Source organism: Streptomyces sp. NPDC031340, assembly GCF_055569945.1.
In genome coordinates, this window is the sequence record NZ_JBVIIE010000025.1 from 1 (window position 1) to 56,184 (window position 56,184).

The 56,184-nt window shown below is 70.7% G+C and carries 52 protein-coding genes and 4 tRNA genes; 39 read left to right on the forward strand and 17 right to left on the reverse strand.

Translation table 11 applies throughout. From position 1 onward, the window contains the following. From ACZ5GT_RS20560 to ACZ5GT_RS20575, 4 genes are all read right to left on the reverse strand, one after another. Positions 1 to 182 (reverse strand): hypothetical protein (locus tag ACZ5GT_RS20560; RefSeq protein WP_469026421.1); only part of this gene is annotated, 182 nt, incomplete at its 3' end. Between the two features lie 262 nt (positions 183 to 444). Then, entirely contained in the window at positions 445 to 1,116 is a 672-nt protein-coding gene (locus ACZ5GT_RS20565; protein ID WP_469026426.1) for a response regulator, read from the reverse strand. A gap of 196 nt (positions 1,117 to 1,312) precedes the next feature. Next, positions 1,313 to 2,743, reverse strand: a complete 1,431-nt coding sequence (locus ACZ5GT_RS20570; RefSeq protein ID WP_469026433.1) for a sensor histidine kinase — start codon at positions 2,741 to 2,743, stop codon at positions 1,313 to 1,315. Positions 2,744 to 2,865: 122 nt separating this feature from the next. Next, positions 2,866 to 4,077 (reverse strand): sensor histidine kinase, encoded by a 1,212-nt coding sequence (locus ACZ5GT_RS20575; RefSeq protein ID WP_469026437.1) that lies wholly within the window; start codon positions 4,075 to 4,077, stop codon positions 2,866 to 2,868. Positions 4,078 to 4,324: 247 nt separating this feature from the next. On the opposite strand from ACZ5GT_RS20575, the gene ACZ5GT_RS20580 reads away from it, so the two are divergent. From ACZ5GT_RS20580 to ACZ5GT_RS20640, 13 genes are all read left to right on the forward strand, one after another. Then, the gene (locus ACZ5GT_RS20580; RefSeq protein WP_469026441.1) at positions 4,325 to 4,762 is read left to right on the forward strand and encodes an NADH-quinone oxidoreductase subunit A; all 438 of its coding nucleotides are present in this window, start codon (positions 4,325 to 4,327) and stop codon (positions 4,760 to 4,762) included. Then, the gene (locus tag ACZ5GT_RS20585; protein ID WP_469026446.1) at positions 4,753 to 5,469 is read left to right on the forward strand and encodes an NADH-quinone oxidoreductase subunit B; all 717 of its coding nucleotides are present in this window, start codon (positions 4,753 to 4,755) and stop codon (positions 5,467 to 5,469) included. The genes ACZ5GT_RS20580 and ACZ5GT_RS20585 overlap by 10 nt, the downstream gene beginning before the upstream one ends. After that, positions 5,466 to 6,824, forward strand: a complete 1,359-nt coding sequence (locus ACZ5GT_RS20590; protein ID WP_469026449.1) for an NADH-quinone oxidoreductase subunit C — start codon at positions 5,466 to 5,468, stop codon at positions 6,822 to 6,824. The genes ACZ5GT_RS20585 and ACZ5GT_RS20590 overlap by 4 nt, the downstream gene beginning before the upstream one ends. Then, positions 6,821 to 7,789, forward strand: coding sequence for a complex I subunit 1/NuoH family protein (locus tag ACZ5GT_RS20595; protein ID WP_469026452.1), 969 nt, complete (start codon positions 6,821 to 6,823; stop codon positions 7,787 to 7,789). Before ACZ5GT_RS20590 ends, ACZ5GT_RS20595 begins: the two co-directional genes overlap by 4 nt. Positions 7,790 to 7,791: 2 nt before the next feature. After that, positions 7,792 to 8,388 (forward strand): NuoI/complex I 23 kDa subunit family protein, encoded by a 597-nt coding sequence (locus ACZ5GT_RS20600; RefSeq protein WP_469026455.1) that lies wholly within the window; start codon positions 7,792 to 7,794, stop codon positions 8,386 to 8,388. A 26-nt stretch (positions 8,389 to 8,414) separates the two neighbouring features. After that, the gene (locus ACZ5GT_RS20605) at positions 8,415 to 9,044 is read left to right on the forward strand and encodes an NADH-quinone oxidoreductase subunit J family protein (protein ID WP_469026892.1); all 630 of its coding nucleotides are present in this window, start codon (positions 8,415 to 8,417) and stop codon (positions 9,042 to 9,044) included. Then, complete coding sequence (nuoK, locus tag ACZ5GT_RS20610) at positions 9,044 to 9,460, forward strand: NADH-quinone oxidoreductase subunit NuoK (protein WP_469026458.1); 417 nt, start codon at positions 9,044 to 9,046, stop codon at positions 9,458 to 9,460. Before ACZ5GT_RS20605 ends, nuoK begins: the two co-directional genes overlap by 1 nt. Continuing rightward, complete coding sequence (locus ACZ5GT_RS20615; protein WP_469026461.1) at positions 9,457 to 11,451, forward strand: NADH-quinone oxidoreductase subunit 5 family protein; 1,995 nt, start codon at positions 9,457 to 9,459, stop codon at positions 11,449 to 11,451. Before nuoK ends, ACZ5GT_RS20615 begins: the two co-directional genes overlap by 4 nt. Positions 11,452 to 11,457: 6 nt before the next feature. Beyond that, the gene (locus ACZ5GT_RS20620) at positions 11,458 to 13,086 is read left to right on the forward strand and encodes a complex I subunit 4 family protein (RefSeq protein WP_469026466.1); all 1,629 of its coding nucleotides are present in this window, start codon (positions 11,458 to 11,460) and stop codon (positions 13,084 to 13,086) included. Further along, on the forward strand, positions 13,083 to 14,606 hold the full coding sequence (locus ACZ5GT_RS20625; protein ID WP_469026473.1) for an NADH-quinone oxidoreductase subunit N: 1,524 nt from the start codon (positions 13,083 to 13,085) through the stop codon (positions 14,604 to 14,606). Before ACZ5GT_RS20620 ends, ACZ5GT_RS20625 begins: the two co-directional genes overlap by 4 nt. A gap of 244 nt (positions 14,607 to 14,850) precedes the next feature. Beyond that, the gene (htpX, locus tag ACZ5GT_RS20630; protein WP_469026478.1) at positions 14,851 to 15,714 is read left to right on the forward strand and encodes a zinc metalloprotease HtpX; all 864 of its coding nucleotides are present in this window, start codon (positions 14,851 to 14,853) and stop codon (positions 15,712 to 15,714) included. Next, a complete protein-coding gene (locus ACZ5GT_RS20635; RefSeq protein WP_469026482.1) occupies positions 15,711 to 16,103 on the forward strand; it encodes a YccF domain-containing protein in 393 nt (130 codons plus the stop codon). Before htpX ends, ACZ5GT_RS20635 begins: the two co-directional genes overlap by 4 nt. 120 nt (positions 16,104 to 16,223) lie before the next feature. Beyond that, positions 16,224 to 16,790, forward strand: a complete 567-nt coding sequence (locus tag ACZ5GT_RS20640; protein WP_469026488.1) for an SMI1/KNR4 family protein — start codon at positions 16,224 to 16,226, stop codon at positions 16,788 to 16,790. A 202-nt stretch (positions 16,791 to 16,992) separates the two neighbouring features. On the opposite strand, the gene ACZ5GT_RS20645 is transcribed toward ACZ5GT_RS20640, so the two are convergent. Beyond that, a complete protein-coding gene (locus tag ACZ5GT_RS20645; protein WP_469026496.1) occupies positions 16,993 to 18,252 on the reverse strand; it encodes an APC family permease in 1,260 nt (419 codons plus the stop codon). Between the two features lie 161 nt (positions 18,253 to 18,413). Between ACZ5GT_RS20645 and ACZ5GT_RS20650 the strand changes: the two genes are divergently transcribed. Then, positions 18,414 to 18,680, forward strand: coding sequence for a GlsB/YeaQ/YmgE family stress response membrane protein (locus ACZ5GT_RS20650; protein WP_360756575.1), 267 nt, complete (start codon positions 18,414 to 18,416; stop codon positions 18,678 to 18,680). Between the two features lie 75 nt (positions 18,681 to 18,755). Here the strand turns inward: ACZ5GT_RS20650 and ACZ5GT_RS20655 are convergent, their stop codons facing one another. Next, complete coding sequence (locus tag ACZ5GT_RS20655) at positions 18,756 to 19,244, reverse strand: YajQ family cyclic di-GMP-binding protein (protein WP_469026501.1); 489 nt, start codon at positions 19,242 to 19,244, stop codon at positions 18,756 to 18,758. A 224-nt stretch (positions 19,245 to 19,468) separates the two neighbouring features. Between ACZ5GT_RS20655 and ACZ5GT_RS20660 the strand changes: the two genes are divergently transcribed. Further along, a tRNA-Tyr gene (locus ACZ5GT_RS20660) sits at positions 19,469 to 19,550 on the forward strand. A 147-nt stretch (positions 19,551 to 19,697) separates the two neighbouring features. Here the strand turns inward: ACZ5GT_RS20660 and ACZ5GT_RS20665 are convergent. Both ACZ5GT_RS20665 and ACZ5GT_RS20670 read right to left on the reverse strand, forming a co-directional pair. Continuing rightward, positions 19,698 to 21,704, reverse strand: coding sequence for a cell wall-binding repeat-containing protein (locus ACZ5GT_RS20665; RefSeq protein WP_469026508.1), 2,007 nt, complete (start codon positions 21,702 to 21,704; stop codon positions 19,698 to 19,700). 220 nt (positions 21,705 to 21,924) lie between these two features. Next, entirely contained in the window at positions 21,925 to 22,263 is a 339-nt protein-coding gene (locus tag ACZ5GT_RS20670) for a DUF6233 domain-containing protein (RefSeq protein WP_469026513.1), read from the reverse strand. A gap of 278 nt (positions 22,264 to 22,541) precedes the next feature. On the opposite strand from ACZ5GT_RS20670, the gene ACZ5GT_RS20675 reads away from it, so the two are divergent. Next, positions 22,542 to 23,978, forward strand: coding sequence for a hypothetical protein (locus ACZ5GT_RS20675; protein WP_469026516.1), 1,437 nt, complete (start codon positions 22,542 to 22,544; stop codon positions 23,976 to 23,978). A gap of 80 nt (positions 23,979 to 24,058) precedes the next feature. Beyond that, entirely contained in the window at positions 24,059 to 25,576 is a 1,518-nt protein-coding gene (locus ACZ5GT_RS20680) for an FG-GAP-like repeat-containing protein (RefSeq protein ID WP_469026521.1), read from the forward strand. Between the two features lie 56 nt (positions 25,577 to 25,632). Here ACZ5GT_RS20680 and ACZ5GT_RS20685 read toward each other — a convergent pair whose 3' ends face one another. The 5 genes from ACZ5GT_RS20685 to ACZ5GT_RS20705 form a co-directional block, all read right to left on the reverse strand. Then, positions 25,633 to 25,983, reverse strand: a complete 351-nt coding sequence (locus ACZ5GT_RS20685; RefSeq protein WP_469026527.1) for a helix-turn-helix domain-containing protein — start codon at positions 25,981 to 25,983, stop codon at positions 25,633 to 25,635. 460 nt (positions 25,984 to 26,443) lie between these two features. After that, the gene (locus ACZ5GT_RS20690; protein ID WP_469026530.1) at positions 26,444 to 26,758 is read right to left on the reverse strand and encodes an SCO5918 family protein; all 315 of its coding nucleotides are present in this window, start codon (positions 26,756 to 26,758) and stop codon (positions 26,444 to 26,446) included. A 38-nt stretch (positions 26,759 to 26,796) separates the two neighbouring features. Continuing rightward, positions 26,797 to 27,057, reverse strand: coding sequence for a CBS domain-containing protein (locus ACZ5GT_RS20695; RefSeq protein ID WP_469026898.1), 261 nt, complete (start codon positions 27,055 to 27,057; stop codon positions 26,797 to 26,799). 236 nt (positions 27,058 to 27,293) lie between these two features. Continuing rightward, positions 27,294 to 28,922: a DEAD/DEAH box helicase gene (locus ACZ5GT_RS20700; protein WP_469026536.1), complete on the reverse strand. Its 1,629-nt coding sequence runs from the start codon at positions 28,920 to 28,922 to the stop codon at positions 27,294 to 27,296. A 259-nt stretch (positions 28,923 to 29,181) separates the two neighbouring features. Next, the gene (locus ACZ5GT_RS20705) at positions 29,182 to 29,385 is read right to left on the reverse strand and encodes a cold-shock protein (protein WP_030173817.1); all 204 of its coding nucleotides are present in this window, start codon (positions 29,383 to 29,385) and stop codon (positions 29,182 to 29,184) included. Between the two features lie 534 nt (positions 29,386 to 29,919). Between ACZ5GT_RS20705 and ACZ5GT_RS20710 the strand changes: the two genes are divergently transcribed. From ACZ5GT_RS20710 to ACZ5GT_RS20720, 3 genes are all read left to right on the forward strand, one after another. Further along, on the forward strand, positions 29,920 to 30,906 hold the full coding sequence (locus tag ACZ5GT_RS20710) for an expansin EXLX1 family cellulose-binding protein (RefSeq protein WP_469026544.1): 987 nt from the start codon (positions 29,920 to 29,922) through the stop codon (positions 30,904 to 30,906). A gap of 84 nt (positions 30,907 to 30,990) precedes the next feature. Beyond that, on the forward strand, positions 30,991 to 31,464 hold the full coding sequence (locus ACZ5GT_RS20715) for an NUDIX domain-containing protein (RefSeq protein ID WP_469026548.1): 474 nt from the start codon (positions 30,991 to 30,993) through the stop codon (positions 31,462 to 31,464). Positions 31,465 to 31,546: 82 nt separating this feature from the next. Further along, positions 31,547 to 31,759 carry a hypothetical protein gene (locus ACZ5GT_RS20720; RefSeq protein ID WP_469026555.1) on the forward strand — a complete coding sequence of 71 codons (213 nt, stop codon included), beginning with the start codon at positions 31,547 to 31,549 and terminating at the stop codon, positions 31,757 to 31,759. 55 nt (positions 31,760 to 31,814) lie between these two features. On the opposite strand, the gene ACZ5GT_RS20725 is transcribed toward ACZ5GT_RS20720, so the two are convergent. After that, positions 31,815 to 32,471: an NAD(P)H-binding protein gene (locus ACZ5GT_RS20725; RefSeq protein WP_469026560.1), complete on the reverse strand. Its 657-nt coding sequence runs from the start codon at positions 32,469 to 32,471 to the stop codon at positions 31,815 to 31,817. 315 nt (positions 32,472 to 32,786) lie between these two features. Next, positions 32,787 to 34,013, reverse strand: coding sequence for an amidohydrolase family protein (locus ACZ5GT_RS20730; protein ID WP_469026566.1), 1,227 nt, complete (start codon positions 34,011 to 34,013; stop codon positions 32,787 to 32,789). Between the two features lie 308 nt (positions 34,014 to 34,321). On the opposite strand from ACZ5GT_RS20730, the gene ACZ5GT_RS20735 reads away from it, so the two are divergent. From ACZ5GT_RS20735 to ACZ5GT_RS20770, 8 genes are all read left to right on the forward strand, one after another. Further along, positions 34,322 to 34,394 (forward strand) — tRNA-Thr (locus tag ACZ5GT_RS20735). 46 nt (positions 34,395 to 34,440) lie between these two features. Continuing rightward, positions 34,441 to 34,513: transfer RNA gene (locus ACZ5GT_RS20740), tRNA-Met, on the forward strand. Positions 34,514 to 34,603: 90 nt separating this feature from the next. Next, positions 34,604 to 34,768, forward strand: coding sequence for a 50S ribosomal protein L33 (gene rpmG, locus ACZ5GT_RS20745; protein ID WP_003948671.1), 165 nt, complete (start codon positions 34,604 to 34,606; stop codon positions 34,766 to 34,768). 183 nt (positions 34,769 to 34,951) lie between these two features. Continuing rightward, complete coding sequence (locus tag ACZ5GT_RS20750) at positions 34,952 to 35,404, forward strand: MaoC family dehydratase N-terminal domain-containing protein (RefSeq protein ID WP_351890834.1); 453 nt, start codon at positions 34,952 to 34,954, stop codon at positions 35,402 to 35,404. A 7-nt stretch (positions 35,405 to 35,411) separates the two neighbouring features. After that, the gene (locus ACZ5GT_RS20755; RefSeq protein WP_469026574.1) at positions 35,412 to 35,840 is read left to right on the forward strand and encodes a MaoC family dehydratase; all 429 of its coding nucleotides are present in this window, start codon (positions 35,412 to 35,414) and stop codon (positions 35,838 to 35,840) included. A gap of 161 nt (positions 35,841 to 36,001) precedes the next feature. Further along, on the forward strand, positions 36,002 to 36,571 hold the full coding sequence (locus ACZ5GT_RS20760) for a TetR/AcrR family transcriptional regulator (RefSeq protein ID WP_469026579.1): 570 nt from the start codon (positions 36,002 to 36,004) through the stop codon (positions 36,569 to 36,571). A 128-nt stretch (positions 36,572 to 36,699) separates the two neighbouring features. Further along, positions 36,700 to 38,148, forward strand: coding sequence for a DHA2 family efflux MFS transporter permease subunit (locus ACZ5GT_RS20765; RefSeq protein WP_469026584.1), 1,449 nt, complete (start codon positions 36,700 to 36,702; stop codon positions 38,146 to 38,148). Positions 38,149 to 38,242: 94 nt separating this feature from the next. After that, complete coding sequence (locus ACZ5GT_RS20770) at positions 38,243 to 39,298, forward strand: UDP-N-acetylmuramate dehydrogenase (protein WP_469026594.1); 1,056 nt, start codon at positions 38,243 to 38,245, stop codon at positions 39,296 to 39,298. A 185-nt stretch (positions 39,299 to 39,483) separates the two neighbouring features. Here the strand turns inward: ACZ5GT_RS20770 and ACZ5GT_RS20775 are convergent, their stop codons facing one another. Then, positions 39,484 to 40,512, reverse strand: a complete 1,029-nt coding sequence (locus ACZ5GT_RS20775; protein ID WP_469026602.1) for an adenosine deaminase — start codon at positions 40,510 to 40,512, stop codon at positions 39,484 to 39,486. Between the two features lie 133 nt (positions 40,513 to 40,645). After that, complete coding sequence (locus ACZ5GT_RS20780) at positions 40,646 to 41,872, reverse strand: pyridoxal phosphate-dependent aminotransferase (protein WP_469026609.1); 1,227 nt, start codon at positions 41,870 to 41,872, stop codon at positions 40,646 to 40,648. A 249-nt stretch (positions 41,873 to 42,121) separates the two neighbouring features. Here ACZ5GT_RS20780 and ACZ5GT_RS20785 point away from each other — a divergent pair. The 11 genes from ACZ5GT_RS20785 to ACZ5GT_RS20835 all read left to right on the forward strand — a co-directional run bounded on the left by ACZ5GT_RS20785 (position 42,122) and on the right by ACZ5GT_RS20835 (position 56,165). Next, a tRNA-Trp gene (locus tag ACZ5GT_RS20785) sits at positions 42,122 to 42,194 on the forward strand. Positions 42,195 to 42,298: 104 nt separating this feature from the next. Next, complete coding sequence (gene secE / locus ACZ5GT_RS20790; protein ID WP_469026616.1) at positions 42,299 to 42,580, forward strand: preprotein translocase subunit SecE; 282 nt, start codon at positions 42,299 to 42,301, stop codon at positions 42,578 to 42,580. Positions 42,581 to 42,660: 80 nt separating this feature from the next. Further along, complete coding sequence (gene nusG / locus ACZ5GT_RS20795; protein ID WP_469026620.1) at positions 42,661 to 43,506, forward strand: transcription termination/antitermination protein NusG; 846 nt, start codon at positions 42,661 to 42,663, stop codon at positions 43,504 to 43,506. Between the two features lie 169 nt (positions 43,507 to 43,675). Continuing rightward, positions 43,676 to 44,110, forward strand: coding sequence for a 50S ribosomal protein L11 (gene rplK / locus ACZ5GT_RS20800; RefSeq protein WP_031167035.1), 435 nt, complete (start codon positions 43,676 to 43,678; stop codon positions 44,108 to 44,110). 76 nt (positions 44,111 to 44,186) lie between these two features. Further along, positions 44,187 to 44,912, forward strand: coding sequence for a 50S ribosomal protein L1 (rplA, locus tag ACZ5GT_RS20805; RefSeq protein WP_469026623.1), 726 nt, complete (start codon positions 44,187 to 44,189; stop codon positions 44,910 to 44,912). A 194-nt stretch (positions 44,913 to 45,106) separates the two neighbouring features. After that, positions 45,107 to 46,045, forward strand: a complete 939-nt coding sequence (locus tag ACZ5GT_RS20810; protein ID WP_469026628.1) for an SCO4651 family lipoprotein — start codon at positions 45,107 to 45,109, stop codon at positions 46,043 to 46,045. Positions 46,046 to 46,339: 294 nt separating this feature from the next. Further along, the gene (rplJ, locus tag ACZ5GT_RS20815; protein ID WP_469026634.1) at positions 46,340 to 46,870 is read left to right on the forward strand and encodes a 50S ribosomal protein L10; all 531 of its coding nucleotides are present in this window, start codon (positions 46,340 to 46,342) and stop codon (positions 46,868 to 46,870) included. Positions 46,871 to 46,987: 117 nt separating this feature from the next. Beyond that, complete coding sequence (gene rplL, locus ACZ5GT_RS20820) at positions 46,988 to 47,371, forward strand: 50S ribosomal protein L7/L12 (RefSeq protein WP_469026639.1); 384 nt, start codon at positions 46,988 to 46,990, stop codon at positions 47,369 to 47,371. A gap of 557 nt (positions 47,372 to 47,928) precedes the next feature. Then, positions 47,929 to 51,414 carry a DNA-directed RNA polymerase subunit beta gene (gene rpoB, locus ACZ5GT_RS20825; RefSeq protein ID WP_469026644.1) on the forward strand — a complete coding sequence of 1,162 codons (3,486 nt, stop codon included), beginning with the start codon at positions 47,929 to 47,931 and terminating at the stop codon, positions 51,412 to 51,414. A 94-nt stretch (positions 51,415 to 51,508) separates the two neighbouring features. Beyond that, complete coding sequence (locus ACZ5GT_RS20830; RefSeq protein ID WP_469026647.1) at positions 51,509 to 55,408, forward strand: DNA-directed RNA polymerase subunit beta'; 3,900 nt, start codon at positions 51,509 to 51,511, stop codon at positions 55,406 to 55,408. A gap of 166 nt (positions 55,409 to 55,574) precedes the next feature. Next, entirely contained in the window at positions 55,575 to 56,165 is a 591-nt protein-coding gene (locus ACZ5GT_RS20835; RefSeq protein ID WP_469026650.1) for a DUF1707 and DUF4190 domain-containing protein, read from the forward strand. The last annotated feature ends 19 nt before the right edge of the window (positions 56,166 to 56,184 follow it).

A 56,184-nucleotide genomic window follows, 5' to 3' on the forward strand; every position in this document is an offset into this window, starting at 1 on the left:
AACGACGCCGTCTCCGACGTGAAACGGTCACCGGTGAGCTGCATACCGTCACCCGAGTCACCCGCGAACCGGATGATCACCCGGTCCAGCCGGCGTACGTCCTTCGCTGCTGCCGGATTGCGCTGCTCTCCTACGACGGCTTCGTCGGCCTGTTCCGCTGTCCTGCTGACCTGGCTGGTCACTGAACTGGACCTCCCTCGAGGCGGCTGTCTGGGACCGGCCTTCCCGCAGGCCCTCCCAACATCAACCCTACGTCCGTAAGGGTCGCCTTCCCTCGGCCATTCGCATGATGGACGCGGATTCGGGACGCAGCGACGCCCACACTTGTCATGATCCCGCCCCCGGCGCCCACGTTGAAGACGCTCCCTTGCCGTTGTCCGGTTCCGGACCGGACGGACCCTGGGCCGTCGCCGGTAGGGGAACGGGAGTCCGGGCGGTCCGGGGTCAGGAGTTCAGGTAGGTGAGGACGGCCAGAACACGCCGGTGGTCGCCGTCGCTCGGCGACAGCCCGAGCTTGAGGAAGATGTTGCTGACGTGCTTCTCCACGGCCCCGTCGCTGACCACGAGCTGCCGCGCGACGGCGGAGTTCGTGCGCCCCTCGGCCATCAGCCCCAGCACCTCCCGCTCACGCGGGGTCAGCCCGGCGAGCACGTCCTGCTTGCGGCTGCGCCCGAGCAGCTGCGCCACCACCTCGGGGTCGAGCGCGGTGCCCCCGCGGGCCACCCGCACCACCGCGTCCACGAACTCCCGCACCTCGGCGACCCGGTCCTTGAGCAGGTAGCCGACGCCGTGACTGGACCCGGCCAGCAGCTCCGTGGCGTACCGCTCCTCCACGTACTGCGACAGCACCAGCACACCGAGCCCGGGATGCGCCTTGCGCAACTGCACGGCGGCCCGCACGCCCTCGTCCGTGTGCGTGGGCGGCATCCGCACGTCCGCGACCACGACGTCCGGCAGCTCACCCTCCGCGTCCAGTTCGGTGATGGTCTTGACCAGCGCATCCCCGTCGCCGACCCCGGCGACGACCTCGTGCCCGCGGTCGGTCAGCAGCCGGGTCAGGCCCTCCCTGAGAAGCACTGAATCCTCGGCGATGACCACTCGCACCCTGTCCTCCACGATCCCCGGCCCCCCACACCCGAATGCCTCCGCACTGCTGTCGTCCAGCATTCCAGTATTTCGAGCCAGGCCGTGCGTGGGCGGCACGAATCCGGCCGGGGTGTCGGGCCCGTGCAGCCCGATGCGGGGCCCGAGGCGCACCCCCGCACCTCGAACCCCGCGCCTGCACCGGTCCGGTGCCTGCTGCCTGCCCCGGTCACCCCAGCGACCGTTCCCCCCGCCACGGCAGTTCCGCCGTCACCCGGGTCGGGCCGCCCGCCGGTGAGTCCACGATCAGGATCCCGTCGACCGCGTCCAGGCGTTCCGTCAGCCCGGCGAGGCCCGAGCCCGCGGAGACGTCGGCGCCGCCTATGCCGTTGTCGACGACCTGCACCAGCAGCCGGCCGTCCACCCGCCACACGTCCACCGCGGCCCAGGTGGCCCGCGAGTGCTTGCTGATGTTCTGCAGCAGTTCGGAGACGGTGAAGTAGGCGATGCCCTCGATGGCGGGCGCGGGCCGTTCCGCCAGGTCGACCTCCACCTGCACCGGCACCGTGCACCGGGAGGCGACGGCCGACAGCGCGGCGTCAAGGCCGCGGTCCGTCAGCACCGCCGGATGGATGCCGCGGGCCAGGTCCCGCAGTTCCTGCAGCGCCGTCTTCACCTCGCCGTGCGCCTCGTCCACCATCCGCGCCGCCGCCTGCGGATCCTCCGTCAGCTTCTCCTTCGCCAGCCCCAGATCCATGGCCAGCGCCACCAGTCGCGCCTGCGCCCCGTCGTGCAGGTCCCGCTCGATGCGCCGCAGGTCGGCGGCGGCCGTGTCGACCACGACCCCCCGGTCCGACTCCAGCTCCACCACCCGCGCCGACAGCCGCGACGGCCCCAGCAGGCCGTGCACCAGCAGCCGGTCCACCATCGTCAGCGCCCGCACGATCCACGGCGTGGCCAGCGTGAACAGCAGCCCCACCAGCGCGGTGACGGTGATCTCAAAGGGGTTGTCGAGGTAGACGCTGTGCGTCGCATCGCCGTACAGCTGGAGCCCGCCCTGGCCGGCGTACACCGGGAAGACCCAGAACCACAGGGGGTACGTCAGCAGGGCCCAGCCGTAGGCCCAGAAGTTCACGGCGACGACGAAGGAGAACACCGACCACGGGAACTGCACCACCGCGTACAGCAGCGTCCGCCACGAGGTGCCGCTCTTGAGCACGGCCCCCATCCAGGCCAGCATGCCCTGCTTCTTCATCCGCAGCGGCTCCGGGTCGGCCACCTCCAGCCGCAGCATTCCGCGCGCCCGGGCCCGCTCCATCGCCCCGAACCCCCGGCAGCCGGCCAGTCCCGCCGCCAGCACCGGAACGCCGAGGAACGTCACCAGCAGACCCGCCCCCAGCGACACCATCGTGACGGCGTAGACGAACAGCATGATCCCGATCGGCAGGCTCAGCAGCACGTACCCGAACTCACGCCAGCTGCGCGCCTCGAACGGCGCCCGCAGTCCGGCGGGCAGCCGGCGCCGACGCTCCCCGGCGAGGCCGAGCCCGCTGTCGTGCCCGCGCCCGAATCCGCTGTCGTACCCGGACCCGAGCCCGCTGTCGTGCCCGCGCCCGTGCCCGTCTCCGTGCGTGTAGCCCTGCCGGTATTCCGTGGCCATCGGTGCCGTCCCGTTCTACTCGTCCCGCTGGTCCTGCGGCTGTCCTGTCCGTATCTCCACCCTGCTGCGCCGCAGGTCCGGGGACCATGGAGTCCGTCGGCGTCTTGGGAGGGGGGTTTTCCCTACCCCTTCTCGGGGGCGCCTTTCTCCGGGGCGCGCTCCCGCCAGGGCAGCTCCGCCGTGACCGTGGTCGGTCCGCCCTGCGGGGAGTCGATGACGAACAGCCCGTCGACGGCGCCCAGCCGGTCGGCGAGCCCCTGCATCCCGGTGCCGCCGTCCAGGCGCGCGCCCCCGCGGCCGTCGTCCCGTACCTGGATCAGCAGCCGGTCCCGCGTCCGCCACACCTCGACGGACGCCGTACGCGCCCCGCTGTGCTTGCTGATGTTCTGCAACAGCTCGGAGACGGTGAAGTAGGCGATGCCCTCGATGGCCGCGGCCGGCCGCGCCGTGAGGTCGACCGTCACCTTCACCGGCACGGTGCAGCGCGATGCGACGGCCGACAGCGCGGCGTCAAGGCCGCGGTCCGTCAACACGGCGGGATGGATGCCGCGGGCCAGGTCCCGCAGTTCCTGCAGCGCGAGTTTCACCTCGCCGTGGGCCTCCGCGACCATCGTCGCGGCCGAGTCGGGGTCCTCGAGGAGCTTCTCCTTGGCCAGGCCGAGCCCCATCGCCAGATTGACCAGACGGGCCTGTGCCCCGTCGTGCAGATCGCGCTCGATGCGCCGCAGGTCGGCGGCGGCCGTGTCGACCACCACGCCCCGGTCGGATTCCAGTTCGGCGATGCGCCGCTCCAGTTCGTCCGACGGTGACAGCAGCCCGCGCACCATCGCCCGGTCCGCGTTGGCGAGCACCCGCGCGATGAACGGCAGCACCGGCCACAGCAGGAACAGCGAGGTCAACGTGATGACGAAGGTGAGGATGCCCCACGGCAGCCGGATGAAGTCGTACAGCGCCGCCCGCCAGGCCACCGGGTCCTTCAGGGTCATCCACATCCAGGTCAGGAAACCGGTGCCGCGCCGGGGCAGCGGACTCGGCTCGTCCACGTGGACCCCGAGCAACGTCCTGGCGCGGGCCCGCTCCATCCTGCCCAGCAGCCGCGAACCGGTCAGCCCGGCCGCCAGCAGCGGGAAGCCGATCACCGTGACGGTCAGCCAGAACCCGGTGAACAGCACCGTCATCACGTAGACGAACCCGGCCAGCGCCACCGGGAAGTTCGCCAGAAGGTGCGTGATCTCCCTCCACGTGTGCGGGTCGTAGGCGAAGCGGACGGGCGGCAGGGGGTCGTCGGCGGCCGTTTCCGAGGCGCGGCTCGAGGACGGGAGGCGTTCGGTCATATGGGCCAGCGTGCCGCGCGCCGCGCCGCCACGCCATGAGGCGGACCGCCGCGATCGCCTGGGGAAAACCCCACCTCGGCATCTCAAGGTGCGACGGGCTGCTTACCGTCCCTTTATCAGGGCCTAGACTCCCGTGCGTACAGATCGTCGAACAGCAGCACCGGGTCAGGGCCGCAGGTCATGGGCCGCACTGTCCCGGGCACACGGCCACGGGGCTATACGGCCCCGGGGCCCACGGCCACAGGAAATGCGGCCCGCGGGGTCGCAGGAGTCAGGGAGCGAGGAGACGGACGTGCGGGAACCGACCGTCGTCGCGGCGGACTACTTCCAGTCGTACTCGGTCGTCGGACTGCTCGCCGTCGTGGGCGTGCTCTTCGTCGCCGTCGCCTTCGGGGCGAGCCGCCTGCTGCGCCCGGCCGTGCCGACCCCGGAGAAACTCCTGACCTACGAGTGCGGCGTCGACCCCGTCGGCGAGGGCTGGGCCCACACCCAGGTCCGCTACTACGTCTACGCCTTCCTGTACGTCATCTTCGCCGTCGACTCGATCTTCCTCTTCCCCTGGGCGACGGTCTTCGCCGCCCCCGGCTACGGCGCGACGACCCTCGTCGAGATGTTCGTCTTCCTCGGCTTCCTGACCGTCGGCCTGCTGTACGCATACAAGAAGGGCGTCCTGGCATGGACGTGACGCCAGAAGTGAACACGCCGGAGCCGGTCCTCCTTCCGGAGCCGGTCCTCCGGTCGGAGCCAGGGGGCCCATCCGGGGGCCCTTCCGGGGGCCCTGCCGGGGGTTCTCCCGCCGAGGGCAGGGGGAGGCTGGGTGCGCTGGCCCGCCTCGCCCCCGAGCCGATGAAGGTCGTCCTGAACTGGGGCCGCCGCTACTCGCTCTGGGTCTTCAACTTCGGTCTCGCCTGCTGCGCGATCGAGTTCATCGCCGCTTCGATGGCCCGTCACGACTTCATCCGGCTCGGTGTGATCCCCTTCGCGCCCGGCCCGCGCCAGGCCGACCTGATGGTCGTCTCCGGCACGGTCACGGACAAGATGGCCCCCGCGGTCAAGCGCCTGTACGAGCAGATGCCGGAGCCGAAGTACGTCATCTCCTTCGGCGCCTGCTCCAACTGCGGCGGTCCCTACTGGGACTCGTACTCCGTCACGAAGGGCGTCGACCAGATCATCCCGGTGGACGTGTACGTGCCGGGCTGCCCGCCGCGCCCGGAGGCGCTGCTGCAGGGCATCCTCAAGCTCCAGGAGAAGATCGCCCGCGAGTCGCTGGGGGAGCGGTACGGGTCCTCGGGCGCGGGCCGGCCCTCGGCGGCGGCCCTGCAGAGCGACCTGGTGCGACCGCCGGCCGCCGGGGCCCGGACCGCCCGGACCTCCCCGGGGGAGGGCCGATGAGTACGGTCGGCTGGCTCCCCGCCCCCGTCGAGGACCTCTTCGGCGCGGACGCCACGGTCGAGGAGTCGTACGAGATCCTGACGGTCGACGTCCCGCCGTCCTCCTGGACCTCCGCGCTGGAGACGGCGCGTACGGCCCTCTCCTGCACCTACTTCGACTGGCTCAGCGCGGTCGACGAACCGGGCACCGGTTTCCGCGTCGCGGCGCACGTCGTCGCCCTGTCGCCGGTCCGCCGCCTGCTGCTGCGCACGACGGTTCCGCACGAGGCACCGGTGCTGCCGAGCGCGGTGGACGTCTACGCCGGCGCGGCCTGGCACGAGCGCGAGACGCACGAAATGTTCGGCGTCACCTTCGAGGGCCACCCCGCCCTCGACCACCTGCTGCTGCCGGAGAACTTCGAAGGCCACCCGCTGCGCAAGGACTTCGTCCTCGCGGCGCGCGTGGCCAAGGCCTGGCCGGGCGCCAAGGAACCCGGCGAGTCCGAGCACGGCGGCCCCAAGCGCCGCCAGATGCTGCCGCCGGGCGTCCCCGACCCGAACGAATGGGGCCCCCTCAAGGGCCAGCTTCCCCCGGCCCCGGCCCGCCCGGCCCGTGGGGCAGGCCGGGCCGCGGGCGAACGGCCGGTGCGCGCGGCGGCCGGGGAACGGCCGGCTCGGGCTGCGGGGGAGCGGCCGGTCCGGCGTACCCGTTCGGCGGCGGAAGGGTCCGTCAGCCAGGCGAGCACCGGAACCGAGGCCGACGCTGCCGGGGCCGCCGATACCGCCGCGTCCCCTGACACGGGTGCGGGTGCGGGTGCGGGTGCCCGTTCCGGGGCCCCGGAGGCCGGGTCGTCGGCAGGGCCGAGGCGCGCGCGGAGCGTGAGTGCGGGATCGGCGTCGCAGCGCGCCGGAGCGGGCGCTGCCCCGGCCGGTCCCCGCCGGGCGCGCAGCGCCTCGGGGGGTTCCGCGAGCCAGCGGACCGCGACGGGCGGGGAGACGGCCGGCGGTGACGGCGGCGACGGCGGCGAGGACGCGCCGGCCCCGGGTGCCGGCGACACGACGCCGCCCAGGCCACCCGCGGCTCCGCGCAGCCCCGACGCCCCTTGGCACCACGCCCGCCCGGCCTTCGACGAGCCGGAGAACCCCACCCCCGGAGCCACTGGCGCCTCAGAAGCTCCCGGAGCACCCGAAGCCCAGGGCTCTGAGACTTCGGCGGGCCCCGGAACCGCGGAAGACGCCCAAGCCCCAGGAAACACCGAAGGTCCCGGAAAGACTGAAGGTCCCGGAGACACCGAAGCCTCCGGAGACACTGAAGCTCCCGAAGACCGCGGCACCACCACCCCCGGCAACCACCACCCCGCAGGAGGCCAGCAGTGAACGACGCTCTCGACGTCGCCCTGCGACTCCTGATCGTCTTCGTCGTCTTCCTCACCTTCCCGCTGATCATCGGCCAGACCGAGCACAAGGTCATGGCTCACATGCAGGGCCGCCTCGGCCCGATGTACGCCGGCGGCTTCCACGGCTGGGCCCAGCTCGTCGCGGACGGAGTGAAGTTCGCGCAGAAGGAGGACGTGGTCCCCGCGGGCGCGGACCGCCGTATCTTCCAGCTCGCCCCCGCCGTGGCCCTCCTGCCGTACCTCCTGGTCCTCCTCGCCATCCCCATCGGCCCGGGCGAGGGCGCGGTCGGCCAGGTCCTGGACGCGGGCGTGTTCTTCGTGCTCGCGGTGATGGGCGTGGGCGTCCTCGGCGCCCTCATGGCCGGCTGGGCCAGCGCCAACAAGTTCTCCCTCCTCGGCGGCCTGCGCACCGCCGCCCAGCTCCTCGCCTACGAACTCCCGATGCTGCTCGCCGCCGCCTCGGTGGCCATGGCCGCCGGCACGGTCTCGCTCCCCGGCATCCTCGACGCGTTCCACTGGTGGTGGCTGCCCTGGCAGATCATCGGCGCGATCGTCTTCTTCGTCGCCGGGCTCGCCGAGCTCCAGCGACCGCCCTTCGACATGCCGGTCGCCGACTCGGAGATCATCTTCGGCGCCTACACCGAGTACACCGGCCTCCGCTTCGCGCTGTTCCTCCTCGCCGAGTACGCCGGGATCGTCGTCCTGTGCGGCCTGACCACCGTCCTCTTCCTGGGCGGGTGGCACGGTCCCTGGGGCGCCGACGGCCTCGGCTGGGTCTGGACGCTGCTGAAGACCGCCGTGCTTGCCTTCGTCGTCATCTGGCTCCGCGTGACCTACCCCCGCCTGCGCGAGGACCAGCTCCAGAAGTTCTCCTGGACCCTCCTCGTCCCCCTCTCCCTCGCCCAGATCGCCCTCACCGGCATCGTCAAGGTGGTGATCCAGTAGCTATGGCCCCCATCCCCGGCAGCGGCCTGGCCAAGGGCCTGGCCGTCACCCTCCGCACGATGACGAAGAAGACCGTCACCGAGCAGTACCCCGACGTCCAGCCCGACCTCCCGCCCCGCACCCGCGGTGTGATCGGCCTGTTCGAGGAGAACTGCACGGTCTGCATGCTCTGCGCCCGCGAGTGCCCTGACTGGTGCATCTACATCGACTCCCACAAGGAGACGATCCCGGCGACGACTCCCGGTGGCCGCGAACGCAGCCGCAACGTCCTCGACCGCTTCGCCATCGACTTCTCCCTGTGCATGTACTGCGGTATCTGCATCGAGGTCTGTCCTTTCGACGCCCTGTTCTGGTCCCCGGAGTTCGAGTACGCCGAGACCGACATCCGCGACCTCACCCACGAGCGCGACAAGCTCCGCGAGTGGATGTGGACGGTTCCGGCCCCGCCCGCCCTCGACCCCGGCGCGGAGGAACCGAAGGAGATCGCCACCGCCCGCAAGACCGCCGAAAAACTCGCGGCCCAGCAGGCCCAGCAGGCCCAGTCGGCGGAGCCGGCCCAGGAGCAGACCGACCGGCCGCGGCAGGAGGGACAGCCGTGACCTTCGTCTCCGCCGCCCTGACGGCCGTGACCACCGCCGCGCACGCCTCCGCCGCGCACTCCGCGGCCACGACCACGACCGCTGCCACGACGGCCGCAACCCGCGGTTTCCTCTCCCCGACGGGCGTCGAGATCGCCTTCGTCCTCGTCGGCCTGGTCACCCTCGGCGCCGCCCTCGTCACCGTCACCACCCGGCAGCTCGTGCACGCCGCCCTGTGGCTGGTCGTGGCCCTCGGCGGCCTGGCCGTCGAATACCTGCTGCTCACCGCCGAGTTCATCGCCTGGGTTCAGGTCCTCATCTACGTCGGTTCCGTCGTCGTCCTCCTGCTGTTCGGACTGATGCTCACCAAGGCCCCCATCGGCCGCTCCCCGGACGCCGACTCCGGCAACCGCTGGGCCGCCCTCACGGTCGCGGTCGCCGCCGCGGCCGCCCTGGTCTGGGTCGTCGTCGATGCGTTCCGCGCGACCTGGATCGACCTGGACGGCCCGGCCGCCGGCTCCACCGAGGCCACCGGGGCGAGCCTCTTCCAGAACTGGGTCCTCCCCTTCGAGGCCCTCTCCGTGCTCCTCCTCGCCGCGCTGGTCGGCGCGATCGTCCTGTCCCGCAAGGCCAAGGCCGAAGGCGCCGAACAGACCGCCAAGGGTGGTGTCCGCTGATGCACCTCGCCTATCCCGCCGTCCTCTCCGCCCTCCTGTTCTGCACGGGCCTGTACGGGGTCCTCGCCCGCCGCAACGCGATCCTCGTGCTGATGTCGGTCGAGCTGATGCTCAACGCCGTCAACCTCAACCTGGTCGCCTTCGACGTCTGGCTCAGCAACGCCGCCGAGGAGACCCTGCACTCCGGCCAGGCCCTGACCCTCTTCACCATCGCCATCGCCGCCGCCGAGATCGGCATCGGCCTGGCAATCGTCCTCGCCGTCCACCGCAACCGCGGCAGCGCGGACATCGACAAGCTCCGCGACAGCGCCGAGGGCCACGGGCCCGACGACCCCGACAGCGACGCCGCCGCGTCCGAACAGGCCGGACAGGCCGAACCGACCGGGCAGGCCGAGAAGGCTGAGGCCACCGCGTGACCACGACCACCCTCGCCGTCCTCGTCCCCCTCCTGCCGTTCCTGGGAGCGGCCGCGGGCCTGCTCCTGGGCCGCTCGGCGCCCGGGTTCGTCCGCCCCCTCGCCATCCTGCCGCCCCTCACCTCCCTCGTGCTGGCCGTACTGGTCGCCGTGCGCCAGGGCGGCGGCCGGGCCGTCGACGCCGCCACCCAGCTCACTCCCACCGGCTCCGTCCCGGTCGAACTCGCCTTCCACATCGACGGCTTCGCCGCCCTCGTCGCCGTCCTGGTCGGCGTCGTCGCCTCGTGCGTGCAGATCTACTCGACGGGCTACCTGCGGGACGACCCGCGCTACCCGTCGTACGCGGCCCTTGTCTCCCTTTTCACCTCCGCGATGCTGCTCGTCGTCTACTCCGGCGACCTGATCGTGCTGCTGGTCGGCTGGGAGATCATGGGCATCTGCTCGTACTTCCTCGTCGGCCACTACTGGGAGACCCCGGAGGCCCGCGCCGCCTCCATCAAGGCGTTCCTGGTGACCAAGCTCGGTGACGTCCCCTTCCTGATCGGCCTGCTGGCGCTCGCCACCGACGCCGGCTCCTTCCGCATCACGAAGATCCTCGGCACCGTCGCGAGCGGCGGACTCCACCACCCGACGCTGATCGCCCTGCTGCTCCTGGCCGGCGTGGCGGGCAAGTCGGCCCAGTTCCCGCTGCACACCTGGCTCCCCGACGCCATGGCGGGCCCCACGCCCGTCTCCGCGCTGATCCACGCCGCGACCATGGTCGCCGCCGGTGTCTACTTCATCGCCCGTCTCCTCCCCGTCTTCCAGGCCTCCTCGGCCGCGATGGTCGTCCTCGCCGTCATGGCCGCCGTCACGATGCTCGGCTCCGGTCTCTCCGCCCTCGCTCAGGACGACATCAAGCGCGTCCTCGCCTACTCGACGATCGGCCAGCTCGGCTACATGACCGGCGCCCTCGCCGTCGGCGACCGGTCGGCCGCCGTCTTCCACCTCCTGTCCCACGGCGCCTTCAAGGCGCTGCTGTTCCTCGCGGCAGGCGTGATCATCCACGCCGCCGGCACCAACTCGCTGGCCGCCATGTCCCGCATGCGCCACCTGCGCGACCGCGTCCCCGACGCCTACTGGACGATGACCGTGGCGCTGCTCGCGCTCGCCGCGATCCCGCCGTTCAGCGGCTTCTTCTCCAAGGAGTCCGTCCTCGGCGCCGCCGAGCACGTCGCCACCGGCCACACCGAGCACGCCCCCGGAGCGGCGGGCTGGACCGTCCTCGTCGCCGGACTGCTCACCGCGCTGCTCACCGCGGCGTACGCGACGCGGCTGTGGCTGCTGGCCTTCCGCGGCCACGGCGCGGAGGCCCCGGACCACGGCCGCCAGCCCCTCACCATGACCGTCGTGCTCTGGGTGCTCGCCGTCCCGTCCCTCGCCTTCGGCGGGTTCGCCTTCCGGGTCCTGCCCGACTGGTTCGACGGCCGTTCCCTCGCCCCGACCCTGACCACCTCCGTCCTCGGCACGGGCGTGGCCCTCGTCGGCGGCATCGTCACCTACGCCACCTGGCGGCACACCACGGCGCTCGCGGCCCGCGTGCCGCTCGGCGCGGTCGCCGCCCACCCAGAGGGCGACGCCGGACACGTCGAGGCCGCAGCCATCGCCGCCCACACACCCGCTTACGGCGGCGTCGCCCACGCGCCCGACCCGGCCGACCCAGGCCGGCTGCTGCTCGGCCCGCTGCACCGGCACGCGGCCGTCGGCTTCCGCCTCGACGCCGTGTACGCGGCCCTCTTCGTCCGCCCGGTCCAGGCCGGAGCCGATCTCGTCCGGTTCCTCGACCGCGAGGTCGTCGAGACCTACGTACGCGGTGCGGGCGCCCTTCCCCGCCTGCTGGGCACCGCCGTACGGCGCGCCCAGACCGGCAATGTGCAGACCTATGTGAGCGCGCTGCTCGCCGGCACCGTCGTCCTGGTGGTCGCCGCCGTCCTCGTCGCCACGGGAGCGTGAGCTGGCGTGATCGATATCAGCGAGTCCGTGATGCAGTTCCTTCTGGCGTTCGTCGTCGTCGGCCCGCTCCTCGGCGCGGCCGCCGCTCTCCTGCCGGCCCCGCCCGGGCTGAAGGGGAAGTCGCCCGAGCAGGCCGTGCTGCGGCACGGCGTGACCGTGACCGGCGCGGTCCTCGTCGCCGCGATCGTCCTGGCGCTCGGCTTCGACCACCACCATCCGTCGAAGATGCAGGCCACCACGGACATCAGCTGGATCCCCGCACTCGACGTGCGGATCCACCTCGGCATCGACGGCATCTCCCTCCCCCTTCTGGCCCTGACCGCGCTGCTGACCTTCCTCTGCGCGCTGTATTCCTACTTCAAGATGCCCGCGGGCCCGACCCCGAAGGCGTTCGTCGCACTGCTGCTCGTCCTCGAGTCCGGCACCCTCGCGACCTTCGCCGTACTCGATCTGCTGCTGTTCTTCCTCGCGTTCGAGACGGTGCTCATCCCGATGTACTTCCTCATCGCCCGCTGGGGCGGCGCGGGGCGCCAGGCCGCCGCCTGGCGCTTCATCCTCTACACACTGCTCGGCTCGGTCGTCATGCTGCTCGGCCTGCTCCTGATCGGAATCAAGGCGGGCACATTCGACATGGTGGCACTCGCCACTGACAACGGCCGGTCGCTGACCACATCCGTGCAGGTCATCGCCGTTCTGGCGATCGGGATCGGGCTCGCGGTGAAGACGCCGATGTGGCCGCTGCACAGCTGGCTGCCCGACGCGCACACCGCCGCGCCGACCGTCGGCTCGGTCCTGCTCGCCGGTGTCCTGCTCAAGATGGGTACGTACGGGTTCGTCCGGATCCTCCTCCCGGTCGCCCCCGACGGCTTCCACACCTTCGCGCCCTACCTCGCCGCCCTCGCCGTCGTCGGGATCATCTACGGATCGCTGGCCTGCCTGGCCCTCGCCAAACAGGGCGCGAAGGGCGACCTCAAGCGCCTCATCGCCTACTCCTCCGTCGGCCACATGGGCTTCGTCCTGCTCGGCATCGCCACCATGTCCCCGACCGGCGTCAACGGCGCCCTGTTCGCCAACATCGCCCACGGCCTCATCACCGGCCTGCTGTTCTTCCTGGTCGGCGCCCTGAAGGACCGCACCGGCACTACCGACCTCGACACCCTGGCCCTCCCGTCGCCCGACCACCGCCCCTCAACGAGCGACTCCGCCGCGCCGAACGAATTCGAGACCGGCGCCGCCCTCTACGGCAGGGCCCCGCGCCTCGGCGGCCTGCTGGCGTTCGGCGCCGTCGCCTCGCTCGGCCTGCCGGGCCTCGCCGGCTTCTGGGGCGAGATGCTGGCCCTGTTCGGCGCCTTCAAACCCGCCGCCGACCTCAGCCGCCCCGCCTTCCTCACCTTCATGGCCATCGGCGCGTTCGGCACGCTGCTGACGGCCGCGTACATGCTCGTCGTGGTCCGCCGCGTCTGCATGGGCGCCGTACCGCAGCAGGCGCCGACCCTCGCAGACGTCCACGCCTACGAGTTCGCGGCGTGGACGCCCCTCGTCGCCCTCACCGTCGTCGCCGGACTGTGGCCCAAGGCCCTCCTCGGCCTGACCGACCCGGCCGTGCAGCAGCTCCTCGCAGGAGGCACCCGATGAGCTACCTGGCCCAGCCGCAGGCCGCGGACCTCGTCCAGTCCGTCGACTGGCTCGCCATCGCGCCGCCCACCCTCGCGGCGGTCGTCGCCCTCGTCGTCCTCGTCGCCGACCTGTTCGTCGGCGAGGCCAGGAAACCGCTGCTCGGCTGGGTCTCCGTCGCCGGACTCGCCGCCTCCGCGGCCCTGCTGCTGCCCCTCCGCGACGGCGACCGGTCCACCTTCTGCCTGAAGGACGGCGCCGGCGCCTGCAGCTACACCGCGGACCGCTTCACCCTCGTCATCCAGTTCCTCGTCCTCGGCGGCGCCCTCCTCTCCGCGCTGCTGTCGGTCACCGCCCTGAAGGACGCCGACCGGCGGCTCCCCGAAGGGGAGTACTGGTTCCTGCTGCTGTCCTCGGCGGCCGGCGCGGCCCTGCTGCCCGCCTCCCGCGACCTCGCGACCCTCGTCGTCGCCCTGGAGGTCGCCTCCCTGCCCGCCTTCGCCCTGGTCGGCATCCGGCACGGCGACAGGAAGTCCTCCGAGGCGGCCCTGAAATTCTTCCTGTCGTCGGTCACCGCCACCGCCGTCAGCCTCCTCGGCATCAGCTTCGTCTACGCCTCCACCGGCACGCTCTACCTCACCCAGGTCGCCGGACGGATCCAGCACGTCGACGGACAGCTGCACACCCTCGCCCAGACCGGCGTCGTCCTCACCCTCGTCGGCTTCGCCTTCAAGACCGCCGCGGTGCCCTTCCACTTCTGGGTGCCGGACACCTACGTGGGGGCGCCCCTGCCGATCGCCGCCTATCTGTCGGTCGTCGGCAAGGCCGTCGGCTTCTCCGGCCTGATCCTCGTCACCGTCGTCGCCTTCCCGTCGTACGCCGACGTCTGGGGTCCCGCCCTCGCCGCCCTGGCCGCGCTCACCATGACCGTCGGCAACGTCGGCGCCCTGCGCCAGCAGGCCACCCGCGCGTACAGCGCCGTACGCCTCCTCGCCTGGTCGTCCGTGGGGCAGGCCGGCTACCTCCTGGTGCCGATCGCCGCGGCCGCCTACTCCGACGACGCCGAGCGCTCGGTCGGCTCCACGCTCGCGTACGCCCTCATGTACGCCGCCGTGAACCTCGGCGCCTTCGCGGTGGCCGCCCTGGTGGGCCGCACCCGCTCCGCCAACCGCATCACGGACTACCGCGGCCTCTACGCGAGCAACCCGCTCGCCGCCCTCCTGCTGGCCTTCTTCCTGCTCTGCCTGGCCGGACTGCCGCCCGGCGTCATCGGCCTGTTCGCCAAGGTCACCGTCTTCTCCGCGGCCGTCGACGCGGGACTCGGCTGGCTGGCCGTGGTGATGGCGGTCAACGTCGTGATCGCGCTCTTCTACTACCTCCAGTGGACCGCCCTGCTGTTCCGGGCCCCCGAGGGCGAGCCCGTCAGCCACCGCCTCCCCGCGCCCCTCACGGCCGCCGTCACCCTCACCGGCGTCGTCGGCATCGCCCTGTCCGGAGCCCCCCAACTCGTCCTGCGGTTCGCCGACACGACCCTCTTCTGAGCGTCCGGCTCTCTGCGCTTCCGACTCTCACGAGCGCCCGGCTCTCGTGAGAGTCCGACCGCGTCCCTCACCCGGGCGGCTCAAGGGGTAGCCCGCGCGCACAAGGGAACTAGTGACCCTCGCCTCGCGTTGACCAGAGCGGGAGGGTCCACTGGACGTGACACCACGGCACCGGTGGTTCGGAGACAGCGAGCAAGATCCGCAAGCAATGGGTTCCCCTGCTGCACCACATGGAGGGCGTACCGTGCACCGCCGGCACAACGGACTGAGGACCGCAGTACTCCTCGGGGGACTGTCCGCCCTCATCATCGTCATCGGCAGCTTCTTCGGCCGTACGGGGCTGATCGTCGCGGTCCTGGTCGCGCTGGGCACGAACGCGTACGCGTACTGGAACAGCGACAAGCTGGCGCTGCGCGCGATGCGAGCCCGCCCGGTGAGCGAGTTCGAGGCCCCGGCGCTCTACCGCATGGTCCGAGAGCTCTCCACTCAGGCCCGTCAGCCCATGCCGCGCCTGTACATCTCCCCGACGGAGGCCCCCAACGCCTTCGCGACCGGCCGCAATCCGCGCAACGCCGCCGTGTGCTGCACCGAAGGCATCCTGCGCATCCTCGACGAACGCGAGCTGCGGGGTGTCATCGGCCACGAGCTCAGCCACGTCTACAACCGCGACATCCTGATCTCGTCGGTCGCCGGCGCCCTCGCCTCCGTGATCATGTTCCTGGTCAACTTCGCCTGGCTCATCCCGATCGGCCGCTCGGACGACGACGACGGTCCCGGCCTCCTCGGCATGCTGCTGATCATGATCCTGGGCCCGCTCGCGGCGAGCCTGATCCAGCTGGCCATCAGCCGTTCCCGGGAGTACGAGGCCGACGCGTCCGGCGCCCAGCTCACCGGCGACCCCCTCGCACTCGCCGGCGCCCTGCGCAAGCTGGAGGCGGGCACCAAGCAACTGCCGCTGCCGCCCGAGCCGCGCATCGAGACCGCGAGCCACATGATGATCGCGAACCCCTTCCGCCCCGGCCAGGGGCTCTCCAAGATGTTCTCGACGCACCCGCCGATGGCGGAACGTATCGCCCGGCTCGAGAAGATGGCAGGTCGTCTCCAGTGAAAACCATCCTGAACGTCATATGGCTCGTCCTGAGCGGCTTCTGGCTGTTCCTCGGATACCTGGCGGCGGGCCTCCTGCTGTGCCTCACCATCATCGGCATACCGTTCGGCGTCGCGGCTTTCCGCATCGGTGTCTACGCCCTGTGGCCCTTCGGGTACACGACCGTCGAACGGCGCGACGCGGGTGCGCCCTCCTGCGTCGGCAACGTCCTCTGGCTGATCCTCGCGGGCTGGTGGCTGGCGATCGCGCACATCGTCACGGGACTCGCGCTGTGCGTCACCATCATCGGGATCCCGTTCGGCATCGCCAACTTCAAGCTGATTCCGGTCTCGCTGATGCCGCTCGGGCGCGAGATCGTGCGCACCGACCAACCGTTCGCGCCGCGCTGAGCAGGGGCGATGCCGTGACGGGCGGTCCGTCCGCCCTCGTCCGGGTGACCAGGTTTTCCACAGCCTGACGGCTGTCCACAGGCCGGCCCGATTGTCAGTGCCGCACTGCATCATGAACCCATGACCGAGAACGAGCAGTTGCTGGCACGAGTGGCCGAGAAGGCACGGAACACCCGTCCCTGGGGCTGGACTTCGCTCCCCGCCCCCGTCGACGCGGCCACCCTGGCCCGCGCCGAGGCCGTCCTGGGCTTCCCCCTGCCCCCGCTGCTCGCCGACCTCTACCTGCGGATAGGGGACGGCGGATTCGGTCCGGAGTACGGCCTGTTGCCCCTCCTCGACGGCCCGCCCGCCGGTGAGCCCGCCGCCGTCGTGCAGTACCTCGCCAACCGCGCCGACGCCCGCAAGGACCCCGACTGGCCCTGGCCCGAGGGGGTCCTGCCGATATCCCACTGGGGCTGCGCCATGTACGCGTGCGTGGACTGCCGCAGCCCTCGGGCGACGGTCCTGCTCTTCGAGCCGAACGCGGACGACGCCGACCACGCCTGGTTCGTCGACGCCCCGAGCCTCACGGAGTGGCTGCGCGCCTGGGCCGACGGCACGGGCTGGTACGAGGAGACGAACGAGGACATGGACCTGGCGCCCTGGCCCGACTTCCGCATACGCACGACGCGGACGGGAGCCTCCTGACACGGCGGGCCACAGCACAGACCGACCACGCACGCGCGGCGCTGCTCGCAGTGGTGCGCGCCCGGCGACGACCTCCTCCCCCTGCCCGTCCGATGCCGGCCCCTACCCGTTCCCCCACCGCATCGGCCACCCCGCGCAGCACCGGCACGTCCCACCGCCGTGATCCCCGTACCGCGCCGGTCTAGGGGCCGGCCCCGGCCCGCTACCGCGCGGCCATCCACCGTCGCGCCCAGAACGCGACCACACCCACCACCAGCACACCCGCACCCACGACCACCGACACCCCCGGCAGCGAGAAGGCCAGGACCACGCAGCCGAAGAGGCCCAGCGCCGGCAGCGCCCGCGCCTTCACGGCTCGATCCAGGGTCCAGGCCGAGGCGTTGGCCACCGCGTAGTACGCCAGCACACCGAAGGAGGAGAACCCGATGGCGCCCCGCACGTCCACCGTGGCGGCGAGGACGGCGACCACCGCGCCCACGGCCAGTTCGGCCCGGTGCGGCACCTGGAAACGGGGATGCACGGCCGACAGCGCGCCGGGCAGGTGCCGGTCCCTGGCCATGGCCAGCGTGGTCCGCGAGACGCCCAGAATCAGGGCGAGCAGCGAACCCAGCGCGGCCACGGCGGCGCCGGCCCGCACCACCGGCGCCAGCCCCGGCACCCCGGCGGCCCGCACCGCGTCGGCCAGCGGAGCGGCCGCGTACCCGAGCCGGTCGGCACCCAGCACGGAAAGGACGGCCACCGCGACAGCCGCGTACACCACCAGCGCGATGCCCAGGGCCAGCGGGATCGCCCGCGGGATGGTGCGCGCCGGATCCCGCACCTCCTCGCCGAGCGTGGCGATGCGCGCGTACCCGGCGAACGCGAAGAACAGCAGACCGGCCGCCTGCAGCACCCCGCCCGCGCCGGCGGACGCCCCGACGTCCAGCCGTCCGGCGTCGGCCGCGCCGGAGCCCAGACACACGACCACCACGGAAGCGAGGACAGCCAGGACCACCGCCACGATCGCCCGGGTCAGCCAGGCGGACTTCCGGATGCCGCCGTAGTTCACCGCGGTCAGCGCCACCACGGCCGCGACGGCGACGGCATGCGCCTGCGCGGGCCACACGTACGTCCCGACGGTGAGCGCCATCGCCGCACAGGAGGCCGTCTTCCCGACCACGAACGACCAGCCCGCGAGATAGCCCCAGAACTCCCCGAGCCGCTCGCGCCCGTACACGTAGGTGCCGCCCGACGCCGGGTACAGGGCGGCCAGCCGTGCCGAAGCCGTGGCGTTGCAGTAGGCGACCACGGCGGCCACCGCGAGCCCCAGCAGCAGTCCGGACCCGGCCGCGCGTGCCGCGGGCCCCAGCGCGGCGAAGATCCCCGCCCCGACCATCGAGCCGAGCCCGATGACCACCGCGTCCGCCACGCCGAGAGTGCGCCGGAGTTCGGGAGCTTCGGGTGCGGAACCGGGCTGTGTCATGGCTCGCACCCTACTGATCAGCGCAACCGCGGGATGCCGCGGTGACGTCCTCCTCGACAACACAGCGCGAACACCGGCGCTGGCACGACGCACAGCGGGCCCGGTCCAGAGTCACAGGACCGGGACAGCGCGGGCACAGCAAAGAAGGGCAGGTTCACGGCATGACCATCATCAGCTGGATCCTCCTGGGGCTGTTGGCCGGGGCCATCGCCAAGTTCCTGCTGCCGGGCCGCGACCCGGGCGGCTTCATCGGCACGACGCTCATCGGCATCGCGGGCGCGTTCGTCGGCGGCTGGATATCGGCCCGTTGGCTGGACCACCCGATCACGAAGGACTTCTACGACGGTGCGACCTGGGCCGCGGCGATCGGCGGTTCGCTGGTTCTCCTGATCGTCTACCGGATCCTGTTCGGCAACTCGCGCGACTGAGCGCACCTTGAACTGCGGCCGGCAGCAGGGAAGGGCGGGCGCCTGCCGGGGGCCCGCCCTTCCCGGGGCGACTCGTCACCGATAGTTGACGAACTGGATCGCGAAGTCGAAGTCCTTGCCCTTCAGAAGGGCGATCACGGCCTGCAGGTCGTCCCGGCTCTTGGAGCTGACGCGCAGCTCGTCGCCCTGCACCTGGGCCTTGACCCCCTTGGGACCCTCATCGCGGATGATCTTCGCGACCTTCTTCGCGTTCTCCTGGGAGATGCCCTCCTCGATCGACGCGAAGATCTTGTACTCCTTGCCGGAGAGCTGGGGCTCGCCCGCGTCCAGGGCCTTCAGCGAGATGCCCCGCTTGATCAGCTTGGACTGGAAGACGTCGAGGACGGCCTTGACGCGGTCCTCCGAGTTCGCCTCCATCAGGATCTTCTCGCCGGACCACGAGATCGAGGCGCCCACACCCTTGAAGTCGTAGCGCTGCGAGATCTCCTTGGCGGCCTGGTTGAGGGCGTTGTCGACCTCCTGCCGCTCGACCTTCGAGACGATGTCGAAACTGGAGTCGGCCATGTCCTGTGGCTCCTTGTATCAGAGTGCGTATCGGGTGCGTGTCGGCGTACGTGGGGGCGGCCGCCGAGCCCGGCGTGGTCCGGGCCGCATCCGGCCAAGCCTAGTCACCTGCCGCCCTCCATGAGCAGATCAATCGGGTGGCGAAGCACCCCTGCGCATCGGGTATTGTTTACGTCGTTGCCAGGGAGCACCGCCGAAAAGCGGTTCACCCGGGCATCAACCCCGGCGGTGTGCCCGAGCGGCCAAAGGGAGCAGACTGTAAATCTGCCGGCTCAGCCTTCCCAGGTTCGAATCCTGGCGCCGCCACACTGGGGAAGACCCCCTTCGGACTGTGACAACACAGGCCGGAGGGGGTCTCTTCATGCTTCGAGGCGATCTGCGGGGCATGCGCTTCGTGGACGCGGAGGGCAAGCCGTGCCCGGCCGCCGCCGAGGCGGGCGGCCGGGCACGCAGTCACCTCTTGATCGTCACCCGGAGAGGGGCCAGGTCCGGGCTCGCCGCGGGCTTGTCGTTGCCGGTGGACAGCGGCTGAGCAGCCGTGGCCTGTGACGCCACGCCCTTGTAGTACGGCGTGTAGACGTAGTGGGTGCCCACTCCGATCGCCGCACCGATCTTGGGAATGACGGACGCGTCGACCGATCCCGAGCCGCCGAAGACAGCCACGTGGTACATGCTCGACGACATGCGCATCAGGTACCGCTTGGTGTCGTACGGCAGCGAGGTGGTGTCGGTCCACAGCAGCGGACCGTACGTGGTCATCGCCGAGGACGCTGAGACGCCGTCGCGCCAGCTGCCCACGGAGGCCACCGCGGCGTTCGAAGGCAGCGACCACCACAGGTCGGCGAGCCGCATGGCGTTCGACTGCGGAGTGGCGCCGGCGACCCGGTAATAGCTGTACCTGCTGGGCCAGTTCGGCATCTTGCCGGCGTTGTACGCCTTGGCCAGCGCGGACTCGGCGTCGGTCCCCACCGTGATGATGTTCGTCGTGCTCGGACTGTACTTGTTGAGGTACCCGTAGACCGACGACGTCATGGTCGTGCCGTCGGTCAGTACGACAACCGCGGTTCCGGAGCCGCCCAGGGAACCGGCGGCGGAACTCGCCGCCATGGCGTTGTGGTAGTCGGTGCCGGTTGCCAGGAAGATGTACTTCGGCGTGCCGGTGACGGCCTTGGCCACGGCCACCGAGGTGGAGTAGCGCGAGGTGCCGGACAGCCGCTTGGCCACGTATCCGAGCGACGTCACCTTGGACGCCACCGTGCTGTTGAGGATCGTGCTCCCGCCGACCAGGTAGACCGTCTTGCCCTTCGGCAGCATGCGCTTGAGCTCCGTCTGCACCGAGGAGTCCAGGCCCGTGCCGGAGGTCATCAGCACCGGCCCTCGCTTCTTGCCCGCCAGCGATGTCGCGGTCGTGGCGTACGCCGAGTCGGACTTGCTGATGAGCACGGCCGCGTTGGCGTTCTTCAAGCCGGGAGTGCTCGTACCGACGGTGTTCCAGGTCCACTTGGACGCGGCGATGTTCGTGCCGTAATTGTCGGAACCCCAGACACGGGAGATCACGTTGTCACGGAGCGGCTGCCAGGCGACGTCGGTGCCGGCGGCCATGGGCACCTGGGTCTCCGTACCCGTGCCGAGGTCGTGGATCCACACCTGCGGGCCCTGGACGACGTCCGGATTGCCGGAGACGTAGATGTCGTACGCGATCCGGCCGCCCTGCGGCGACCAGGCGGGACGGTAGTGGTCGGTCGCGTCCGTGGTGAGCTGGGTCAGACCGGTGCCGTCGGTCCTGACCGTGAAGATCTGCTTGTGTCCGTCGACCGACCGGGTGAAGGCCACCGACTGGCCGTCGGGGGAGATGCTCGGCTCGTTCGCGTCGGCGGCCACCTTGGTGAACGCGCCGGAACGGCCGTTGTAGACCCAGACGGCCGGGGTGCCTACCGTGGCGCAACCGGTCCCCGTCCGCACGAAGGCGAGCATGCCGTTCACCGCGCCGCTCGGCTGGGAGTCGCAGCCGTCGACATCGGTGCCGAACAGGGCCTTGGGCGCGCGGGTGCCGTCGGCCGCGGTCAGGCGCAGCCGGCCACCGGCCGCGAAGACGATGTCGCCGCCACCGCGCCAGAAGGTCGGATCCTGCGGATGCCAGCCGCTGCCCGACGGCATGGCGATGCTGATCCCGATGTCCTCGGAATCGGCCCATGCCGTGCCGATGCGGTCGCCGTTCACGAAGGCGACCTGACTGCCGTCGGCGGACCAGGCGCCCTGGTTTCCGGACGTGCCGAACTGGTCGTGCCGGGACCCGTCGGTGTTGATGAAGTGCATCCAGCCGCCGACGTCCGTGTACAGCAGCTTCCCGTCGGTGGCGGGCCAGTTGCCGGGGACGGCTGCCGCCGGTCCCGGAAGCGCGGCGACGAGCCCCGCCGCGAGCGCGGCGGTACCGGTGAGCGCCGCAAGTATGCGGCGCATACGCATGTTCAAGGTGCCCCCACAAGTGAATGGATGGCTGCCGTGCACTCTCCCCCAAGGTGAACGGACGGCGTCTTGATCGTCCGCACGGCAGCGGCGAAACATTAGTGGCGGGCCGCGGCAGATGTGTAGGCAGGGGGTAGGTAAAGGGCTGGTCGGAGGGCGCAGAGGCGCTGCGTGGTGAGAAGTGGTGTACGGGCTCCCACCTCATCCGGGGGGCTCACCCGTCCAGGAAGCCCAGCGCGCTGTCCGGGCGGCACTGTGGGCAGGGTTTGACGCCCTCGGTGAGAGCGCGCAGGGCCTGGTTCCGGTCGGCGGCGCGGCTGCGCTTGGCCGCGTTCCAGCAGCCGCCGACGTGGACGTACGCCGCGGACAGGCGGTTCAGGCCGGGTTCGATCAGCCAGTCCGGGGCGGGAGGGCGGGCCTTGATGCCGCGCTGCCGTTCGGCTTCGCGGCGTTCCTCGTCGGCGATCCACCGGCGGGTGCGCTCCAGGTCCCGCACCTGCACGCGCTCCAGGAAGCGCAGCAGGGCGAGTCGCGAGGGGCCAGAGTCGTTCACATGTTCGATTCTATGGCCGGGGCGGCGTGCCGCAATGTGCGGTCCTCGGATGTACAACCCTCCGCGCCCTCCGACAGTCTTGTGTTCGCCGACTCTGACGCTGCCATGCCATGTGCCGCGTGCCATGTGTGTCATGACCTGACTTGCGTGCCGTGACGTCCCATGACATCCCATGCGGGCCATGAGGTCCCATGCGGGCCATGACATGACACGCGTCCCATGCCCTGCGTGCGGTCGGCGCGTCGATCGTCGTTCCGGATGCCCCGCTGGAGGAGCCCGTGCGCAAACGCACTCTGCTGATGTCCGCGACACTGCTGGCCGCGGGGCTCACCCCGCTGGTCGCGGCGAGTGCCGGTGCCGCCGTCGGCACGCCGGGTGACCTGAACAAGGACGGCTACCGCGATGTCGTCGTCTCCGCGCCCGACGCCAAGGTGGCGGGTCATGCCAAGGCCGGTGCCGTGGTCGTGATGTACGGCACCTCGCACGGCATCGACCCCACCAGGCGCACCCTGCTGACGCAGAACTCCACCGGGATTCCCGGGACCGCCGAGGCCGGTGACCGGTTCGGCGCCGCCGTCGTGGTGTACGACCTCAACCGCGACGGCTACAGCGACCTGGTCGTGGGCGCCCCTGGCGAGGACGTCGCCGGCGACGACGGCGGCGGCTCGGTCACGGTCGTCTACGGCACCGCGTCCGGCCTGACCAAGGGCAAGACGGTCGACGACCCGTGGCCGAACTCGCACGACGCCTACGGCCGTACCCTCGCCGTCGGCGTCTACGACGGTCTGAACCCCGTCAACGACGGCAAGCTGTCGATCGCCGTCGGCGCCAACGACGCCGAGGTGACCTTCATGCCGGCGGACCTGTCGGCGCAGTCCGGCACCTCCGGCAACGGCTTCACCTTCAACCCGGCGTACGGCATCGTCGCGCTGACCGCGATCGACCTGCCCGACACCGACGACGACCGCCTGATCGTCCACGGCCGGGGCGACTGGGACGGCGGCTGGGGCTACGACGGCACCGGCGACGACCCCCGCACGCACTTCGCCGACCCGGCCGGTTTCGAGGGCGCCGACCTGCCCGCGGGCACCGTGTCGGCGGTCGGCGACCTGAACGGCAACGGCGCTCCCGACCTTGTCATCGGCAACCCCGAGGACCCGTCGCAGAGTCCGGACACCTCACTCGGCGGCCGGGTCACCGTCTACTACGACGCCGGGTACTCGGGCTCCCCGAGCCGCATCCAGACGATCACTCAGGACACCCCCGGGGTGCCCGGTTCCGGCGAGGCCAAGGACCGCTTCGGCGCCTCGATCGCCATCGGTGACACCGACAAGGACGGCCGGGCGGACCTCGTGATCGGCGCCCCGGGCGAGAACGGCGGCAGCGGCGCCGTCACCGTCGTACGCGGCACCGGCGCGGAACTGGACACCGCGCACGCCCGCACCTGGACGCAGAACAGCCCCGGCGTTCCGGGCAGTTCGGAGGCGGGCGACGCGTTCGGTGCGGCGGTGCGCCTCGTCGACACGAACAAGGACGGCTACGCGGACCTCGTCGTCGGCGCTCCCGGCGAGAACGGCGGCGCGGGCGCCCTGTGGTCACTGCGGGGCTCGGCGGCCTCCGTCACCACGGCCGCCGCGACCAGCGTCAGCACCGGCGGCGTGGGCCTCGGCTCGGCCGGCGCCGGCCGCTTCGGAAGCCTGGTGACCGGCCCGTGACGCACCCCCGCCCCCTCCAGACCGTCCGCCGCATCCACTCCATCCGGCCCGTCCGGTCCGCACCCGAATCCGGAGCCGTCATGTCCTCCCGCGCCACCGCCGCCTCCCCGCGCGTCCCGGCTCGCGCATCCGCCTCGCGGTTCGTCGCCTCCGCCATCGCCGTCTGCGCGGCCGCCGCACTGACCGTCGTCGCGCTGCCGGCCGGTCCCGCGGCGGCGGCCGGTGCGCCCTACAAGGGCTCCAACACAGCGGCCGTGCAGGACGACTTCAACGGCGACGGCTACCGAGACCTGGCCGTCGGCGCGCCCGGCGCGGCCAACGGCACGGTCGACGCCGCGGGCGCGGTCGTCGTGCTGTACGGCTCGGCGAGCGGGGTCTCGGCCTCCCGGCACACGGTCATCACGCAGGCCACCGCCGGCATCCCCGGCGCGCCGGAGGAATGGGACGAGTTCGGGACCGCGGTCGCCTCCGCGGACCTGGACCGTGACGGCTACGCCGATCTGCTGATCGGCACCCCGGACGAGTCCGCGGGCACCATGTGGGGCGTCGGCTCGCTCACCGTGGTGTGGGGAAGCGCCGGTGGCCTCAAGGGCGGAGCGGCCGTGTCGCCGCCGACCGGCCTGGACGAGGGCTGCGGTTTCGCCGCCGGTATCGCGGTGGGCGATGTCACCGGCGACGGAGCCCCCGATGTCGCGGTCACCGGCGACTGCGGCGCCACCACGTACAACGGGCCGTTCACCCGCACCGGCGCGCCGGCCCGGCGGGCCTTCGTGAACGACCTGGGCACCAACCGCGGTGTCGTCATGGGGGACGTCGACGGCGACGGAAGAGCCGAGCGTTTCTGGCTGCCCGGTCCCACCGACGGAGACGTCAGCGGGCCCGTCCACGCCGAGGGGCACGACGGCACGTACACCGAACTGCCGCTCGCCGACGGCCTGTCCGGACAGATCGGCGACATCGACGGCGACGGCTACGGCGACCTGGTCACCGGGGTGCCCTACGACGCCTCCCTGACGTCCGGTTCCACCCCGGCCCACCGCGGCGGCGAGATCCAGGTCCTCTACGGCGGCCCTCAGGGCATCACACCGGACCAGAAACCGCAGGTCATCCACCAGGACACCGCCGGGGTGCCGGGTGCGGGCGAGGACGGCGACCAGTTCGGGGCGTCGCTCAGCGTCGGCGACGCCGATGGTGACAGGTACGCCGACGTCGTCGTCGGCGCTCCGGGCGAGGCGCTGGGATCAGCCAAGGCCGCGGGACAGGCGACGCTGCTGCGTGGATCGGCCGCCGGTCTCACCGCGACCGGCTCGCGCGTCTGCACCCAGAACACGGCCGGCGTGCCCGGAACCGCGGAGACCGGGGACCTGTTCGCGGCGGCGACGCATCTCGTCGACGTCACCAAGGACGGCAGGGCCGAGGTGGTGGTCGGCGTCCCCGGCGAGAACCTCGACGGTCTGCTGTGGACGGCCCGGGGATCCGCGGCCGGCCCCGTGACCAGCGGGTCGACCACGATCAGCGGAACCGGAGCCGGGCTGAAGCGGCGGTACTCGGAGATCGAGTTCGGTGACGCCCTCCCCGGAGCCCGCAGCACCGTCTGACGGCACCGACGACCAGGTACCCCGGACGGGTGCCGCCGGGAAGCGGTTCCGCGCGGTCAGGAGGACTCGGGCGCGGAACCGCTGGACGCCTGCTGCGCGGCGCGGCGGTACTCGGCGTTGATGCGCTGAGCTTCCTCGAGCTGGTCCTCGAGGATGACGATGCGGCAGGCAGCCTCGATCGGCGTCCCTCGGTCGACGAGTTCGCGGGCGCGGGCTGCGATCCGCAGCTGGTAGCGGGAGTACCGGCGATGCCCGCCCTCGGAGCGGAGCGGCGTGATCAGGCGGGCTTCGCCGATGGCTCGGAGGAAGCCCGGGGTCGTGCCGAGCATCTCGGCGGCCCGGCCCATCGTGTATGCGGGGTAATCGTCGTCTTCCAGACGGTTGTTGAGGGGGCTGTCTGCTGTCATTTCACCTCGTTGCGCACGCGTCGAGGGGCCCTGGTGCCGTGCGGCACCGGGGCCCCGAAGGAAATTGAACACCATCTGTCGGTGCTATCGCTGCGCCGACCTCGTCTTTCCGCTGTCCGGCTCGTAAGGGGCCGGGTGCGGGGATCGCAACTCCGTGACCGTGGACCACCGTCCTATCCGGGTCCTCGCGGTACCCGGTCCGAGGGCGTTCGGGCCGGGCGATCCTGATGGCGTCTGCTCCTCCGTTCCTGTCGCGCTCTTACTGTCTGCAAGAAAAAGCGTAGGACTGCGGGAAGTGAATGTCTACTCTGACAAAGGTAGATTTTGGGCTCGGTAGATTTTGGGCTCGGGCTCGGAAGGGTCCCGCTGGACCACCGCGGGAGATCCGTGGACACAGATGTGGGCCCTGCCGACACGCGTCGGCAGGGCCCACATCTGTTACGGCGGCGGATCCGCCGGCTCACCCGCCCAGCGTGTCGCTGTCGCCGAGCAGTGCGGCCGCGGTCTGGAGCGGAGTGAGCTCCGGCGCCGGCTCGGCGCCGGGGGCGGCGTGGCAGGTGAAGCCGAGGCGGGCCATGGCCCGGGTGACTTCACCGCTGGTGAAGTCACGACGGTCCTGTCGGGTGATGATCTGGCCCACCTGCTTGACGGGGTAGCGGCGACGGCCGATGGTGACGGACTCTCCCGTGACGAGTTCGGGCGTGACGCCCTTCATCGACTCCAGCACTCCGGCTTTGGTCAGCTCGAACGGGTAGCGGGCGATGATGCAGCGCATGATGCCTCACAGAGGGAAGGGGGACGGAGGGGGCCAGGTCAGACAGGTCGGAGACAGGTGTCCATGACGGATGCGACGCCTGCGACGGCGGCATGCGCGACGCGTGCGGTGCCGGCCGCGGCGAAGGGGCCGTCGAGGACGTCCCGTAGCCGGATCCGGTCCGTGTACGTGGCACTGTCACGGAGGATCGCGAGACGGGCGAGGGTGATCCGGCCCGTGCTCTGGTCGTCCCTGTCGCACAGGGTCAGGTGCTCCACCCGGGCGGCGGCCATGACGGCCAGGGCGACCTCGACGGTCATGTCGTCACGGACCCGCGGTCCGCACGTGTCCGCGTCGGCCGTGCTCCCGGGGCCGGAAGCCGGCCCGCGGTCCTGAATCTGGTCCTGGTCCTGATCCTGCGTCAAGGTGCCTCCTGAGACTCGACCCCGCACGGGCCGGACGGGCCGTACGAGCGGTACGAGCCCAACGGGCGGGACCGGCTGGACCGGCGGGGTGAAAGGTGCCGACGGGGCGGGCGCGTGGCGCCGCACGGCGGTTACGCGGCCGATCCGTAGGCGCGCTGCCGGCGCGGCCTGCGCCGGGCAGCTTCACCGGCCGGGCGGCCGTCGACAGCGCGCCCACCACGACCGGTTCCGTCACTCCCGCCGTTCCCAGCGTTTCCGCCGTTCCCAGCGTTTCCGGTGTTCCGGTCCCCGTCACGCGCGCCGCGACCCTCACGGCCGTCACCGCCCGCGCGGGTGCCGCGTCCTCCACGCCCCCCGCGACCGCGCGATGAGGAAGCCGTGCGGCGAGGGCGTTCCGTCTCCGGCGCCGCGATGACGACCGGGACGCCGGAGGGGGTCTGGGCCCCCGTGATGCGGCTCAGTTCCTCGTCACCCGGGCGCACCTGAGTGATCCGCGGGGTGATGCCGGCCGAGGCCATCAGGCGGTTCATGTCGCGGCGCTGATCGGGCGTCACCAGGGTGACGACGCTGCCGGACTCGCCGGCGCGGGCCGTGCGGCCGCCACGGTGCAGGTAGTCCTTGTGGTCGCTGGGCGGATCGACGTTGACGACCAGGTCGAGGTTGTCGACGTGGATGCCGCGCGCGGCGACGTTGGTCGCCACCAGGACGGTCACGTGCCCGCTCTTGAACTGCGTGAGGGTCCGGGTGCGCTGCGGCTGCGACTTGCCGCCGTGCAGGGCCGCGGCGCGGACACCGCTGCTCAGCAGATGCTTGGTCAGCCGGTCCACCGCGTGCTTGGTGTCCAGGAACATGATCACGCGACCGTCGCGCGCCGCGATGTCGGTGGTCGTCCGGTGCTTGTCCGTGTCGTGCACGTGCAGCACGTGGTGCTCCATCGTGGTGACCGCGCCCGCCGACGGGTCGACGGAGTGGACCACCGGGTCGCTGAGGTAGCGGCGGACCAGGAGGTCGACGTTGCGGTCCAGGGTGGCCGAGAAGAGCATCCGCTGACCGTCGGGGCGTACCTGGTCGAGCAGGGCGGTGACCTGGGGCATGAAGCCCATGTCGGCCATCTGGTCGGCCTCGTCCAGGACGGTGATCTCGACGTCGTCCAGGCGGCAGTCGCCGCGGCCGATCAGGTCCTTCAGCCGCCCGGGCGTCGCGACGACGACCTCCGCCCCGCCCCGCAGCGCGCCGGCCTGCCTGCCGATCGACGTCCCGCCGACGACGGTGGCCAGCCGCAGCCCGAGGGGACGGGCGTACGGGGTGAGCGCGTCGGTGACCTGCTGGGCGAGCTCGCGGGTGGGGACGAGGACGAGGGCGAGGGGCTGCCGAGGCTCGGCGCGTCGTCCCGCGGTCCGGGCCAGGAGGGCGAGACCGAAGGCGAGCGTCTTGCCCGAGCCGGTGCGGCCACGGCCGAGCACGTCCCGCCCGGCCAGGGAGTTCGGCAGGGTCGCCGCCTGGATCGGGAACGGTACGGTCACTCCTTCGTGGCCGAGCGCGGCCAGCAACTGCGCCGACAGGCCGAGTTCGGCGAACGACTCGACGGCGGGCAGCGGAGGCGTGACCGTCTCCGGCAGGGCGAACTCGGCCGGCGCGGCCGGTCGGCTTCCGTAGCCGCGCGAGCGGCGCGGAGCGCTGGAGCGGGCGGCGCCGGAGCGGGGGGCGCCGGAGCCCCCTCGGGAGCGGTCGTAGCTACGGGACGTGCGGGCGCGATTCATGCGGAACCTTCCTTGTCGCGGCACATGGCATCGAAGCGGCACGTGCAAGGAATTCCCGCAGCAAATGAGCGGCGCAGAGAATTGCGAGAACGAGCCAAAGTCGTCGGAGGGCGGTCGGGGCAACGGTAAATGCGCCACCGCCCGTAAAGCTGAGGAGATGCGCAGGAGCCTGCGGTCGGACGGCCCCTGAATACAGCGAGTCGGGGCCCGCACCCCTAGGCGCGGGCCCCAACTGCGAAGTGTGTGATGGTGCGTTATGTCAGGCGGGAACGATGTTCTCGGCCGTCAGGCCCTTCTGGCCCTGCGCGATGTCGAAGGACACCTTCTGGCCTTCCAGCAGCTCGCGGAAGCCCTGGGCGGCGATGTTCGAGTAGTGGGCGAAGACGTCGGCGCCGCCGCCGTCCTGCTCGATGAAGCCGAAGCCCTTTTCCGCGTTGAACCACTTCACGGTTCCAGTAGCCATTTCATTTCTCCTTCGGAGGCGGTGTCGGGAATCCGCCCTGTGCGGGTTCCGTGTCGCCGTGATGACGCCGTAGGAAGAAATGAACCTTCTGGCAATCACACCTGCAACTGAGATCGACAGTAGCATGGCGCGACCGGCCCTGCACTGTCGATGATTTCGGCCCGGTCCGATGGTCGGGAATACTCGGTGCGCGCCGTGCTTAATTCTCACTTTGCGAACACAGATATTGGCTCGCCGGTCGCGGTGTTTCCCGGCGGCGGCCGGGCGGTCGCGGAGCCCTGACCTCCCGAGACACCGTACGTACGGTCACCGGCGCCACCGATGCCCGGGAGGGCGCGGAACACCCCGGGGACCCCCTGCGGCGACGAAGGTCACAATCCCCGCCCGACGCCGCGATCCCGCCACGACCGGAACGTCGGGCCGCTCCGGCAACCTTTTCCCGCCCCGCGGCCACTGATGAGTCGGAGACCCCCTCCACCCGTATTTCACGGCAACCACGCGTTCCCCCGAACCCGGTCAGGTAAGGAATCATCCGTGGCGCTCCCGTCGCATCGCCGCCGCCCTCCCCGCAAGCGCCGCGCCGCGCTCGTCCCCGGCATCGCCGTGCTGGCCGCCGGGCTCGTCGTACTGCTGGTCGTCGCGTTCCAGCCCGGTCGCCGGGCGGACGACGCCGGGCACGCCCGGGCCACGTCCCTCGCCGGCGATCAGGCCGGCGCCCCGTCGTCTACGAAGCGGACACCGTCCGAGACGTCCCGGTCTCGGTCCCAGTCCCGATCCCCGTCTGCCTCCCCGTCCTCGTCCGCCGCCGCGTCCACCCCGGCGTCGCACCCGACCGCCACCGCCTCCTCCCGGCAGCCGTCGGCCACGGCCACCGCCCCCCGGACCGGTTCCGCCGCGGCGCCGCTGGCGGGGCGGATCCGGCCCGCGGTCACCTACCGGGGAGTCGCCACCCACTACGACGCCGGTGACGGGGACGGCGCCTGCCTGTACGGCCCGGCCGACGACCTCATGGTCGCCGCGATGAACCACGCCGACTACGAGTCCGCGAAGGCGTGCGGAGCCTACGTGCGCGTCCGCACGGCCGACGGCGCATCCGTCACGGTCCGCGTCACCAACGAATGCCCGCTGCCCTGCGCCCCCGGCCAACTCGACCTCAGCGTCCAGGCCTTCGCCAAGCTCGCCGCCCCCTCGCGCGGCCGCATCGCGATCACCTGGAGTCTGCTGAGCCCCAGCACCACCGACACGATCTCGCTCCGGTACAAGACCGGGTCCAGCCGTTACTGGTGCGCCGTGCAGGTGATCGGCCACCGCAATCCGGTGGCGCGGCTGGAGGTCCGCGCGGGCGGCGGCTGGAGCCCGCTGCCCCGCACCGACTTCAACTACTTCCTCTCCGAGCACGGCAGCGGGTGCGGCGGCGGGCTGAGGATCACCGACATCTACGGCGAACGACTGGTCGTCGACGGCATCGCGCTCCGCCCGGACGCCGTGCAGCCCACCCGCGTCCAGTTCGCCGCCCACTGACCGCGCCGCAGGCCGGTGCGGGGGCAGGGCTGTCCGGATGGCAGTGAAGGCCGTGGGGGCGGGGTCTGTGGTAGGCACGTCGGCATGGGACGGATCGACTACCTGCACGACCCCGACGCCCCGCCCGCCAACTCCGTCGTGCCCGCCGTCGTGGCCTTCGTGCGCGACGACGCGGGGCGGGTGCTGATGGTGCGGCGGTCCGACAACGGACGCTGGGCCCTGCCCGGAGGCGGTCACGACCTGGGGGAGTCCATCAGCGACACGGTGGTGCGCGAGGTCCACGAGGAGACCGGGATCGAGGTGGAGGTCGTCGGCCTGACGGGCATCTACACCGACCCCGGCCACGTGATGCGGTACGACGACGGGGAGGTCCGCCAGCAGTTCAGCATCTGCTTCCGGGCGCGCCCCACGGGCGGCGAACTCCGCACGAGCGACGAGACCAGCCAGGTCCGCTGGGTCGACCCGACCGGCCTGGCCGGACTGGACATCCACCCCACCATGCGCCTGCGGATCGACCACGCCCTGGACCCGACGCGGACCGCGCCCCACATCGGCTGACGGCCGCGGCCGCCGCTGCCGGCGCCCTGCCCGCGGATGCCGCGCCACCTCAACACCCCGCCGCCCAGGGCACACTGACCATATGTCCACTCGTCGCAGACGCTGCCCCGAATGCCGGCGCGAGATCGCCGTCGTGGCCGGCCGGTTCGCCCGGCACGACCCGCCGGGGGCGCGCGAGAACGGGGTCCTCGTCTCCTGCGCCGGCTCGCGCCGCCAGGCCGAAAGCGACGCCGCCCAGCCCACTCTCGACGGCTACGTCGTGCCCGAGTTCCCCGGGCAACTGCCCCTCTTCTGAGCGGGCGGGACCGGGCGCCGGGCGGGGCGCGACCGCTTCGGCGCGGCGGAGCCGCTCAGGGCCCGGCCACCGACTTCACCGCCACCGACACCGGCGTCGACCCGCTCACCAGCTCCAGGACCAGGCCCGCCGTCGCCGGGGTGTCCACCAGCTCCGCCAGCACGGTGGCGACGTCGTCGCGGGGGACCGAGCCCCGACCGGTGTCGGCCTCCAGCCGTACCAGGCCGGTGCCGGGGTCGTTCGTCAGGCTGCCGGGGCGCAGGATCGTCCAGTCCAGGGCGTCCAGACTCCGCACATGCGCGTCGGCCGCGCCTTTCGCGCGCAGGTAGGCGTCGAAGACGTCGTCCCCCTGGTGCGCCGGATCCGCGCCCATCGACGACACGACGACATGCCGGCGCACGCCCGCCCGGACCGCGGCGTCCGCGAACAGGATGGCCGCCGCCTTGTCCACCGTGTCCTTGCGGGCCACCCCGCTGCCCGGACCCGCGCCCGCCGCGAACACGGCCGCGTCCGCGCCCTGCAGATGGGCCGCGACCTCCTCGACGGAGACCGACTCCAGATCCAGAAGGACCGGTTCTGCGCCCGCTTCTCGCAGGTCGTCGCCCTGCTCGGCGTGGCGGATGATCCCCGCGACCTCGTCTCCGCGCGCGGCGAGCAGCCGCTCCAGCCGCAACGCGATCTGACCATGACCACCAGCGATGACAATGCGCATGTCTCCGACCGTACGCCCGGATGGCCGTATCCGCCGCACGACTTGAACCGCGTTCCAGGGGGCGCCCGCGCCCTCCCGCACGCGCCGGCTGCGCGCGCCTGTTCGCCACACGCCGGGCGCACGCTCCGAGCGCGCACGCCGTGCGGTTTCCCGCGGAGCGCGTGCGCCTCCGTTGCCCAACCCATGGCCCTCCGGAGTGTGTCCAGGCAGCCGGCCAGGTGGTGAACCAGCGAATCGCACGCCGGGCGCGCACGCCCATGCCACACGCCGGGCGTGCCCTCCCGTACGCGCGCCGGGCTCGCCCGCCCCGCGCCCTCACGACAGCTCCCCACGCCCCTGTCGGGGCAGTCCCAGCTCCGCCGCGGCCGAGTTGCAGTACTCCCGTACCGCGCTCGTCCGCGCGACCACCCGCCCCCGGTGCACGACGATCCGGCTGTACGCCAGCGACAGCGCCTCCGTGAGCCGGTCGCCGCGTACCGCCAGCAGCTCGGCGGGGAAGCCGGCCTCCACCCGTACCTCGGGCAGGCCCAGAGCGGCCCGCGCCGCCGAGCTCACCGCGTCGTAGGCGTCCTCGGGACGGAGCGCGTGGTGGGAGGCCAGCAGGTAGGCGGCCTCCAGCGGGTCCCCGCGGCCCACCGGGTTCGAGACGTCCCGCAGCGCGCCGCTGCCCGCCGCCACCCGCACGCCGGCCGCCCGCAGCAGCCGTACCGGAGCCGTGCCCAGGCGGTCGGCGCCCCCGCAGCCGCCCTGGGGCAGGCACACCACCGTCACCCCGGCCGCCGCGAGCCGGTCGGCGGTGCGCGAGACCGCGTCGGCCGGAAGCCGGCCGAGACCGCCGCACGGGCCGAGGGTGACGCCGGGGCGCAGTCCGCCCGCCATCGCGGCGAGGCGGGCCAGACGGGCGGGGTCGACGGCGTCGGTGTGCAGGTCGACGGGGCAGCCGTGCTCGGAGGCCACCTCGAGCACCGCCTCCACGTACCCGATGGGGTCCGGGTCCAGGTCGGGGCAGCCGCCCACCACGTCGGCGCCCATCTTCACCGCGTCCCGCAGCATCGCGAGCCCGTCCGCTCCCGCCGCGCCCGTCAGGAGCCGCGGCATCGCCACCGCGGTCAGCTCCGTCAGCCCGCGCAGCGAACGCCGCGCCCGCTCCACCGCCACCAGCGCGCCCAGCCCCCGCACGTCGCCCACGCGCACGTGTGCCCGCAACGCGGTCGCCCCGTGCCCCAACTGCAGCAGCGCCGCCTCGGTGATCCGGCGCTGGACGTCGCGGGGGTCGTACGACGCCGGGCCGTCGCCGGCGGCCGACAGGGCGGTGTCACCGTGGGCGTGCGGTTCGGCCGGGGCCGGTACGAGCAGATAGCCGCCGAGGTCCACGCGGGTGCCGCCGTCCCGCCCCCCGCCTGCCGTCAGGCTGCCCGCCGTGCCGACCGCCTCGATCCGTTCCCCGTCCAGCCGCACGTCCACCGTCCGGCCGTCGGTGAGCCGCGCCCCGCACAGCAGCAGGGCGGACGAGCGGTTCGGCTGCGGCCGGCTGTCGGGCATCGCGCTCCAGAGGCTCGGGCGGGCTTGCGCAAGCTCGGGGACTGCGCAGGGGCACAAGATCACGCAGAGTGAGTCGAGCCTAGGGCGGTGGCCCGTTCCCGGCGGGGAGGAGCGCAATAGTCGTACCGGCGTGGTCCGCGGCGTACTCCGGCACGGTCCGCCGTGGTTCTGCGTGGTTCTGGCGTGGTTCTGGCGTGGTGCCGGAGCGGCCGCGGCGGCTCCTGGGAGGTGCGGGGGACGCTCCCGGACGGGGGCCGCGAAACGGATTTGGGCGAACGGCTGCGGACCGTGTAATGTCTTCATCGCTCGCCCCAATAGCTCAGTCGGCAGAGCGTCTCCATGGTAAGGAGAAGGTCTACGGTTCGATTCCGTATTGGGGCTCTGGTGAGAGAGGTTCCCGCCGCAAGGCGGGGCCCGATCTCATCGAAGCGGTGTAGCTCAGTCGGTAGAGCAAGCGGCTCATAATCGCTGTGTCACCGGTTCAAGTCCGGTCACCGCTACTGACAGTAGCCGATTGTGGGGTCGGTCCTTCGATCGGCTACTCTTTCTTGCGTTGAATCAGTCCATCTGTTCGTCTTAGGAGCACTCACGTGGCTGCCACCGACGTCCGCCCGAAGATCACGCTGGCCTGCGTGGAGTGCAAGGAGCGGAACTACATCACCAAGAAGAACCGGCGTAACAACCCGGACCGACTGGAGATGAAGAAGCACTGCCCGCGTTGCAACGCGCACACCGCGCACCGCGAAACGCGATAAACAAGGCTCGTACACGAGGCCGCCCCCGCAGTCCGGGGGCGGCCTCGTGTCGTTTCGGTCCCGGTTACCGGTCGGTTCCCCGTGTCGGTTCCGGCACCGGTTCCGGCCGGTGCCCGCAGGGGCGGGGTCCCTGCGGGGCGGGCCACCAGGTCAACCACAGCAGACACCAGGAGGTGCCGAGCCATGGCGCTCGACCAGTCCTTCGTGGGGCGGAGCTACCCGCCCACCGAGCCCTACGAGGTGGGCCGGGAGAAGATCCGGGAGTTCGCGGAAGCGGTGGGGGACGCCAACCCGGCGTACACGGACCCGGAGGCCGCCAAGGCGCTCGGCCACCCCGAGGTGATCGCCCCGCCGACCTTCGTCTTCGCGATCACCTTCAAGGCCGCGGCGCAGGTCATCCAGGACCCCCAGCTCGGCCTGGACTACAACCGCGTGGTGCACGGCGACCAGAAGTTCGCCTACACCCGCCCGGTGCGCGCCGGTGACCGGCTCACCGTCACCTCGACCATCGAGGCGATCAAGTCGCTGGCCGGCAACGACATCCTGGACATCCGCGGCGAGGTCCACGACGAGGCCGGCGAGCACGTCGTGACCGCCTGGACCAAGCTGGTCGCCCGTGCGGCAGAGGAGGCGTGAGGAACCGATGACGGCGAAGATCGCTTACGACGACGTCGAGGTCGGCACCGAGCTGCCCGCCCGGACCTTCCCGGTGACCCGTGCCACGCTCGTGCGCTACGCGGGCGCCTCCGGGGACTTCAACCCGATCCACTGGAACGAGAAGTTCGCCAAGGAGGTCGGGCTGCCGGACGTCATCGCGCACGGCATGTTCACCATGGCGGAGGCCATCCGGGTGGTCACCGACTGGATCGGCGACCCGGGCGCGGTCGTCGAGTACGGCGTCCGCTTCACCAAGCCCGTCGTCGTCCCGAACGACGACGAGGGAGCCGTGATCGAGGTCGGCGCCAAGGTCGCGGCCAAACTCGACGACAACACGGTCCGCGTCGACCTCACGGCGACCAGCGCCGGCCAGAAGGTGCTCGGGATGTCACGGGCGGTCGTACGACTGGCCTGAGGCGCCCAGAGGCAGTAACGCGAAGTGACGAAGCACGGCGATGTAAGGGGCGCACTCCACCGCGAGGGCACCCCTTACCGCCCATGAGGACGCGCACGTCTGTGGATCCCCGGATCGCGATCGCCTTGACGTAGTTAGTGATTGAGCACTAACTTTCTCGCATGGTCAGGATGAGCGCAGAGGAGCGGCGCGAGAGCGTCGTCCGCGCGGCGACCGCCGAGTTCGCCCGTGGCGGCTACTACGGCACGTCGACCGAGGCGATCGCCAAGCGCGTCGGCGTCTCGCAGCCCTACCTCTTCCGGCTCTTCCCGGGCAAGAAGGCGCTGTTCCTCGCGGTGGTCCAGCGCTGCATGGAGGACACCGTCCGCACCTTCCAGGAGGCCGCCGAGGGGCTGGAGGGCGAAGAGGCGCTGCACGCCATGGCCAACGCGTACACCAGGGTCATCGCGGAGCAGCCGGAGCAGCTGCTGATGCAGATGCAGATGTACGTCGCCGTGGCCGCCGCCGAGCAGGCCGGCGAGCGCGAGCTCGGCGAGGAGGTCCGCGCGGGCTGGATGCGGCTGTGGGACACCGTGCACCTGCCGCTCGGCGCCGACATCGAGGAGACCACCACCTTCATGGCGTACGGAATGCTCGTCAACTGCCTGGTGGCCATGGGGTTCCCGCCCGGCCACCGGGTCTGGGAAGGGCTGTATCCGTCGGCGCGGATCAAGGGCCGGCTGGAGAAGTAGCGGCAAGCGGCGGTGAACCGGAAGGGCGTCGCGGCGCCATTTCGGGAGCTTCATGAGCGCGAAAGTTAGTAATCAATAACTAATCGTCGGCGGCCGGTCACGGACGCCGAACACTCTCTGGGGGAGCGATGTCAGAGCAGACCGCACGTCGCGGGGGAGCAGTCTGGGCCCTCGTCATCACCAGCGTCGCCGGATTCATGGCGGCCCTCGACAACCTCGTCGTCACCACCGCCCTGCCCTCCATCCGCGAGGACCTCGGCGGCGCACTGGACGACCTGGAGTGGACCGTGAGCGCCTACACGCTCACCTTCGCCGTCCTGCTGATGTTTGGCGCCGCACTCGGCGACCGCTTCGGCCGGCGCCGCCTCTTCCTCGCCGGTCTGACCGTCTTCACCGGCGCGTCCGCCGCCGCGGCCATGGCCTCCGGCATCGACGCCCTCATCGTCGCCCGCGCGGTCCAGGGCGTCGGAGCGGCGATCATGATGCCCCTCACACTGACCCTGCTGACCGCTGCCGTGCCCGCCGCCAGGCGCGGGACGGCGTACGGCATCTGGGGCGCCGTCAACGGCCTCGCGGTGGCCTCCGGGCCGCTGATCGGCGGCAGCCTCACCGAACACGTCTCCTGGCACTGGATCTTCTGGCTGAACGTCCCGCTCGGCGTCGCCCTGCTGCCGCTCGCCCGGCTGCGTCTCGCCGAGTCCCACGGCACCGGCGCCCCGCTCGACGTCCCCGGCACCCTGCTCGCCAGCGGCGGCCTCTTCGGGATCGTCTACGGCTTGGTCCGCGGGCCCGCCGACGGCTGGACCGGCCCCCTGGTGCTCACCGGACTGTTCGCCGGCGCCGCGCTGGCCGTCGGCTTCGTCGTCTACAGCACCCGCGCCGAGAACCCCATGCTCCCGATGCGTCTCTTCCGCTCCCGCGCCTTCGCCGGGATCAACGCGGCGAGCCTGCTGATGTTCCTCGGCATGTTCGGCTCGATCTTCCTGCTCAGCCAGTACATGCAGGGCGTCCTCGGCTACTCGCCCACCGAGGCGGGCCTGAGGATGCTGCCGTGGACCGGCATGCCGATGCTCGTCGCGCCGATCGCCGGCATCCTCTCCGACCGGATCGGCGGCCGTCCCGTCGTCGCCGCCGGGCTCTTCCTCCAGGCGGCCGGCCTCGGCTGGATGGCCGCCGTGGCCACCGCCGACGCCTCCTACGCCGTCCAACTGCCCGGCCTGATCGTCAGCGGCATCGGCATGGCCCTGTACTTCGCCCCGGCCGCCAACCTGGTCATGTCCAGCGTCCTGCCCGGACAACAGGGCATCGCCTCCGGCGCCAACAACGCGCTGCGCGAGGTCGGCGGCGCGCTCGGCATCGCCGTCATGTCGTCGATCTTCTCGGCCCAGGGCGGCTACGAGTCCGGGCAGTCCTTCGTCGACGGCCTGCGGCCCGCCCTGGTCACCGGCTCCGCGATGGTCGCGCTCGCCGCGGTGGCCGCGCTGCTCATCCCCGCCCGGCGACGCGCCGGGCGGCTCCCCGGCCGCACGGAACCGGCGCCCGCGCCCGCCGCGGTCGCCGAGGCCGCCCTCCGCTGACCCGGCCACCTCACACCATCAGCGGCACACGGGCGTGGCGAACGGTGAAGCGGTGGCGAGGGGGCTGTCGGTGGCGTCTCGTAGTCTTGGGCCCGTGCAGGAACTCCACGACGCCCCCCTCGCCCCGCTGACCACCTTCCGGCTGGGCGGTCCCGCGGACCGGCTCGTCACCGCGACCACCGACGACGAGGTGATCGCCGCCGTCCGCGAGGCCGACGACACCGGGACGCCGCTGCTGCTGATCGGCGGCGGCTCGAACCTGGTCATCGGCGACAAGGGCTTCGCCGGCACCGCGCTCGTCATCGCCACCAAGGGCTTCTCGCTGGACGGCACCCGGCTCGAGCTGGCCGCCGGCGAGGTGTGGACCGACGCCGTCGCCCGCACCGTCGAGGCCGGATACGCCGGCATCGAGTGCCTGGCCGGCATCCCCGGCTCCGCGGGCGCCACCCCCATCCAGAACGTGGGCGCGTACGGCCAGGAGGTCTCCTCCACGATCACCGAGGTCGTCGCCTACGACCGCACCACCCGGGAGACGGTCACCCTCCCGAACGCCGACTGTGCGTTCTCCTACCGCCACAGCCGCTTCAAGTCCGACGCCGAGCGGTACGTGGTGCTGCGCGTGCGCTTCCTCCTGGAGGACGCGGACGGGCTGTCCGCGCCGATCAGGTACGCCGAGACCGCCCGCGCGCTGGGCGTCGAACCCGGCGACCGCGTGCCGCTGGCGGCCGCCCGCGAGACCGTGCTGAAGCTGCGGGCCGGCAAGGGCATGGTCCTGGACCCGGAGGACCACGACACCTGGTCGGCCGGCTCCTTCTTCACCAACCCGATCCTCACCGACGAGCAGTTCGCCGCCTTCCGCGCGCGCGTACGGGAACAGCTCGGCGACGGCGTGCAGCCGCCGGCCTACCCGGCGGGGGAGGGCCGCACCAAGACCTCCGCTGCCTGGCTGATCGACAAGGCGGGCTTCACCAAGGGCTACGGCACCGGTCCCGCCCGCATCTCGACCAAGCACACCCTCGCCCTCACCAACCGCGGCGCGGCCACCACCGAGGACCTCCTCGCACTCGCCCGCGAGGTGGTGGCCGGCGTCCGCGAGACCTTCGGCGTCACGCTGGTCAACGAACCGGTGACGGTGGGCGTCAGCCTGTAGGGCCCCGGCCGGCGACCGCGTCGAGTCCGTGGCCCCGCGCACTGACGTGGCCTCCATCCAGCGGCCCGAGCAGGGACCCGGGCGGACCGGCCCGGACGCCGGCGCCCCCGCCGGTCGGTCGTCGCCTCCGCCGGTCGGCCGGCGCGGACCCCGCGCGCCGGCCGCGCGGGCCGTGACGGGCCGGGTCAGGCCAGCCAGTCGTCCACGCCGGACAGCAGCTTCGCCTTCACGTCCTCCGGCGCGACCGACGCCCGTACCGACTGACGGGCCAGCTCCGCCAGCTCCTCGTCCGAAAAGCCGTGGTGCCGGCGGGCGATCTCGTACTGCGCGGCGAGGCGGGAGCCGAACAGCAGCGGGTCGTCGGCGCCCAGGGCCATCGGGACGCCCGCATCGAACAGAGTGCGCAGGGGGACGTCCTCCGGCTTCTCGTAGACGCCCAGGGCCACGTTCGAGGCGGGACACACCTCGCACGTCACCCCCCGGTCCGCCAGGCGCTTCAGCAGCCGCGGATCGTCCGCCGCCCGCACCCCGTGCCCGATCCGATGCGCGTACAGGTCGTCCAGGCAGTCCCGGACCGAGGACGGCCCCGCCAGCTCACCGCCGTGCGGCGCCGACAGCAGCCCGCCCTCCCGCGCGATGTGGAAGGCACGGTCGAAGTCCCGCGCCATGCCCCGGCGTTCGTCGTTCGACAGGCCGAAGCCGACCACCCCCCGGTCGGCGTAGCGCACCGCCAGGCGGGCCAGGGTACGGGCGTCCAGCGGGTGCTTCATCCGGTTCGCGGCGACCACGACCCGCATGCCGAGCCCGGTCTCCCGCATCGCGGACTCCACCGCGTCCAGGATGATCTCCAGCGCCGGGATCAGACCGCCCAGCCGCGGCGCGTACGACGTCGGGTCCACCTGGATCTCCAGCCAGCCCGAGCCGTCCTTCAGGTCCTCCTCCGCGGCCTCCCGCACCAGGCGCCGGATGTCCTCGGGCTCCCGCAGGCACGAACGCGCCGCGTCGTACAGCCGCTGGAAGCGGAACCAGCCGCGCTCGTCGGTCGCCCGCAGGCGCGGCGGCTCGCCGCCGGTCAGCGCCTCCGTCAGCGCTTCGGGCAGCCGCACGCCGTACTTGTCGGCCAGCTCCAGCAGGGTGGTGGGCCGCATCGACCCGGTGAAGTGCAGGTGGAGATGGGCCTTCGGCAGCTCAGAGACATCACGTACACGCTCCATTCGAAGATCCTGCCGCACACCCCGCGGTCCCGGTAGCGGATTGCCCGTACGTGGTATTGCTCGCACGAAGAAACGGGCCGCCTCCCCTCCAGGGGGAAGCGGCCCGTACGCGTGCGTGGACCTTTCGGTCCCGTCAGTCCCGCGCCTCCGCCAGCAGCTTCTGGATCCGGCTCACGCCCTCGACGAGGTCCTCGTCACCCAGCGCGTACGACAGCCGCAGGTAGCCCGGCGTGCCGAAGGCCTCACCCGGCACCACCGCGACCTCGGACTCCTCCAGGATCAGCGCGGCCAGCTCCACCGTGTTCTGCGGGCGCTTGCCGCGGATCTCCTTGCCGATCAGCGCCTTCACCGACGGGTACGCGTAGAAGGCGCCCTCCGGCACCGGGCAGACCACGCCGTCGATCTCGTTCAGCATGCGCACGATGGTCTTGCGGCGGCGGTCGAAGGCCTCGCGCATCTTCGCCACGGCCTGCAGGTCGCCGGAGACGGCGGCCAGCGCGGCGACCTGCGCCACGTTCGAGACGTTGGACGTGGCGTGCGACTGCAGGTTCGTCGCGGCCTTCACGACGTCCTTCGGGCCGATGATCCAGCCCACGCGCCAGCCGGTCATGGCGTACGTCTTGGCCACGCCGTTGACGACGACACACTTGTCGCGCAGCTCGGGCAGCAGCGCCGGCAGGGACACGGAGACCGCGTCGCCGTAGACCAGGTGCTCGTAGATCTCGTCCGTCAGCACCCACAGGCCGTGCTCCAGCGCCCAGCGGCCGATCGCCTCGGTCTCGGCCTCGGAGTAGACCGCGCCGGTCGGGTTGGAGGGGGAGACGAAGAGGACGACCTTGGTCCGGTCCGTGCGGGCGGCCTCCAGCTGCTCCACGCTCACCCGGTAGCCGGTGGTCTCGTCGGCGACCACCTCGACCGGGACACCGCCGGCAAGGCGGATCGACTCGGGGTAGGTCGTCCAGTACGGCGCCGGGACGATGACCTCGTCGCCCGGGTCGAGGATCGCGGCGAAGGCCTCGTAGATGGCCTGCTTGCCGCCGTTGGTGACGAGGATCTGCGAGACGTCCGGCTCCCAGCCGGAGTCGCGCAGCGTCTTCGCGGCGATCGCGGACTTCAGCTCGGGAAGACCGCCGGCCGGGGTGTAGCGGTGGTACTTCGGGTTCTTGCAGGCCTCGATCGCGGCCTCGACGATGTAGTCCGGGGTCGGGAAGTCGGGCTCACCGGCGCCGAAGCCGATCACCGGACGCCCGGCGGCCTTGAGGGCCTTGGCCTTGGCGTCCACGGCGAGGGTGGCGGACTCGGAGATCGCGCCGACTCGGGCGGAGACCCGGCGCTCGGTGGGAGGGGTTGCAGCGCTCATGAGTCCATCGTTTCAGACCGGAAACTCCCGCGGCACGCGGGTTTCACAGACTGAACAGCGGCTGAACAACTGTCCGGATCAGGCCGCCCGTCCGGCCGATCCCGGACGATCAAAGTCCCTACAGGCGCTTTCTGTTCGACGACCGGCCCCGGAACACGTACACTCTCTCCTCGTTGGCCTCACACGGGCCGCGCACGGCCGGTGCACATCGAGCACCCACCGGGATGCGGTACGTTGGGGGACAGCCAAAGGGTCGTAGCTCAATTGGTAGAGCACTGGTCTCCAAAACCAGCGGTTGGGGGTTCAAGTCCCTCCGGCCCTGCTACACACACTCGCCAGGGTGTGCGCATGTACGTACAGCAATGCACCGCCGTGCGGCTCAGACCGGGCGCGGCACGGCCATGACCCGGAATCAGGTGAGGACGAATGGCGGACGCCGTGGGCTCCATCGACACGCCTGATGCCCAGGACGAGGCACAGGAGAAGAAGGCCCGCAAGGGCGGCAAGCGGGCCAAGAAGGGTCCGCTGAAGCGGCTTGCCCTCTTCTACCGTCAGGTCATCGCGGAGCTCCGCAAGGTCGTCTGGCCGACGCGCAACCAGCTGACGTCGTACACGACCGTCGTGATCTTCTTCGTCGCCATCATGATCGCTCTGGTGACCGTGATTGACTATGGGCTCAGCCACGCCGCCAAGTACGTCTTCGGCTGAACCGAGAGCGAAGGGCGCCGTGGTTACCGGCGCCCCTTTCGCGTGTTCCACCCCTATGTATCCAGGAAGAAGCAGCCACCGTGTCTGACCCGAACCTGAACGACGCCATCGAGCCCGACGAGTCGGTGGATGACGAGCTCGACATCGTCGAGGGCGCGGACGAGGAAGACGAGTTCGAGGCTGCCGAGGCCGAGGCCGGGGAACCGGCCGAGGAAGCCGCTCTGCACGTCGAGGACGAGACCGCCGAGGACGAGTCCGGCGAGTCCGCCGAGGACGAGGACGAGGCCGTCGAGGAGGAGACCGAGCCGGTCGACCCCGTCGAGGCCCTGCGCGAGGAGCTGCGCTCGCTTCCCGGCGAGTGGTACGTCATCCACACCTACGCGGGTTACGAGAACCGCGTGAAGACCAACCTCGAGCAGCGCGCCGTCTCGCTGAACGTCGAGGACTACATCTTCCAGGCCGAGGTGCCGCAGGAAGAGGTCGTCCAGATCAAGAACGGCGACCGCAAGACGATCAAGCAGAACAAGCTGCCGGGCTACGTCCTGGTCCGCATGGACCTGACGAACGAGTCCTGGGGCGTCGTCCGCAACACCCCCGGCGTCACCGGCTTCGTGGGCAACGCCTACGACCCGTACCCGCTGACCCTGGACGAGATCGTCAAGATGCTCGCCCCGGAGGCCGAGGAGAAGGCCGCCCGCGAGGCCGCCGAGGCCGAGGGCAAGCCGGCCCCGCAGCGCAAGGTCGAGGTCCAGGTGCTGGACTTCGAGGTCGGCGACTCGGTCACCGTCACCGACGGCCCGTTCGCCACGCTGCAGGCGACCATCAACGAGATCAACCCCGACTCGAAGAAGGTCAAGGGCCTGGTCGAGATCTTCGGTCGCGAGACCCCGGTCGAGCTGAGCTTCGACCAGATCCAGAAGAACTAGTTCTTCCGGACGAACCGCTTCCGAGCAGGTCAGGCGAACGCGCGAGCGTCCGCCTGACCTGCTCGGTTTTTGGCCGCGCATCCATACCCGTTATCGTTGTGCGGTATGCCTGCGTGAGGGTCGCGTCCCTCGCGCAGGCAGGACCCGAATCGAAAGGACCCGGAGAGCTATGCCTCCCAAGAAGAAGAAGGTCACGGGGCTCATCAAGCTCCAGATCAACGCCGGTGCGGCGAACCCCGCCCCGCCGGTCGGCCCCGCGCTGGGTCAGCACGGCGTCAACATCATGGAGTTCTGCAAGGCCTACAACGCCGCGACCGAGTCGCAGCGTGGCTGGGTCATCCCGGTGGAGATCACGGTCTACGAGGACCGCTCCTTCACCTTCGTCACCAAGACGCCGCCGGCCGCCAAGATGATCCTCAAGGCCGCGGGCGTGGAGAAGGGCTCCGGCGAGCCGCACAAGACCAAGGTCGCCAAGATCACCGAGGCGCAGGTCCGCGAGATCGCCCAGACCAAGATGCCCGACCTCAACGCCAACGACCTGGACGCCGCGTCGAAGATCATCGCCGGCACCGCCCGTTCCATGGGCATCACCGTCGAGGGCTGACCTCCACCACCCGCAGAAGTCGTGGGAGGGCCTGCTCGGCCCTGACCACAACTCCTAAGAACCAACAGGAGCAGTAGTGAGCAAGCGCAGCAAGTCTCTCCGCGCTGCGGACGCCAAGATCGACCGGGAGAAGCTCTACGCCCCGCTCGAGGCCGTCCGTCTCGCCAAGGAGACCTCCACGACCAAGTTCGACGGCACCGTCGAGGTCGCCTTCCGCCTGGGTGTCGACCCGCGCAAGGCCGACCAGATGGTCCGTGGCACCGTGAACCTTCCGCACGGCACCGGTAAGACCGCCCGGGTCCTGGTCTTCGCGACCGGTGACCGTGCCGAGGCCGCGCGTGCCGCGGGCGCCGACATCGTCGGTGCCGACGAGCTGATCGACGAGGTGGCGAAGGGCCGTCTGGACTTCGACGCCGTCGTCGCCACCCCGGACCTCATGGGCAAGGTCGGCCGCCTGGGCCGCGTCCTCGGCCCGCGTGGTCTGATGCCGAACCCGAAGACCGGCACCGTGACCCCGGACACCGCCAAGGCCGTGACCGAGATCAAGGGCGGCAAGATCGAGTTCCGTGTCGACAAGCACTCGAACCTGCACTTCATCATCGGCAAGACGTCGTTCGACGACGCCAAGCTGGTGGAGAACTACGGCGCGGCGCTGGAGGAGATCCTCCGTCTGAAGCCGTCCGCCGCCAAGGGCCGCTACATCAAGAAGGCCGCGGTCAGCACCACCATGGGCCCCGGCATCCCGGTCGACCCCAACCGCACCCGCAACCTCCTCGTCGAGGAGGACCCGGCCGCCGTCTGAGCCCCGAGCTCACCCCGGCAGCCGCGTCAGGGACGCGTCGCAGCGAACACGGGCCCCGCAACCTCCTGGTTGCGGGGCCCGTCTCCGTTTACCTGCGGTCTTTCCGAACAGCCTTTGCCTGTACGGTCTTTCCGCACGTCCGTCAGTGCCCCGCGCCGACCTGCGGGCACCGCGATCGCATAGGGGTGGGACGAATGAAGAGCACGACGGTGCGCCGCCTGACGCTCTCGGTCGCGGCGGTGAGCGTGCTGTCCGGAGCGGTCGCCTGCGGTCCCTCCGGGGGCTCCGGCTCCTCCGGGGGCTCCGGCGGCTCCGACGGCTCCGGCAAGGACGACGGGGCGTCCGGCAGGAGCGCGACGCACGTGCGTTCCGTCGCGGCCCTGCGCAGCGCCGAGAGGTCCACCGACGAGGCCGACTCCGCCAGGGTCGAGTCCGTCACGACCATGGGCTCGATGATGTCGATGACGGCCGACGGCGCCATGGGCTGGGAGGACGGCCTCGTCGGCAACCTCACCATCACCTACACCGGCGGCCGGATCGCCGACACCATGCGCGGGCTCGGCACCACCTCCATGGAGGCGCGCTACCTGCCCGACGCCTACTACGCCAGGATGGGCGAGAAGTTCGCCCGGCGGGCGGGCGGCAAGCACTGGATCCGGTACGGCTACGACGATCTCGCCGACCTCGGCGGCAGCTCCGGCGCCTACCTCCGGGACCAGATGCGGAACACCACCCCCAACCAGTCGGTGAAGCTCTTGCTGGCCTCCGGCGACGTCGAGAAGGTCGGCACGGAGAAGGTGCGCGGCGAGGACACCACGCACTACGCGGGCACCGTGGACGTCGCCGACCTCGCCGCCGAGAACTCCGGTCTCAGCGCGAGCCAGCTGGCGGACCTCAAGAAGCGGCTCACCCAGGCCGGCGTCACCACGGAGACCGTGCACATCTGGGTCGACGACCGGAACCTGCTGGTGAAGAAGGTCGAGAAGGGCCGGATGGCGCTCGGCGAGTACACCCAGACCGCGTACTACAGCGACTACGGCGTGCGGGTCTCCGCCGGCCGGCCCCCGGCCGGCGACACCGAGGACTTCACGGCCCTGCTGCGGAAGCAGGGCGGGACCGGCACGGCCTCCTGAGCCTGATCGGCCCAGGTGGATTTGCTATACGAGCCCGATGTATCTACCCTCCTACTGAAGCCAAAGACCGCTGGTCGTTGCCGTGCGCTCGTACGAGGGCGCGGTGGCCGAAGGATCCGCTGAAAATGCGGGCGACCCGCGCAGGTGACTGTGGAAGAACTCCCGGAGTACGTGCGTCCGCGCTTGTACGACCGGTCGAGTCCGCCCCGTGCGCCTGCGCCGGGGCGTTTCGTTTTCCCCAGTCCTCCTTCGGGTCCGCGCGGTCCGAATCACCCGGAAGGAGGCCGAGGCTCTATGGCGAGGCCCGACAAGGCTGCCGCGGTTGCCGAGCTGACGGACAAGTTCCGCAACTCGAGCGCCGCCGTGCTGACCGAGTACCGCGGTCTCACCGTGGCGCAGCTCAAGACGCTGCGCCGTTCTCTCGGTGAGAACGCGTCCTACGCCGTGGTGAAGAACACGCTGACCAAGATTGCGGCCAACGAGGCCGGCATCTCGACGCTCGACGACCTGTTCAACGGTCCGACGGCGGTCGCCTTCGTCACCGGTGACCCGGTGGAGTCGGCGAAGGGTCTTCGTGACTTCGCCAAGGACAACCCGAATCTCGTCATCAAGGGCGGTGTCCTTGACGGCAAGGCGCTGTCCGCCGACGAGATCAAGAAGCTTGCGGACCTCGAGTCCCGCGAGGTTCTGCTCTCCAAGCTGGCGGGCGCCATGAAGGGCAAGCAGTCCCAGGCTGCCGCCGTCTTCCAGGCGCTCCCGTCGAAGCTCGTCCGCACCCTGGACGCGCTTCGTGCCAAGCAGGACGAGCAGGGCGGTGCCGAGTAATTCGGCTCGCTTTCTGACCCCGGCCGCCTGACGGCGGCGGAGGTCACAGCGGGCCAACGTACGCCCGCCACTCATGTACATCCGGCACCTGCCGAATTAGTGGAAGGATCGCCCATCATGGCGAAGCTCAGCCAGGAAGACCTGCTCGCGCAGTTCGAGGAGATGACCCTCATCGAGCTCTCCGAGTTCGTGAAGGCGTTCGAGGAGAAGTTCGACGTCACCGCCGCCGCCCCGGTCGCCGTCGCCGCCGGTGTCCCCGGTGCCCCGGTCGCCGAGGCCGTCGAGGAGAAGGACGAGTTCGACGTCATCCTCACCGGTGCCGGCGACAAGAAGATCCAGGTCATCAAGGTCGTGCGTGAGCTGACCTCGCTGGGTCTGAAGGAGGCCAAGGACCTCGTGGACGGCGCCCCGAAGCCGGTCCTCGAGAAGGTCGCCAAGGACGCCGCCGAGAAGGCCGCCGAGTCCCTCAAGGGCGCCGGCGCCTCCGTCGAGGTCAAGTAACACCTCCGCGGTCCCGTACCGCGTCTCGCGAGCGCTGAACGTGTCCCCCTTGGGGCTGTAACGCGAACGCACCGAGGAGCGATCATCCATCCGGGTGGTCGCTCCTCTGCGTTTCGGGGGCGCGGCCACGGTTGCCTTGAACCCGCGTTCGCGAGGGGTAGGGTGATCTTCGTTGCGCCCCCGGCCGCCCAGGGTCCGGGCAGGGGGCCTTGACGAACCGCACGCAGCGCGCAATTCTCAGGACGCGTCGTCACAGGATCCGAATCCGAGGCATGGATCGACGACGAAGAGGGCAGTATCAACGTGCGTTGAGAGCAGCATGCCGAGGGCGTTGAGGACGACGAGGGTCACGAAAAATCGGGGCTGGACATCAGTGTGCCAAGTGGCTACACTGACCCTTTGCGCTGCCTGTTAGCTGTCCCCTGCCCGTCACCAGGGGCATGCCCTCGCTCGAGCACCGAAGACCGGATGATCTCTGAACTGGGATTTCTGTCTCTGTGCACGGGAGAGGGACCGGTACGCGCGTAGTGAGTCCGAGCCCTCGGAAGGACCCCCTCTTGGCCGCCTCGCGCACTGCCTCGACCGCGAATACGAACAACGGCGCCAGCACCGCCCCGCTGCGCATCTCTTTTGCAAAGATCAAGGAGCCTCTCGAGGTTCCCAACCTGCTCGCGCTGCAGACCGAGAGCTTTGACTGGCTGCTCGGGAACACCGCCTGGCAGAGTCGGGTCGAGGAGGCTCTGGAGTCCGGTCAGGACGTCCCCACCAAGTCCGGTCTCGAGGAGATCTTCGAGGAGATCTCCCCGATCGAGGACTTCTCCGGGTCGATGTCGCTGACGTTCCGCGACCACCGCTTCGAGCCGCCGAAGAACAGCATCGACGAGTGCAAGGAGCGCGACTTCACGTACGCCGCCCCGCTCTTCGTCACGGCCGAGTTCACGAACAACGAGACCGGCGAGATCAAGTCCCAGACGGTCTTCATGGGCGACTTCCCGCTCATGACCAACAAGGGCACCTTCGTCATCAACGGCACCGAGCGTGTCGTGGTGTCGCAGCTGGTCCGTTCGCCGGGTGTCTACTTCGACTCCTCCATCGACAAGACGTCCGACAAGGACATCTTCTCCGCCAAGATCATCCCGTCCCGGGGCGCCTGGCTGGAGATGGAGATCGACAAGCGCGACATGGTCGGTGTCCGCATCGACCGCAAGCGCAAGCAGTCCGTCACCGTCCTTCTGAAGGCGCTCGGCTGGACGACCGAGCAGATCCTCGAGGAGTTCGGCGAGTACGAGTCCATGCGCGCCACCCTGGAGAAGGACCACACCCAGGGCCAGGACGACGCGCTGCTCGACATCTACCGCAAGCTGCGTCCGGGCGAGCCCCCCACGCGTGAGGCCGCGCAGACGCTCCTGGAGAACCTGTACTTCAACCCCAAGCGCTACGACCTCGCCAAGGTCGGCCGCTACAAGGTCAACAAGAAGCTGGGCGCGGACGCCCCGCTGGACGCCGGCATCCTGACCGTCGAGGACATCATCTCGACGATCAAGTACCTGGTGAAGCTGCACGCCGGTGAGACCGAGACGGTCGGCGACAGCGGTCAGACGATCGTCGTCGAGACCGATGACATCGACCACTTCGGCAACCGTCGCCTGCGCAGCGTCGGCGAGCTCATCCAGAACCAGGTCCGCACGGGTCTGGCGCGTATGGAGCGCGTCGTCCGCGAGCGCATGACCACGCAGGACGTCGAGGCGATCACGCCGCAGACCCTGATCAACATCCGGCCGGTCGTCGCCTCCATCAAGGAGTTCTTCGGCACCAGCCAGCTGTCGCAGTTCATGGACCAGAACAACCCGCTGTCGGGTCTCACCCACAAGCGCCGTCTGTCGGCGCTCGGCCCGGGTGGTCTCTCCCGTGAGCGGGCCGGCTTCGAGGTCCGTGACGTGCACCCGTCCCACTACGGCCGCATGTGCCCGATCGAGACGCCCGAAGGCCCGAACATCGGTCTGATCGGTTCGCTGGCGTCCTACGGCCGGGTCAACGCGTTCGGCTTCGTGGAGACCCCGTACCGCAAGGTCGTCGACGGCCAGGTCACCGACGAGGTCGACTACCTGACGGCCGACGAGGAGGACCGCTTCGTCATCGCGCAGGCCAACGCCACGCTCAGTGACGACATGCGGTTCGAGGAGTCCCGGGTCCTGGTCCGCCGTCGTGGCGGAGAGGTCGACTACGTCCCCGGCGACGACGTGGACTACATGGACGTCTCGCCGCGCCAGATGGTGTCGGTCGCGACCGCCATGATCCCGTTCCTCGAGCACGACGACGCCAACCGTGCCCTCATGGGCGCGAACATGATGCGCCAGGCCGTGCCCCTGATCAAGTCCGAGGCCCCGCTCGTCGGCACCGGCATGGAGTACCGCTCCGCCGTCGACGCCGGCGACGTGGTCAAGGCCGAGAAGGCCGGTGTGGTCCAGGAGGTCTCCGCGGACTACATCACCACCGCGAACGACGACGGCACGTACATCACGTACCGCCTGGCCAAGTTCGCCCGCTCCAACCAGGGCACCTCGGTCAACCAGAAGGTCATCGTCAACGAGGGCGACCGGATCATCGAGGGCCAGGTCCTCGCCGACGGTCCGGCCACCCAGAACGGCGAGATGGCGCTCGGCAAGAACCTGCTGGTCGCGTTCATGCCGTGGGAGGGTCACAACTACGAGGACGCGATCATCCTGTCGCAGCGCCTCGTGCAGGACGACGTCCTCTCCTCGATCCACATCGAGGAGCACGAGGTCGACGCCCGTGACACCAAGCTCGGCCCCGAGGAGATCACCCGGGACATCCCGAACGTCTCCGAGGAGGTCCTCGCCGACCTCGACGAGCGCGGCATCATCCGCATCGGCGCCGAGGTCATCGCCGGTGACATCCTGGTCGGCAAGGTCACCCCGAAGGGCGAGACCGAGCTGACGCCGGAGGAGCGCCTGCTGCGCGCGATCTTCGGTGAGAAGGCCCGTGAGGTCCGTGACACCTCGCTGAAGGTGCCGCACGGCGAGACCGGCAAGGTCATCGGCGTGCGCGTCTTCGACCGCGAGGAGGGCGACGAGCTTCCCCCCGGTGTGAACCAGCTGGTGCGCGTGTACGTGGCGCAGAAGCGCAAGATCACCGACGGTGACAAGCTCGCCGGCCGGCACGGCAACAAGGGTGTCATCTCCAAGATCCTGCCGATCGAGGACATGCCGTTCCTGGAGGACGGCACCCCGGTCGACATCATCCTCAACCCGCTGGGTGTGCCGTCCCGAATGAACCCGGGACAGGTCCTGGAGATCCACCTCGGCTGGCTCGCCAGCCGCGGCTGGGACGTCTCCGGCCTCGCGGAGGACTGGGCGCAGCGCCTGCAGGTCATCGGCGCCGACCAGGTGGACCCGGGCACGAACGTCGCGACCCCCGTCTTCGACGGTGCGCGCGAGGACGAGCTCGCGGGTCTGCTGCAGCACACCATCCCGAACCGCGACGGCGAGCGCATGGTGCTCCCGTCCGGCAAGGCGAGGCTGTTCGACGGCCGCTCCGGCGAGCCGTTCCCGGAGCCGATCTCGGTCGGCTACATGTACATCCTCAAGCTGCACCACCTGGTCGACGACAAGCTGCACGCCCGCTCGACCGGTCCGTACTCGATGATCACCCAGCAGCCGCTGGGTGGTAAGGCCCAGTTCGGTGGCCAGCGATTCGGCGAGATGGAGGTGTGGGCGCTCGAGGCGTACGGCGCCGCCTACGCCCTCCAGGAACTGCTGACCATCAAGTCCGACGACGTCACCGGCCGCGTGAAGGTCTACGAGGCCATCGTCAAGGGCGAGAACATCCCCGAGCCCGGCATCCCCGAGTCCTTCAAGGTCCTCATCAAGGAGATGCAGTCCCTTTGCCTGAACGTGGAGGTGCTGTCCAGCGACGGTATGTCCATCGAGATGCGTGACACCGACGAGGATGTCTTCCGCGCTGCGGAGGAGCTCGGCATCGACCTGTCCCGGCGCGAGCCGAGCAGCGTCGAAGAGGTCTGACGGGAGTCCGGGAGCCTTCCTGGTGAAGGCTCCCGGCCCCAGGACCCCCGTATCAGACCCCAAGACTCACAACCCTGAGAGGGATTGACGCATAGTGCTCGACGTCAACTTCTTCGACGAGCTCCGGATCGGCCTGGCCACCGCTGACGACATCCGTCAGTGGAGCCACGGCGAGGTCAAGAAGCCCGAGACCATCAACTACCGCACCCTCAAGCCCGAGAAGGACGGACTCTTCTGCGAGAAGATCTTCGGTCCGACCCGGGACTGGGAGTGCTACTGCGGCAAGTACAAGCGCGTCCGCTTCAAGGGCATCATCTGCGAGCGCTGTGGCGTCGAGGTCACCCGCGCCAAGGTGCGCCGTGAGCGGATGGGCCACATCGAGCTGGCCGCGCCCGTCACGCACATCTGGTACTTCAAGGGTGTCCCGAGCCGCCTGGGCTACCTGCTCGACCTGGCTCCCAAGGACCTCGAGAAGGTCATCTACTTCGCGGCGTACATGATCACGTACGTCGACGAGGAGCGCCGCACCCGCGACCTGCCCTCCCTGGAGGCGCACGTCTCCGTCGAGCGGCAGCAGATCGAGAACCGCCGCGACGCCGACCTGGAGGCCCGCGCCAAGAAGCTCGAGGCCGACCTGGCCGAGCTGGAGGCCGAGGGCGCCAAGGCCGACGTGCGCCGCAAGGTGCGCGAGGGCGCCGAGCGCGAGATGAAGCAGCTGCGCGACCGCGCGCAGCGCGAGATCGACCGCCTCGACGAGGTGTGGACCCGGTTCAAGAACCTCAAGGTCCAGGACCTGGAGGGCGACGAGCTCCTCTACCGCGAGCTGCGCGACCGCTTCGGCACCTACTTCGACGGCTCGATGGGCGCCGCGGCGCTGCAGAAGCGCCTGGAGTCCTTCGACCTGGAGGAGGAGGCCGAGCGCCTCCGCGAGATCATCCGCACCGGCAAGGGCCAGAAGAAGACCCGTGCGCTCAAGCGCCTGAAGGTCGTCTCCGCGTTCCTGCAGACGTCCAACAGCCCCAAGGGCATGGTGCTCGACTGCGTGCCGGTCATCCCGCCGGACCTGCGTCCGATGGTGCAGCTGGACGGTGGCCGCTTCGCGACCTCCGACCTGAACGACCTGTACCGCCGTGTGATCAACCGCAACAACCGCCTGAAGCGCCTTCTCGACCTCGGTGCGCCCGAGATCATCGTGAACAACGAGAAGCGCATGCTCCAGGAGGCCGTCGACGCGCTCTTCGACAACGGCCGCCGCGGCCGCCCGGTCACGGGCCCCGGCAACCGTCCGCTGAAGTCGCTGTCCGACATGCTCAAGGGCAAGCAGGGCCGCTTCCGTCAGAACCTGCTCGGCAAGCGTGTCGACTACTCGGCGCGTTCCGTGATCGTCGTCGGTCCGCAGCTGAAGCTGCACCAGTGCGGTCTGCCGAAGGCGATGGCGCTGGAGCTGTTCAAGCCGTTCGTGATGAAGCGCCTGGTCGACCTGAACCACGCGCAGAACATCAAGAGCGCCAAGCGCATGGTGGAGCGCGGCCGCACCGTCGTGTACGACGTCCTCGAAGAGGTCATCGCCGAACACCCGGTGCTGCTGAACCGTGCTCCCACCCTGCACCGCCTCGGCATCCAGGCCTTCGAGCCGCAGCTGGTCGAGGGCAAGGCCATCCAGATCCACCCGCTCGTGTGCACCGCGTTCAACGCGGACTTCGACGGTGACCAGATGGCCGTGCACCTGCCGCTGTCCGCGGAGGCGCAGGCCGAGGCCCGCATCCTGATGCTGTCCTCGAACAACATCCTCAAGCCGGCCGACGGCCGTCCGGTGACGATGCCGACCCAGGACATGGTCCTCGGTCTGTTCTTCCTCACCACCGACGGCGAGATGCGGAACGTGAAGGGCGAGGACCGCTCCTTCGCGTCCGTGGCCGAGGCGATCATGGCGTTCGACGCCGGCGAGCTCTCGCTGCAGTCGCGCGTGGACATCCGCTTCCCGGTGGGCACCATCCCGCCGCGCGGCTGGACCCCGCCGGCCCGCGAGGAGGGCGAGCCGGAGTGGCAGCAGGGTGACAGCTTCCGGCTGAAGACCACGCTCGGCCGTGCGCTCTTCAACGAGCTGCTGCCCGAGGACTACCCGTTCGTCGACTACGAGGTCGGCAAGAAGCAGCTCTCCGAGATCGTCAACGACCTCGCCGAGCGCTACCCGAAGGTCATCGTGGCGGCGACGCTCGACAACCTGAAGGCGTCCGGCTTCTACTGGGCGACCCGTTCCGGCGTCACCGTGGCCATCTCCGACGTCGTCGTTCCCGAGGCGAAGAAGGAGATCGTCAAGGGCTACGAGGCGCAGGACGAGAAGGTCCAGAAGCAGTACGAGCGCGGTCTGATCACCAAGGACGAGCGCACGCAGGAGCTCATCGCGATCTGGACCAAGGCGACCAACGAGGTCGCCGAGGCGATGAACGAGAACTTCCCGAAGACCAACCCGATCTTCATGATGGTGAACTCGGGCGCCCGAGGGAACATGATGCAGATGCGTCAGATCGCCGGTATGCGCGGTCTGGTGTCCAACGCCAAGAACGAGACGATCCCGCGTCCCATCAAGGCGTCCTTCCGTGAGGGCCTGTCCGTGCTGGAGTACTTCATCTCCACGCACGGTGCCCGTAAGGGTCTGGCGGACACCGCCCTGCGTACCGCCGACTCGGGTTACCTCACCCGTCGTCTGGTCGACGTCTCGCAGGACGTCATCATCCGCGAGGAGGACTGCGGCACCGACCGCGGCCTGAAGCTGGCGATCGCCGAGCGCGGCGCGGACGGCGTGCTGCGCAAGGCGGACAACGTCGAGACCAGCGTGTACGCGCGCTGCCTCGCCGAGGACATCGTGGTCGACGGCAAGGTGCTGGCCCCGGCCGGCACGGACCTCGGCGACGTGCTCATCGACGAGCTGGTCCGGCACGGCGTGGAGACGGTCAAGACCCGCTCGGTCCTGACCTGCGAGTCCGCCGTCGGCACCTGCGCGATGTGCTACGGCCGTTCGCTGGCCACCGGCAAGCTGGTCGACATCGGTGAGGCGGTCGGCATCATCGCCGCCCAGTCCATCGGTGAGCCCGGCACCCAGCTGACGATGCGTACCTTCCACACCGGTGGTGTGGCCGGTGACGACATCACCCAGGGTCTGCCGCGTGTCGTCGAGCTCTTCGAGGCCCGTACCCCGAAGGGTGTGGCTCCGATCTCCGAGGCGAGCGGCCGCGTCCGCATCGAGGAGACCGAGAAGACCAAGAAGCTCGTCATCACCCCGGACGACGGCAGCGACGAGATGCCCTACCCGATCTCGAAGCGCGCCCGTCTGCTGGTCAGCGAGGGCGAGCACGTCGAGGTGGGCCAGAAACTCACCGTGGGTGCCACCAACCCGCACGACGTGCTGCGCATCCTGGGCCAGCGCGCCGTCCAGGTCCACCTGGTCGGCGAGGTCCAGCGGGTGTACAACTCGCAGGGTGTGTCGATCCACGACAAGCACATCGAGATCATCATCCGGCAGATGCTCCGCCGTGTGACGATCATCGAGTCCGGCGACGCCGAGCTGCTGCCCGGCGAGCTGGTCGAGCGCTCGAAGTTCGAGCAGGAGAACCGTCGTGTGGTCCAGGAGGGCGGTCACCCGGCCTCCGGCCGTCCGCAGCTGATGGGTATCACCAAGGCCTCGCTGGCGACCGAGTCGTGGCTGTCGGCGGCGTCCTTCCAGGAGACGACCAGGGTCCTCACGGACGCGGCGATCAACGCCAAGTCCGACTCCCTGATCGGCCTCAAGGAGAACGTCATCATCGGTAAGCTCATCCCGGCCGGTACGGGCCTGTCCCGCTACCGCAACATCCGGGTCGAGCCGACCGAGGAGGCCAAGGCCGCGATGTACTCGGCCGTCGGCTACGACGACATCGACTACTCGCCGTTCGGCACCGGCTCCGGCCAGGCCGTCCCGCTGGAGGACTACGACTACGGTCCGTACAACCAGTAGCGGCGAGCGTCCGCTCGAACCGACGGGCGGTCACCCTCAGGGGTGGCCGCCCGTCGGCGTTCTTCACGGTCCTGTCCCGATGCCGTGATTCACCGCCGTGGGACTGTGCCGAAAACGCCCGCTTGGCACATGATGGAGGGACTAGGGGTTGTGGGGGAGGTGCTCCGTGTCCGAACAGTCGTCGCGGCCCTGGCAGCAGGGGCCTCGTATGCCGCAGCCGTGGGCCGGCCAGGGCGTGCCGCAGCCGTGGCCGGGACAGAGCGTGCCGTCGGCGGCGTCGTCGGCGATGCTCGCCTCGCACGCCGACCGTGAGCGGACCGTGGACGTGCTCAGAGCGGGGTTCAGCGAGGGACGCCTGGAGCAGCCCGAGTTCGAGAAGCGGGTGGCACGCGCCTACGCGTCCCGCACGGTCGGGGAACTGGCCCTGCTGGTCGCCGACCTGCCGCACGGCCCGATGCCGCTGACGACGGCCCCGGCGCCGCTCCCGGGCACCTTCCTGCCGGTGCCCCCGGCACGGACCAACGGCAAGGCCGTGGGCGCCTTCGTCTGCGGTCTGCTGTGTGTGCCGACGATGGGCTTCACCGGCATCCCGGCGATCGTCCTGGGCCACACCGCCCGCGCCGAGATCCGCCGCACCGGCGAGCCCGGCGACGGCTTCGCCCTGACCGGTGTGATCCTCGGCTGGCTGGCCACCGGCTTCTGGGTCCTGGCGCTGGTGCTGGGGATGGTGTCGGCGGTCGTGGCGGGCGGCGGGTGACGGCGAGACGGTGGTGACG

What these genes read in the sequence shown, in the direction of transcription:
- ACZ5GT_RS20585 (WP_469026446.1), top strand. Translation starts at nt 4,753, where the DNA reads ATGGACGTGACGCCAGAAGTGAACACGCCGGAGCCGGTCCTCCTTCCG.
- ACZ5GT_RS20775 (WP_469026602.1), bottom strand. Translation starts at nt 40,512, where the DNA reads ATGGAGCGTGTACGTGATGTCTCTGAGCTGCCGAAGGCCCATCTCCAC.
- ACZ5GT_RS20705 (WP_030173817.1), bottom strand. Translation starts at nt 29,385, where the DNA reads ATGGCTACTGGAACCGTGAAGTGGTTCAACGCGGAAAAGGGCTTCGGC.
- ACZ5GT_RS20750 (WP_351890834.1), top strand. Translation starts at nt 34,952, where the DNA reads ATGGCGCTCGACCAGTCCTTCGTGGGGCGGAGCTACCCGCCCACCGAG.
- ACZ5GT_RS20665 (WP_469026508.1), bottom strand. Translation starts at nt 21,704, where the DNA reads ATGCGCCGCATACTTGCGGCGCTCACCGGTACCGCCGCGCTCGCGGCG.
- ACZ5GT_RS20780 (WP_469026609.1), bottom strand. Translation starts at nt 41,872, where the DNA reads ATGAGCGCTGCAACCCCTCCCACCGAGCGCCGGGTCTCCGCCCGAGTC.
- ACZ5GT_RS20760 (WP_469026579.1), top strand. Translation starts at nt 36,002, where the DNA reads ATGGTCAGGATGAGCGCAGAGGAGCGGCGCGAGAGCGTCGTCCGCGCG.
- ACZ5GT_RS20640 (WP_469026488.1), top strand. Translation starts at nt 16,224, where the DNA reads ATGACCGAGAACGAGCAGTTGCTGGCACGAGTGGCCGAGAAGGCACGG.
- nuoK (WP_469026458.1), top strand. Translation starts at nt 9,044, where the DNA reads ATGCACCTCGCCTATCCCGCCGTCCTCTCCGCCCTCCTGTTCTGCACG.
- ACZ5GT_RS20650 (WP_360756575.1), top strand. Translation starts at nt 18,414, where the DNA reads ATGACCATCATCAGCTGGATCCTCCTGGGGCTGTTGGCCGGGGCCATC.
- rplJ (WP_469026634.1), top strand. Translation starts at nt 46,340, where the DNA reads ATGGCGAGGCCCGACAAGGCTGCCGCGGTTGCCGAGCTGACGGACAAG.
- secE (WP_469026616.1), top strand. Translation starts at nt 42,299, where the DNA reads ATGGCGGACGCCGTGGGCTCCATCGACACGCCTGATGCCCAGGACGAG.
- ACZ5GT_RS20685 (WP_469026527.1), bottom strand. Translation starts at nt 25,983, where the DNA reads ATGACAGCAGACAGCCCCCTCAACAACCGTCTGGAAGACGACGATTAC.
- ACZ5GT_RS20575 (WP_469026437.1), bottom strand. Translation starts at nt 4,077, where the DNA reads ATGACCGAACGCCTCCCGTCCTCGAGCCGCGCCTCGGAAACGGCCGCC.
- ACZ5GT_RS20700 (WP_469026536.1), bottom strand. Translation starts at nt 28,922, where the DNA reads ATGAATCGCGCCCGCACGTCCCGTAGCTACGACCGCTCCCGAGGGGGC.
- ACZ5GT_RS20625 (WP_469026473.1), top strand. Translation starts at nt 13,083, where the DNA reads ATGAGCTACCTGGCCCAGCCGCAGGCCGCGGACCTCGTCCAGTCCGTC.
- ACZ5GT_RS20600 (WP_469026455.1), top strand. Translation starts at nt 7,792, where the DNA reads ATGGCCCCCATCCCCGGCAGCGGCCTGGCCAAGGGCCTGGCCGTCACC.
- rplK (WP_031167035.1), top strand. Translation starts at nt 43,676, where the DNA reads ATGCCTCCCAAGAAGAAGAAGGTCACGGGGCTCATCAAGCTCCAGATC.
- ACZ5GT_RS20715 (WP_469026548.1), top strand. Translation starts at nt 30,991, where the DNA reads ATGGGACGGATCGACTACCTGCACGACCCCGACGCCCCGCCCGCCAAC.
- ACZ5GT_RS20730 (WP_469026566.1), bottom strand. Translation starts at nt 34,013, where the DNA reads ATGCCCGACAGCCGGCCGCAGCCGAACCGCTCGTCCGCCCTGCTGCTG.
- ACZ5GT_RS20645 (WP_469026496.1), bottom strand. Translation starts at nt 18,252, where the DNA reads ATGACACAGCCCGGTTCCGCACCCGAAGCTCCCGAACTCCGGCGCACT.
- ACZ5GT_RS20570 (WP_469026433.1), bottom strand. Translation starts at nt 2,743, where the DNA reads ATGGCCACGGAATACCGGCAGGGCTACACGCACGGAGACGGGCACGGG.
- ACZ5GT_RS20755 (WP_469026574.1), top strand. Translation starts at nt 35,412, where the DNA reads ATGACGGCGAAGATCGCTTACGACGACGTCGAGGTCGGCACCGAGCTG.
- ACZ5GT_RS20725 (WP_469026560.1), bottom strand. Translation starts at nt 32,471, where the DNA reads ATGCGCATTGTCATCGCTGGTGGTCATGGTCAGATCGCGTTGCGGCTG.
- ACZ5GT_RS20580 (WP_469026441.1), top strand. Translation starts at nt 4,325, where the DNA reads ATGCGGCCCGCGGGGTCGCAGGAGTCAGGGAGCGAGGAGACGGACGTG.
- ACZ5GT_RS20690 (WP_469026530.1), bottom strand. Translation starts at nt 26,758, where the DNA reads ATGCGCTGCATCATCGCCCGCTACCCGTTCGAGCTGACCAAAGCCGGA.
- ACZ5GT_RS20680 (WP_469026521.1), top strand. Translation starts at nt 24,059, where the DNA reads ATGTCCTCCCGCGCCACCGCCGCCTCCCCGCGCGTCCCGGCTCGCGCA.
- ACZ5GT_RS20655 (WP_469026501.1), bottom strand. Translation starts at nt 19,244, where the DNA reads ATGGCCGACTCCAGTTTCGACATCGTCTCGAAGGTCGAGCGGCAGGAG.
- ACZ5GT_RS20765 (WP_469026584.1), top strand. Translation starts at nt 36,700, where the DNA reads ATGTCAGAGCAGACCGCACGTCGCGGGGGAGCAGTCTGGGCCCTCGTC.
- ACZ5GT_RS20590 (WP_469026449.1), top strand. Translation starts at nt 5,466, where the DNA reads ATGAGTACGGTCGGCTGGCTCCCCGCCCCCGTCGAGGACCTCTTCGGC.
- ACZ5GT_RS20720 (WP_469026555.1), top strand. Translation starts at nt 31,547, where the DNA reads ATGTCCACTCGTCGCAGACGCTGCCCCGAATGCCGGCGCGAGATCGCC.
- ACZ5GT_RS20695 (WP_469026898.1), bottom strand. Translation starts at nt 27,057, where the DNA reads ATGACCGTCGAGGTCGCCCTGGCCGTCATGGCCGCCGCCCGGGTGGAG.
- rplL (WP_469026639.1), top strand. Translation starts at nt 46,988, where the DNA reads ATGGCGAAGCTCAGCCAGGAAGACCTGCTCGCGCAGTTCGAGGAGATG.
- ACZ5GT_RS20810 (WP_469026628.1), top strand. Translation starts at nt 45,107, where the DNA reads ATGAAGAGCACGACGGTGCGCCGCCTGACGCTCTCGGTCGCGGCGGTG.